Origin of the sequence: Microbacterium sp. NPDC090014, from assembly GCF_044748285.1 — a bacterium.
Taxonomy (GTDB): Bacteria; Actinomycetota; Actinomycetes; order Actinomycetales; family Microbacteriaceae; genus Microbacterium.
The window spans coordinates 2,422,093-2,476,814 of the sequence record NZ_JBIVFS010000001.1 but is presented as its reverse complement, the minus strand read 5'-3'; the positions used below and the strand labels follow the sequence as shown (position 1 = coordinate 2,476,814).

Genomic DNA, 54,722 nt, shown 5'->3' with positions numbered 1-54,722 from the left:
GGGCACGGCACGAGGTCGCGGATCTCAGCTTTGACACCACCCAGCACAGGATCGAGCCGTTCGGAGTCGTGACCGTCTCCTGGCAGCACTTCCAGGTGCCCGGTACTGACACCTATCTCGTGCTGTTCGCGGATCCACCGGGCTCGCCTGCCGCGGCGGCCATCCGCTACCTCGCCGAGTCGATCCGCTGAGCGGGCACCTGTCGGGTGCGTGACCACAGTTCGCGCACTGCGTCCGCCGAAGAGTCGTCGGCGGGAATCCACAGCAGCACTCTGTGGTCGCTGCCATCCGGCGATATCCGCGCCTCGTACTGCTGCCGTCCTGTCATCGGGTGGAACACGTCGATGAGCTGCGAGGCGGGGCACTCATCGAGCTCGGTCCGCGCCCACTGCTCCCTGAATTCCTGGCTGTGCGCCCCGAGCTCGCCGATCAGGTGCGCGAAGCGGGGGTCCTGTCCGAATTCGACGAGGTTCGCGCGCAGCAGGCCGGCGACCTGTCCGGCGATCTCACTCCAGCGCCCCAGCGTCTCGGCCGCTTCGGGATTCAGGAAGAATGACCGCGCGAGGTTGTTTCCGACGGTGAACGCGGCCGTCAGGGCCATCGCCAGAGGCGTCGTCGACACGACATCCAGATGACGGTTCACGACCACCGTGATCTGGGGTGATGGTGATCCGAAGTGCTCCATTGCTGTCTCGCGATCCATGACGGCCACGATACCTTCGGCCTCGGGCCCCACAGGGTCCCTCTCGAGGCCTGCCACGGGGGCGTCCAGGCGTGCACAATGCCCTGCAGGCCCCGCCGAGTCAGGGGCTGCGATTATCGTGTCTTCTCATAGTCCGCCGCCAGCCAGTCGTGTCGCATGGGAAAGGTGTCGAGTGAGCCGTCATACTCCACTCGGATCCGAACGCACGCTGACCGTGCGCGGGATGCGGTTCCGCGTGATCGAGAGCCGGGCGGATGACGCGACCGAGACGATCGTGCTGATCCACGGCATCGGGATGTCTCACCGCTACTTCGCGCGACTGCACCACGTGCTCGCTCGGTCGGTTCGCGTCGTGTCCCTCGACCTGCCGGGGTTCGGGGGGCTCCCCAAGCCCGGCCACGACGTCACGATCGAAGAGATGGCCGACGCCATCCGAGAGCTGGTGGTCGCAGTGAGCAGCCGCCCGGTGATTCTCGTCGGCCACTCGATGGGAGTCCAGTGGGCAGTCGAGACCGCGGTTCGCCATCCGGCGCGGATCGCCCGAGTGGTCGCGATCGGGCCGGTCGTCGACGACGCGCATCGCAGCCTCGGCGCACAGGCGCGTGCGCTGGCTGTCGACACGTTGGGGGAGACCCCGGCCACGAACGTCATCGTCTTCAGCGACTACGTGAGGTGCGGCCCGCGCTGGTATCTGCGACAGGCTGCTCACATGCTGCGTTACCCCACCGAGGATCGGGTTGGGAGTCTCACCGTGCCGCTGCTCGTCCTCCGCGGAGCGAAGGACCCGATCGCCGGTGCCGCATGGTGCGATCGCCTCGCGTCCAGCGCCCGCGACGCGGACATCGTCGCGATTCCCGGCAGACATCACGTCGTACAGCGATCTGCGCCGGATGCGGTTGCAGACAGCATTCTGGAACCGACACCGGGATGGCGGTCGGGGCGACCGTCGGAGTCGCCGCGCCGATAGTGCTCCTTCGATCAGCGCGATGTCAAGACCGTCTCCGACGAGAGTCGGGATTCGTAGCGTGGCCGCATGAATCGCACTCGATCCTTCACCGAGGTGGCACCCGGCTTCTTCTGCGTATCGGTCGCCGAGGTGAACTGCTACCTGATCAAGACAGGCGATGGACTCACGCTCGTCGACGCAGGACTGCCCGGCAGTCGACGACCGCTGCACGCGCTGCTCGAACACCTGGGCGCCCGCGAGTCGGACATCGACGCGGTCATCCTCACCCACGGGCACTTCGATCACGTAGGAGTCGCCTCGAGCATCCGCGCTCACGGGGCGACGGTGCTCGTGCATTCCGCGGACGCGCGCCTCGCCCGGCATCCGTACAGCTATCGACCTGCGAGTCCGCGGGTGCCGTATCTGCTCTCGCACCCGCGCGGCATCCCCGTGATCGCTCGGATGGCGGCGCACGGGGCGCTCGGCGTGCGCGGCGTGGACGCCCTCGGTCGGATCCACCACGGGCAGCCCGTGGATGCCCCCGGTGCGCCGACCGCGCTCTGGACTCCCGGTCACACGGCAGGGCACTGCGCCGTGTTCTTCGAGGACCAGGGGATCCTGCTCTCGGGCGACGCGCTCGTGACCCTCGATCCCTACACCGGCGAGGCAGGTCCCCAGATCATCGCGCGCGCCGCGACCGCCGACACCGCACGGGCGCTCGCCTCGCTCGACACACTCGCCGAGACGTCGGCTCAGCTCGTGCTGCCCGGACACGGCGGCCCCTGGCGAGACGGGATCGCGGCGGCGGTCGCGGAAGCCGCACGACGCGGCGCCCACTGAAGACGGGCGCCGCGCCATCAGCGCTCAGCGCGATCGACGGGCGCGCTGCACCGCTGCCGCCGCCGCCGCGACGGTGAGGATCCACGGCCCCGCGACGATGATGGGGTCGAGCCAGGCGTGCCGCAGATCGCGGCGTCCGCGTCCGAATCGAGATGCGATCGGGCGGTGGCGCGGTTCGGAGGTCACACCGGTCAGGGTCACGGGATCGTCCGGCCGGGTCGTGAGGAAGGACCTGGCGTGAGCGGTGACGGCATCGATCCGGTCGCCGAGCACGAGCAGCAGCCACCGGGTGTTCTTCGTCTCACTGAACCGGTCGTACGCGAATCGACGGATCACGCCGGAGACCCCGTGCAGCGGCTGGGCGGTGCCGAACACGGGAGGGAGCATCGAATGCTCGATCGACTTCTCCCGCCGGGGGTCTTCGTCCTGACGCTCGGGGAACGTCCACCGAGCCCCCGTGTCCGGAAGGTCATCCCGCTGGTCCCAGGTTCTGCGGTGCTCAGGGTCGAGATCGGCGCCCCACCCGGGGATCCGCTCGCGCAGCTCGTCCGCGGAGGGCGCGAGGCCCGGACGATCGGCCGTGTAAGGCATGATCACTCCTCTCCGACGACCACGAGCGGTTTGACGCAGTCGTCCAGCTTGGCGGAGAACACGTGATAGGCCTCCGCGATGTGCTCCAACGGGAACCGGTGGGTGAGAAGCTCCGACGGGCGCACATGGCCGTCCCGGATATGTTCGAGCAGCCGTGGCCACTGGCGCTTGACCGGAGCCTGATTCGCGCGGAGGGTGAGCCCCTTGTTCACGACATCGCCCATGCGTACAGCCGAGGTGAGCGGGCCGTAGGCACCGATGACCGAGACGGTGCCGCCCTTGCGCACGGAGTCGATGGCCCAGTTGAGTGCGACGGGTGACCCGCCCTGAAGCTTCAGCTTCGCGCCGGTGACGTGCTGGACGACGCTGCCGTCCGCTTCTGCCCCCACGGCGTCGATCACGACGTCGGCCCCCAGATAGCCCGTCGCCTTCTTCAGCGCGAGCACGATATCTCGCGCCTCGGCGAGATGAATGGTCTCGGCGTGGGCGAACGTGCGCGCCTTCTCGAGTCGGTAGTCGATGTGGTCGACGACGATCACGCGTCCCGCGCCGAGGAACCACGCCGAACGCGCGGCCGCCAGGCCGACTGGACCCGCGCCGAAGACGACGACCGTGTCGAGCGGAGCGATCTCGCCGAGCTGGGCACCGAAGTACCCGGTCGAGAACGCGTCGGTCAGCAGGAGGGCGTCCTCCGAACTCAGCCAGTCGGGGATGACGGACGGGCCCACGTCGGCGAACGGGACGCGCACGAACTCCGCCTGACCGCCGTCGTATCCTCCCGTGCTGTGCGAGTAGCCGTAGATCCCGCCGACCGCGGTCGCGTTCGGATTCACGTTGTGGCAGTTCGAGAAGAGCCCGCGACTGCAGAAGAAGCACGAGCCGCAGTAGATGTTGAAGGGAACCATGACCCGATCGCCGCGCTGCAAGGTCTGGACCGAGGAGCCCACCTCTTCGACGACGCCGACGATCTCATGCCCGAAGGTGTGACCGATGCGCGTGTCCGGCATCATGCCGTGGAACAGGTGCAGGTCGGAACCGCAGATGGCCGCCCTCGTCACCCGGACGATCGCGTCGTTCGGGTGCTGGATGCGTGGCTCCGGTTTCTCTTCGACCCGCACCTTGTACGGGCCGCGGTAGGCCATCGCCTTCATCTCGGTGCCTCCGTCTGTCGGTGCAGTGTGGTCATGGTCGTGCGCTCCTTCGACTCGCTTATCGGGTTATCCGTCGGCTCCCCGCCGGTCGGGTCGGCCCCCAGCGCCGACCCCGACCGGACGTCGTGGCCTCACTCCTTGTTCGTCATGTCCTGAACCGCTCCCGCCACCTTCTCGACGACGTTGGGCAGCTCGGTCGTGCCGTAGAAGCGCGAGTCGGGGTGCGTGGGCGGAGGCATCGGCGCGGTGGTCGTCGGACCCTCGTGATAGCTGAACTCGCCGTGGCCGTCAGGAGTGGGTCCGCTCGCCCAGCTGCCCTCTGCGGCGGCGGGGCCGTCGCTGAAGTTCAAGTACTGGTACGAGACGTCGCGGTGCTCCTTCGACAGCGGGAAGTTGCTCGGGACGGGAAGGGTCTCGGCGCCTTCGGCCTTGAGCTCCTCGACGGCGGCGAGCCACTGGTTCTGGTGCATGGTGTCCCTCGCGAGCAGGAAGCTCAGAAGATCGCGCACTCCGTGATCGTCGGTCATGTGGTACAGCCGGGCGACCTGCACGCGGCCCTGCATCTCGGCGTTCGCGTTGGCGGTGAAGTCGGCGAGCAGATTCCCGCTCGATGTGATGTACGAGCCCTGCCACGGGTTGCCGTTGCTGTCGACGGGTCGCGCTCCGGCGCCCGCGACGATGCCCTGCTGGACGTCGGTGCCTCCGATGATCGCGGCGACCGTCGGGTCGTCCTGGACGGCATCCTCGGTGATTCCGAGCGGCGACTTCTCGAGCAGCTGCGCGATCATGATCGCGAGCATCTCGACGTGACCCATCTCTTCGGCACCGATGCCGAAGACCAGGTCGCGGTACTTGCCGGGGATGTGCATGTTCCACGCCTGGAACTGGTACTGCATGGCGACCGTGATCTCGCCGTACTGGCCGCCCAGGACCTCCTGGAGCTTTCGGGCGTAAACGGCATCCGGGGCTTCGGGGGTGGCGGTGAACTGAAGTTCCTGACGATGGAAGAACATGGCTGCCTTTCTGGTCGGATCGTGATGGGTGCCCATGAGACCGGTTCTCGCTGCGACGGAATAAGGGCTTCACAGACCGCCGGGCGACGAGGATAATCCGCGAACCGGGTCCGGAGAACTGAGCGACTCGACGATTGAGTTCCGCGTTTTTTGCTCATAAACGTGTTGTTCGTGCTAGCTTCACTCGTAAAACAGTTGTTCTAGCCACGGAGTCACATTGCTGAGTAGTTCTGCTGTTTCCGCTGATCCCACTCAGCCCCCGGAAGCCCCCGCTTCGCCCGAGAAACTCGCACGCGACAACATGCCGCTCGCCACCTTCCTGGCTGTGGAGAAGGCGCGGTCGGCGACGCACGTCGATCTGGACGACCTTCTCTCCGCCGCCCGCCTGGGCCTCGCCCGCGCGGCCATGTCGTATGACGCCGCGCGGGGCATTCCTTTCGGTGCGTTCGCGAGCAGCCAGATCAACTGGGCGATGCTGTCGGAGATGCGTCGCGCCGACCCCGCCGGCGAGCGAGGACGCGACAAGATCGAGCGCGTGAGAGTCGCCGCCGAGACGGTGCTCGCCCGCACCGGCCGAGCCGCGAGCACGGCGGAGCTCGTGCGGGAGTCGGGGCTCACCGCCGAGGTCGTCTCGGAGATGATGAAGCTCGACGAGATGGTGCGCACCGCGATCAGCTTCGATGAGCACTTCGACGCCGAGACCGGCCGACAGGCGGTCGACCTCACCGACAGCGTCATCCTCCCCGAGCACGCCGTCGAGCAGTCCGAGACGCGAGCGATGATGAACCGAGTGGTCGACGCTCTGCCCACGGCGATGCAGCAGGTCGTGCGCGGCATCTATCTCGAAGACCGCATGGTGAAGGACATCGCCGAAGAGCTCGCCGTCAGTCATGCCTACGTGTCGAAGCTGCGCTCGCGCGGACTCGAACTGATGCGCGAGGCCATGGAGGCCTGGGAGAACGGCACGACGGGTGACCGATCGACCAAGGCCAGGACCGAGTTCTTCGAGGCGCTCTTCGGGCCCGTCCGCGCCGAGATCCGCGACCGGTCGAGCGAGCTCCTCGCCGCCGTGTGAGGCGACCCGTGGAATCTTCCGGATCCGTGGTTACGCCGGCGGCCGATGTCGCGAATATCGGTTGTGCAGGCCCACGGATGGGCCCGCGTCCAGCCCCATAACCACGGAGGAATTCTCATGGGTCTTCAGATCGCAACCAACGTCGGTGCACTCAACGCGTACCGCAACCTCTCTGTCAACCAGAACGACGTCTCGAAGTCGCTCGAGAAGCTCTCGAGCGGTCTGCGCATCAACCGTGCAGCCGATGACGCCGCCGGCCTCGCCATCTCCGAGGGCCTGCGTTCGCAGGTCAACGGTCTGAACGTCGCAGCCCGCAACGCTCAGGACGGCATCTCGGTCATCCAGACCGCAGAAGGCGCGCTCACCGAGGTCCACTCGATCCTGCAGCGTGTCCGCGACCTCGCGGTCCAGGCCGGCAACGACTCGAACAACACCGAGTCGCGCGACGCCATCAAGACCGAGATCGACTCGCTGGGCGAGGAGCTCACCCGCGTCGCCGCCAGCACGAACTTCAACGGGATCAAGCTGCTCGACAGCGCGAACACCCTGACGTTCCAGGTCGGCGCAGGCTCCGAGGCCGCCGAGGACCAGATCGGCGTCACGCTGACCGACTTCTCGGGCCTGGGCGCCACGATCGGCGCTCTGACGGTCGACACCGCGGCCAACGCACTCACCTCGATCGGCGCGATCGATGACGAGATCACGGCCGTCTCGACCGCTCGCGCGGGTCTCGGTGCGGTGCAGAACCGCTTCGAGTCGACGATCAACTCGCTGCAGGTCTCGGCCGAGAACCTCGCCGCAGCGAAGAGCCGCATCGCGGACACCGATATGGCCGCCGAGATGGTCAAGTACACCGCCTCGAACATCCTGCAGCAGGCCGGCACCGCCATGCTCGCTCAGGCGAACCAGTCGGGCCAGGGCGTCCTGCAGCTTCTCCGTTGAGTCGCTGCGCCTGAGGCGCACAGGGCGCCCGGGCGGAGTCACCTCCGCCCGGGCGCCTTCCTGTAGGACACCCTTGACCGCAACGCACGGAAGACGACCGGGATGAAACTCGACGGACTGGTATCAGGGCTCAAGACCGAAGAGCTCATCAAGGCGCTCATGGACGTCTCGGCGATCCCGAAGACGCTCATCACGAACAAGATCACCGACCGCAACTCGGTCATCACCAACCTGCAGTCGCTGAACAAGACGCTGCAGGAGCTCGTCGACAAGGCCAAGACCGCCGCGGGTCCCAGCTCTCTGGCATCCTTCACCGCGTCCTCGTCGTCCGAGACGGTCACGATCACCGCCGGCAGCAAGGCGACCGCATTCTCGACCGCCATCGTGGTGGATGCCGTCGCCACAGCGCACTCCGTCGTCACCGCTGCCGCAGGAGGAACAGCGTGGGGCGGCACCTTCACCCTCGTGGGATCCGACGGCGAAGCCGTCGAGGTCACTCCGCTGGGCACCGGTCCGCAGGACCTCGCGAAGGCGATCAACGCGTCGAAGGCCGGCGTGAGCGCGACCGTCGTGCCCGCGGGAACGGATGCCGACGGCAAGCCGCTCTCGCGCATCCAGCTCACCTCCGCCGAGACGGGCGCGGCTGGTGCCTTCAGCCTGCACCGCGGAACCGCGGCGGAGGTCACCTCCGGAACCGCGGTCGATCTCGGTGCCGCCCCCGGCGCCGCACTGCTCACCCAGGGCGCGGATGCCCGCATCCGCCTCTTCGCCGGCACCGACGCCGAGCAGACCCTGAACAGCGCGAGCAACACCATCACCGTCGGAGAGGGCATCGAGGTCACCGTCACGAAGGCCAGTGCCGACCCCGTCACCGTGACCGTCGCACGCGACGCCAAGAAGCAGAGCTCGACGGCGGAGGCGTTCGTCAAGGAGATCGCCGCGCTGCTGGTGCGCATCGACAACGGCTCGAAGGCGACCATCGGCGAGGTCGGCGAGACCACGACCCTCGGCGTCTTCACCGGCGACAGCACGGTGCGAAACCTCCGCGGCGCGCTGGCGACCGCCGTGCAGCATCCGATCGACGGCATCTCGCCCTCGACGATCGGCATCACCGTCAGCGACAAGGGCGTGCTCTCGTTCGACGCCGAGAAGTTCGCCGCAGCTCTCGCAGAAGACCCGGAGGGCACGCAGGAGCTGTTCTCGGCGGTCTCGGCGCGGGTGCAGGACGTGACGACCCAGTACTCCGACAAGTACGACGGCCTCCTGACCAAGCGCATCACCGGCCAGGAGGACGAGGTCAAGACGCTCAAGACCCAGGTCGAGCGCTGGGACATCCGGCTCGAACAGCGCCGCGCCACCCTCGAACGCACGTACGCGCAGCTCGAGGTGCAGCTCTCGAAGCTGCAGTCGCAATCGTCGTGGCTGACCAGCCAGCTCGCCGGACTCACCCCGTCGGATTCCTGACCTCGTCCTCGTGACATCGCATCGCATCGGAGCACGTACTCATGGCACTCACCTCACTCGACCGGGCCAAGCAGCAGTATCTGGAGCAGCAGGTGGCCTCCGCCACGCCTGAGCGCCTTCTCGTGTTGCTCTACGACCGCCTCCTGGTCGACATCGAGCGCGCGGACGCCTGCCAGGAAGCGGGGGATTGGGCGGCTGCGGGGAACCACCTCGTGCACGCGCAGCAGATCGTCGCCGAGCTCAACGGCTCGCTCACCGATGAGTGGGACGGCTCCGCAGAGCTGCACGGCGTGTACACCTACCTCACGGGACGCCTGATCACCGCCAACATCGCTCGAGACCGCGCGGCGACCGCGGAATGCCGAGCTCTCGTCGTGCCGCTCCGCGAAGCGTGGCATGCGGCGGCTGCGGCGGTCGCGTCGACCGCGCAGACCCCCATCACGGCCCTGGCCTGAGCGACCGTGCCCGAAAATCTCTCGGCCTGGCTGACGGTGCTCGACCAGTTCGAGCGCGCCCTCGACGCCGCCGACGAGCACCTCGACGAGCAGTCCTTCGAGGCGCCGGACGGCCCCGTCCCCGAGGAGCTGCGCGAGCGTGCCGAAGCCGTGCTCGCGCGGCAGCAGCTCATGATCGGCGGACTCGTCACATCGCGCGCCAATGTGGCTCGCGAGATCGCCGCACTGCGGCGCGTGCCGACCTCCACCCAGAATGTGCCGGCATATCTCGACGTCGAGGGTTGAGCACAGCGGTTACATGGATGCCCGGGTGTCGCGATAGTCGGCACAGAGCACGGATCGCTCGACGATTGGCCAGGGATCGGCCTCTCCACCAACATCCCGGAGTGCCCCCGTGCTCGAATCCGTCACGTCCTCTGCGCTCATCAGCGCGCTCGACGGGCTGGCCCTGCGCCAACGCTCGATCGCCGAGAACATCGCCAACGTCAACACGCCGGGCTACCAGGCCCAGCGCGTGCGGTTCGAGGATGAACTCCGTTCTGCTGTCCAGGGCGGCTCCGGAAGCGTCGCCGCGACGGTCGAGCGCTCGCTCGAGCCGACCAGGCTGAACGGCAACAACGTCAACCTCGACACCGAGACGCTCTCGAACATCGACACCGTGCTGCGTTTCCAGTTCGCGAGTCAGGCGATCGGCGGTCAGGCGGCCTCGATCACCAAGGCGATCGGGCAGGCCTCCGCATGACCTTCGACGCGATCGGCATCGCCGGCACCGGCCTGACCGCGCACCGCAAGTGGCTCGACGCGCTCAGCGACAACATCGCCAACGTGAACACCGCGACACCCGCAGGCCAGGAGGCGTTCCGGGAGAAGTTCGTGACCGTGCAGGCCGGCACCGACAGCCCCGGCGTGTACGTCGCCGGCGTCGTCGAATCCGAGGCCGACGCGAAGCTCGTGTACGACCCCGAGCACCCCTATGCGAACGAGGACGGCTACGTGCAGTACCCGAACGTCGAGCTCGGCGACCAGATGAGCATGCTGATCCTCGCCCAGCGCGGATACGAGGCGAACGCCGCTGTCGTCGACCGGGCGAAGACGACCTACGAGGCAGCGCTGCAGATCGGCCGCAACTGATGTCGGGCATCGAGGCCATCGGCGCCTCCGGTGTCGCGCCGCTCTCGGCGCTCAGCTTCGAGACGGGCCCGGACGCGACCAGCGCTCCTGCCTCCGGAAACGCCTTCGCCACGACGCTCTCGGGGGCGATGGAGAACCTGCAGCAGCTGCAGTCGACGTCGAACGAGCTCGCCGTGCAGGCGGTCACGGGAGACCTGCAGGACATCCATCAGGCGATGATCGCGTCGACGCGCGCCTCGGTGACGCTCGACCTGGTGGTGGCCGTGCGTGACCGCAGCGTCTCGGCGTTCAACGAGATCATGAGGATGCAGGCCTGACGATGCCCAAGATGCTCACGACCTACTACGACCGCGCCAAGCAGGTCGTCTCAGGATTCTCCCTCGCACAGCGCACGATCGCCATCATCGGTGTCGCGCTGCTCGTGATGGGCGCCATCGCCCTCGGCGCGTGGCTCACCAAGCCGCAGATGAGCCCGCTCTTCACCGGCCTGAGCGCCGGCGACGCGTCGGCCGTCGTCGAGCAGCTGAAGTCGGCAGGCGTGACCTACGAGCTCGCCGAGGGAGGCGCGACGATCCTCGTTCCCGACGACCAGGTCTATCCGCAGCGTCTCGCGGCGGCATCCGCCGGGCTGCCCGGCGACACCAGCGAGGGCTACACCCTGCTCGACGAGATGGGTGTGACGGCGAGTGAATTCCAGCAGTCGGTGACCTACAAGCGTGCCATCGAGGGCGAGCTGGCCAGCACGATCGGCGCGATGGAGGGCATCTCGACGGCGTCGGTGCAGCTGGCGATCCCGGAGGAGAGCGTCTTCGTCTCGGAGCAGCAGAGCCCGACCGCATCCGTGTTCGTGAAGACCCGCAACGGCTCAGGGCTCAGCGACGAGAAGATCGAGGCGATCGTGCACCTCACGAGCGCCGCCGTGCCGGGGATGACGCCGGAGGACGTCGCGGTGACCGATCAGGACGGCCGCGTGCTCTCGGCGGTCGGCACCGGGCTCACCGGGAACTCCTCGAAGCAGGCGACGGAGCATGAGGCCAAGGTCGCGGCATCCGTCAGCAAGATGCTCGAGACGATCGTCGGGCCCGGCAACGCGACGGTGACGGTATCGGCCGATGTCGCGAACTCCACATCCGAGCGCATGGACGAGACGTACTCGGCCCCCGAGGGCGAGCTGAGCGCATCGGAGCAGACCAAGACCGAGACCTACAACGGCGGCGAGGGCGGAGGTGCCGGCGTGCTCGGCCCCGACAACATCGCGGTTCCCAACGGCGCCGAGGGGACCGGCGCCTATGAGTTCGAGGAGACCTCTCGCAACAACGCCGTCAACAAGTCGACGGAGAAGACCATCACCCCCGCCGGAGAGGTGACGCGGCAGACCGTCAGCATCGCGCTCAACCGCGGGACGGTCACCGGAGTGACGGCGAACCAGATCGAATCGCTCGTGGCATCTGCGGCAGGGATCGATGTCGAGCGCGGCGACGAGATCGCCGTCGAGTTCGTCGAGTTCAACCAGGCGGGTGCGACGGCGGCGCAGACAGCGCTGCAGGCGGCGGAGGCCGAGCGCGACGCGCAGTTCCAGCAGGAGCTGCTGCGCTCTGCGATCATCGGCGGCGCGATCCTGCTCGCGGCGATCATCCTGATCGTCTTCCTCATCGTGCGCCGCAAGATGAAGCGTCGGGTGATGTACACCGAAGACGGACCGATCGAGTACTTCGCGACGGTCACCGAGAGCGAGGAGCAGAAGCTCCGCTCGCTCAGAGGGCTGAAGGAGGCCGAGGCGATCATCGCCCCGGCGCCGACCAAGCTGCTGCCGTCCGCGTCGGCCGATCTGGACGATGAGCCCGAGCCCGACAAGGTGCTGGTCGAGCGCCGTCGCCGGGAGATCGACGACCTCGCCAAGCGCGAACCCGACACGATCGCCAGCGCACTGGCCGACCTGATGGATGAGGCGACCGTATGAGCGCGCTGACCGAGCTGCTGGACGCGCAGGCCGACACGGTCGAGGTGTCGGCCGTCGAGGCGCCGGCACCCGTGGCTGCGCCGGAGATGAGCGGACTGCGCAAGGCCGCGATCGTGCTGATGAACATGGATCGCGCCGCCAGTGCCGAAGTGCTCCGCCACCTCGGCGAGGAGCGGTCCGAGATGCTCGCGGCCGAGCTGACACAGCTCGGGGGAGTGGACGTGGCCTCGACGGCCCGTGCTCTCGGCGAGTTCCGGCGCATCGCCACCGGCGGCTCGGTGCCGTCGCGGGGCGGACAGGAGCTCGCCACCGGACTGCTCGAGACGGCATTCGGCCGCGAGAAGGCGGTCGGGATGGTCGGCCGAGTCATGTCGCAGGGGTCGGTCTCGTTCGACTTCCTCAATGCTGCGGACCCGGCCCAGCTCGCCACGATCATCGAGGGTGAGCTTCCGACCACCGTCGCCGTCGTACTGGCCAATCTCAGAGCCGATCGTGCGGCGGCGGTTCTCGCCGCCCTGCAGGATCCCCTGCGCACGGACGTCGCTCAGGCGATCGCGACGATGGGCACCGCCACGCAGGAGGCGATCTCGATCGTGGCCGACTCGCTGCGCTCGCGCACCGGCGTCTTCGCGATGCGCGACAACCATGAGTCCATCGGAGGCGTGCAGCCTCTCGTCGAGATCATCAACCGCTCGGACACCGCGCTCGAGAAGTCGCTCCTCGCAAGCCTCGAAGGCCGTGATCTCGCCCTGGCCGAGGACATCCGCAGCCGCATGGTCACGTTCGCCGACATCGCGCGCCTCGAGGATCGCGACGTCCAGCGGGTGATGCGCGGTATCGACCTGCGCATGCTCGCCCTCGCGCTGAAGGGCGCGGACGACCAGATCACCGACAAGGTGAAGAGCAACATGACGGAGCGCAACCAGGAGAACCTCGCTGAGGAGACCCGAGTCCTCGGTCCCGTGCGCATGCGTCAGGTCGATGAGGCCAGAGCCGAGATCGTGCGCATCATCCGCGACCTGGAAGCCGCGGAGGAGATCACGATCTCGCGCGAAGACGAGGATGAGCTCATCGAGTGATCCCTCTGACGGCAGGTGAGTCGGCCGATCCGGTTACGGACGCAGCCGGGTGTCGCGATAGTGGGTCTGGAGCACGGATCGCTCGACCTACGGGCCACGGACAGGCCTCGCCCTTCGATTCCGAGGTGTCCGCCGTGCTCGATTCCGCCTTCACGCCACTGGTCGTGCCGCGCGTCGGCGAGACGCCCATGGACCTCCGCGGCGAGGCCGACAGGGCCCGCACCCGTGGCTATGCCGACGGCTTCGCCGAGGGCCGCAGGCTCGCCCTCGACGAGGGAGAGGTGCAGCACGCCGCGCAGCAGCAGCGGATGCACGAACTCCAGGAGCTGTACCTGCATGAGCGCGGCTCGGGTCTGCGCGCGTTGGAGAGCGCGCACGCGGCCCTCGACCGCCGCATCGACGAGCTGAGCATGCTCGCCGCCGATCGCATCGAAGAGCTCGCCGTCGCCCTCGCCACCACGATCCTCGGAGCAGAGCTGTCGGATCCGGCACGTTCGGCGGCGCATGCGCTGCGCCGGGCGCTCACGGAGATGCCGGCGGAGCGCTGGACAGGGGTCGCCTTCAGCGAGCAGGACGTCGCAGTCCTGCAGGACGAGATGTCGTCGATCGACGCGTTGCGCGGCATCCGGATCTCCGCCTCTCCGGCCGTGGACAACGGCGGCGCCATCGTCGAGATCGAGAACGGGGCCGTCGACACGCGCATCACGTCGGCGCTCGCCCGCGCGGCCGCAGCACTCGACGGCGACGAACAGGATGCCGAGGTGATCGTGTGATCACCGCGACGCGGTCGTGGAACCGTGCGCTGCTGGCAGCGCGCCCGGAGCGCTCAGGAACCGTGAAAGCCGTGCGAGGGCTCGGCGTCGAGGTGCTGGGCATCGACGGCGCGGTCGGCGACCGCATCCGCATCGACGCGACCGACGGCCGTGTGGTGGATGCCGAGATCGTCGCCGTCGACGGAGCCGCCGCCCGCTGCATGCCGCTGGGCAGGCTCGACGGGATCACCGCCCGTGCCCGGGTGCGGCACGGAGGAGCGCCGCTGCAGGTGCCGACCGGACGAGCGCTGCTCGGACGCGTGCTCGACGGACTCGGGCGGCCGATCGACGGCAAGGGGCCGCTCGACCGGGGTGTCGCTCCCGTCTCGCTCGACCACGATGCGCCGAGCGTCATGGATCGCCAGCGCATCGATCGTCAGCTCGGCCTCGGCGTCCGCGTGCTCGACACGATGACGCCGGTGGGTTCGGGGCAACGTCTCGGGCTCTTCGCCGGCTCCGGCGTCGGCAAGTCGTCGCTGATGTCGATGATCGCCCGTGGCTCCACTGCCGATGTGAACGTCATCGCCCTCGTCGGGGAGCGCGGTCGCGAGGTGCGCGAGTTCCTCGAGGACGACCTGGGCCCCGAGGGTCTGGCGCGGTCGGTGGTGGTCGTCGCGACCTCGGATCAGCCCGCGATGGCGCGCCTGCGCTCGGCATTCGTCGGGACCAGGATCGCCGAGGCGTTCCGCGACGACGGCCTCGACGTGGTGCTGATGATGGACTCCCTCACGCGCGTCGCCATGGCGCAGCGCGAGATCGGGCTCAGCGCCGGCGAACCGCCCGCCACCCGCGGGTATCCGCCGTCGACGTTCTCGGTGCTGGCCCGCCTGCTCGAGCGCGCAGGAACCGGACCCGTCGGATCGATCACCGGCCTGTACACGGTGCTCGTCGACGGCGACGACCACAACGAGCCGATCGCGGACGCCGCGAGAGGAATCCTCGACGGCCATGTGGTGCTCGACCGCGCGCTGGCGATCCGCGGACACTTCCCCGCGATCGACGTGCTCGGCTCGGTGTCTCGCGTCGTGTCGAAGATCACCACTCCTGAGCAGCGTCAGGACGCGGTGATGCTGCGCAGCGTGCTGGCGGCTCGTCGCAGCGCGAACGACCTCATCGAGATCGGCGCCTACCGCCAGGGAGCGAACCCGATGGTCGACGCCGCCCTCGCGCACGAAGGAGCGATCTCGCGCTTCCTCACCCAGCGGATGGACGATCTTGCGGCGTCCGACGACTCCTGGCAGCAGCTCGCCGCCCTCACCACAGACTTCAGAGGACTCACCCCATGACCTTCCCACTGGCTGGCCTGCTGCGCGTGCGCGGCGCCCAGGAGCGTGTCGCCGCCGAGCAGCTGTCGCGTGCGAGCGCGGAACGGGCGCAGGCCGAGCTCGACGAGCAGACCGCGATCTCGAGCCTCGCCGACATCAGCGCGCAGATCGACGATCCACGAGCGCTCATGGCCATGGCCGCCGCTCGCGCCGCGGGACGCAGCACGCTCAGCGATCTGCAGGCGCTCGTCGAGATGAGGCGCGGCACCGAGTCGGAGGCGAAGTCGGCCCACGTCGAAGCGCGGCGCGACCTGAAGGGACTCGAGCGGCTCGAGAGCACCCACCGCGTGGAGGCGACCAAGGCCGAGCTCGCCGCGGAGCAGTCGGCGCTCGATGAGATCGCTGTGGTCCGCACCGCGCGACGTGAGGGGAGCGCCGCATGACCGGGCTCGCGGCGGTGATCGCCCGCGTCGACGCGATCGAGACGCAGATCGTGTCGCTGGATCCGGCAGGCCGCGCGGCGGCGGCGTCGGCTGCAGCGACCGCGACCGCGGCGACCGCCGAGACATCGGCGGCGAGCGCGACGACGTTCGCTGGAGTCCTCGAAGCGGCGAAGGCGGCCTCGACGCCGGAAGCACCCGCTGCCGGCCAGACCCCGCAGACTGCGGCGGCGGCAGCCGGCACGGGAGCGGGCGGCGAAGCGAGCGCTGAGGTCATCTCGGCGCTGCAGACGCTGTTCTCGGCCAATGCCACCGGCGCAGACAGCTCGACGGCGTCGATGCAGAAGATCATCGAGATGCTCGGATGACCGCCGTGGGGCTGCTCGCGACGGTGGCGGGTTCAGGAACTGGCGAAACGGAGACAGGTGGACGATCTTCGGCCGTTTCGGGCTCTCTGTTCGGCGACGCGCTGATCGCCGCTGGACGGGTGCTCGACGGTGCGACGGATCAGGACGCAGCGACGCTCACGCCGGACGGACAGGACGCGCCGACTGCCGAGGAGACTGCGGCATCCGACGACGCGAGCGGGGCAGAGGCGCCGATCGCGACCGTGATGCACCTCACCACGCAGTTCGTTCCGGCCGTGGCTGCGGCGGCCCCTGCACCCACGTCGGCGCCTGCGCAGAGGGCGCCGGACGCGACGACGCCGGATGCGACGACGCTCGTGCAGACGGCGCCGGAGGCAGCGGGGAGCGCCCGCAGCGCTCTCCCCGCTCCCGCCGCAGCGTCGGGTGAGGCGCGCCCTGCCGAGCTCCCCACAGGCCCGGCCGCGGCAGCCGTCGAGACGGGCGCGACGGTGACCTCCCCGCCTCTCAGCGTGTCGGCGCCGGAACGGACTCCTGCGCCTGAGATCTCATCGGCATCGGCATCGGCATCGGCATCGGCATCGGCATCGGCGAGCGGCGCTGACGGGGCGCCTCCTGTCGCCGGCGCCCGAGTACGCCCGGAGACCCTGTCGAGCGACGCTCCCCGTGACGCTCCGGTGACGGGTCAGCAGGACCCGGCGGAGGGGGACGCCGACCCGGCGACACCCTCCGCTGCCGCTGCGGCTCCGCGGTCCGAGTCCCCGCGGAGTGCGGTGTCGTCGACTCCGATCCCGACCACCGTCGGCGTCTCCGCTGCGTCCGTGATGGGCGGCCAGGCAGAGCCGCTGCCGGCGAGCGACTCCGTCGATCCGCTGCCGGGTCCGCAGTCCGGGTCGCCTCCTATGACTCTCGCTCCGGTCGCATCTCCGGCCGCGGCGACGGCCATGCCCGTGTCCTCGCCCGAAGCGGCCGCGTCGACCAACCGGGCCGTCGCCGCGCAGGTCGCACCCGTGGTGGTGAGCATCGCGCAGCGCCCGATGGGCACCCATCAGCTCACGATGACGGTGAACCCGGACAGCCTCGGGCCCGTCACCGTGCGCGCGCACATCAGCGCGGCGGGCGAGGTGCAGGTCGAGCTCAGCGGCGCCACCGATGCAGGGCGCGACGCGCTGCGGACCATGCTCGTCGACCTTCGCCGTGATCTCGCCGCGGTGATGCCGCACGCGACTCTCAACGTCTCCCACGGGGCATCGGCGGACACCGCCGGAGACCGCGGCCAGCAGGGCGCGGGCGATGCGTCACCGGAGCAGGGCTCCGGTGATCGCGACGCGCAGCGCGGACGCTCCGACCAGCGCCGCGGGGCCGAGCAGAGCCCCGATCTTTCCCGCATCATCCCGACGACGTCCTCTGCCGCATCCGGTGCAGGGCTCGACATCTTCGCCTGAGAGGACGACCGAATGACTGTCGACGCAGTGACCGCACCGAGCTCCATCCACACGGGAGGGACGACCGATCCCGCAGCCCGCAAGCAGGTGCTCGACGGCGAGGTGTTCCTCAAGCTGCTGGTGACGCAGCTGACCCATCAGGACCCCTCGAGCCCGATGGACACGAACGAGATGATCTCGCAGACGACCCAGCTCGCGATGATGGAGCAGCTCACCACGCTCGCCGACAACGGCGCCGAGGCCTTCGCCCTGAACATGCGTCAGGCGGCGAGCGCCCTGATCGGACAGGAAGCGAGCTACAAGGACGCCGACGGCAAGACCGTCTCGGGCATCGTGACCAAGGTCTCGTTCGACGGACCGATCCCGCAGGTGACCATCGGCGACAAGACGGTCGCGCTCGACGTCATCACCGGAGTCGCGACCGCACCGACCACCCCCGCACCGACCACCCCCGCTGCGCCCACCCCCGCCGCAGTCTGACCCCGTCTCACCCAGGAAGAGAGAAACCCCATGCTTCGCTCGCTCTACTCCGGAATCTCCGGTCTCCGCTCGCACCAGACCATGCTCGACGTCACGGGCAACAACATCGCCAACGTCAACACGGCAGGGTTCAAGGGCTCGTCCGTGCTGTTCCAGGACTCGCTGTCCCAGCTCATCGGCAACCCGGGCATCCCCGACGACGAGGTCGGAGGTCGCAACCCCGCCCAGGTCGGTCTGGGCGTGCAGGTCGCCGGCGTGCGCACCAACTTCGCTCAGGGCTCGGCCCAGGCGACGGGCCGCGGTGGCGACCTGATGATCTCGGGCGACGGCTTCTTCGCCGTCCGAGCCGGTGGAGAGACCCTCTACACGCGGGCGGGCGGCTTCTCGTTCGACCCCACCGGCAAGATGGTGACCGCCGACGGCTCGATCGTGCAGGGCTGGTCGGCGCAGGACGGCGTGGTGAACACGGGGCAGGCGACGGGCAACATCGTGCTGCCGCTCGAGGCGGTGTCACCTGCGAAGGCGACGACCTCGGCGACGGTGACCGGCAACCTGCCCTCGACCGCCGCGCTCGGTGACGAGCTGGTGCGCGACGTGACCGTCTACGACGCCCAGGGCACGCCGTCTACCCTCAGCCTGACCTTCACGAAGACGGCGGCCGGATGGGACGTGACCGAGCCGACCAGCGGCGCGACGGGGGCGCTGACCTTCACCGACGGCAAGCAGGCCGGCGCAGGCCTCACGCTCGCGGCCGGCGCCGTGAGCGTCGACCTGGGTGCGGTCACGGGCTACGCGAACATGTCGACGGTCGCCGTGACGGAGCAGGACGGATCGGCTGCCGGCACGTTGAAGTCCTACAGCATCACCGGCGACGGATCCATCGTCGGCACGTTCAGCAACGGTGCGACGCAGACGCTCGGCAAGATCGCCATGGCGACGTTCGCGAACCCCGAGGGGCTGGAGAAGGCGGGCGGCACGGCCTACCGCGCATCCGTGAACTCCGGAGCTGTGCGCATCGGGGAGCCGGGCCAGGCCGGCTTCGGCAACCTCGTCTCGGGTGCGCTGGAGATGAGCAACGTCGACCTCTCACAGGAGTTCACCAACCTCATCGTCGCCCAGCGCGGGTTCCAGGCCAACGCGCGCATCATCACCACGAGCGACGAGGTCCTGCAGGAGCTCACGCAGCTCAAGCGCTGATCGCCTGCGCCGACTCGGTCGGACACGCGCGACGAGGCCCGCCCCTGGTTACCGGGGGCGGGCCTCGTCGCGATAGTCGGAGCAGACTTCCCCCTCTCATCCGAAGCCCGGAGAACCCCCGATGATCATCGTCACCCGCCTCGACCGCACCCGGTTCGCGGTGAACCCCGACCTGATCGAACGCATCCACGCCTCGCCGGACACCACTCTGCACATGGTCGACGGTCATGTGTACGTGGTCGAGGAGGATCTCGACGCCCTGATCGATCTGATCGTCGCGTACCGGGCGCGCGTGCTCGGCGCAGCCCAGGCACTGACCTCGCAGACGGGGGCATGACGGTGGATCCCGCATTCATCATCGGGGTGATCCTGGCGTTCGGCGCGCTGGTGGCGATGATCACGATGGAGGGGGCGAGCTTCGAGGCTCTGCTCATTCCGGCGCCGATGATCCTCGTGCTCGGCTCGACGATCGGCGTCGGCATCGCCAGCCACACCCTCCGCGACACGATCCTCGCTGTGAAGAGCCTCGGGCGCATGGTCAGGGGCCCGAAGATGACGCCGGAGGCGGTCATCCCCTTCCTCGTGGGGTATGCCGAGAAGGCCAGGGGCGAAGGTCTTCTGGCACTGGAGCAGGAGCTCGACTCGGCACCCGATGCATTCACCCGACAGGCGCTGCAGGCTCTCGCCGACGGAACGGATGCCGAGGATCTGCGCACGGTCATGGACGACGAGATCGCCGCGACATCGTCGCGCAACCGCGTGGCGTCGAAGTTCTTCGGCTCGCTGGGCGGATATGCGCCCACGATCGGGATCGTCGGCACCGTCGTCTCGCTGACGCACGTGCTCGAGAAGCTCGACGAACCCGACCACCTCGGGCCGATGATCGCTGCGGCCTTCGTCGCCACGCTCTGGGGTCTGCTCTCGGCCAACTTCATCTGGAACCCGATCGCCGGTCGCCTCGGACGGATCGGAGCCGTCGAGCTCGAGCGGATGACCCTGGTCTCGGAGGGCATGCTCGCCATCCAGGCCGGAAGCGCTCCGCACCTGCTCCAGGAGCGCCTCGAGGCGCTGTCGACCGTGAAGCCCAAGGCCGCCAAGAAGAGGCGCGAGCCCGAACGGGCAGAGGGCGTGCAATGAGCACAGCCCGTCGAGCTCGCGGTCGCGGGCATGAGGATGACTCGCACGATGAGCCGGACGAGCGCTGGGCCGTCTCGTACGCGGACATGGTCACGGTTCTGATGTGCCTGTTCATCGTGCTCTTCGCCGTGTCGAACGTCGACAAGACGAAGTTCGAACTGCTCGCGAACAGCCTCGCCACGGGTTTCGGGCAGGAGAGCACCGAGGGCGGTGCCGACACGGCCGAGGGCGTGATCGTGCCGCCTGAACTGCAGGACGATGACGGGGTGGTCGACCTCGCGGCGCGGGCCGAGATCGAGTTCGAGTCGCTCGAGGGACTGCGCGATCGCATGAGCACCTCGCTGGCGGCACAGGGCCTGCAGGACACGGTGCAGTTCGTCATCGACGACCGAGGGCTCCAGGTGGGGCTGGTCGGCGCAGAGACGTTCTTCGCCGACAACAGCACCGACCTCTCGGCGAAGGCGGACGCCGTGCTCGACACGATCGGAGACGTGCTCGTCACGGTCGACAACCAGGTGAGTGTCGAGGGGCACGCCGACCACCGCGTCTCCGCCGCACCCTTCGCCACCAACTGGGAGCTCTCCGGCGGGCGCGCGACCCAGGTGGCGCGGTTCCTCGTCGAGCACGAAGGCGTCGGAGGACCCCGTGTGAAGGCGACGGCGTTCTCGGACACCCGACCCATCGTGCCGGGCGACACCCCTCAGGCGCTGGCCAGCAACAGACGCGTCGACATCATCGTCGAATCGAACGAAGAAGAGCAGGTGAGAGCGCTGATACCCGCTCTTGCGGCTGCTGCGAACAACTGAGCTCACGTGAACACCACCGTCGAGGAGACCGTCATGACCGCATCCGCCGTGCTCGATGACCCCGCCCTGCGCCATCCGGCATACGATTTCGGACGCCCCGCCCAGCTCGGACGCGAGAGCACCCGCCATCTCGAAGCGGCCTTCGAGTCGTTCGCCCGGCTGTGGTCGTCCCAGCTCACGGCGAAGATCCGCGTGCGCGCCCACCTCGCACTCGAGACCGTCGAGCTCGTGTCCTACGAGGAGTACGCCGACACCCTGCCCGGCACGACGGCCATGGTCGCCGGCTCGTTCGCCGACCGCGACGAGCCGTGCGTCGTGCAGTTCGGCCTCGACAGCGCCCTGCTGTGGGTGGTGCAGATGATGGGCGGCAGGAGCACATCGCTTCCCGAAGCCCGCACCTTCACGCCGATCGAGCTCGCCCTCGTCCGCAACCTGATGGAGGGCACCTTCGAGCACCTCCACGCCAGCCTCGGCGCCCTGCTCCCTGGTGCACCGCGCTTCACCGCGGTGCACTACAACCCCCAGTACATGCAGGTCATCTCCGCGACGGCGGCCGTGATCGTCGCCCGATACACCATGCGTCTCGGCGATTCCGAGTCGACCGCGACGGTGATGCTGCCGGCGACCGCGGTCGTCGACCGCCTCGCGGCCACGGGATCGGACGCGGCATCGGCGCATTCGACGGATCAGACCCTGGAGCAGGTGCGCAGCACGCCGTTGGAGCTGACGCTGCGCCTCGCGCCGATCACGATCGGCACCGGAGAGATCCTCGATCTCGCACCGGGCGACCTGCTGCGCCTGCCTCACCCCGAGACCCGGCCGTACGAGCTCATGGCCGGGCAGACCCGGATAGCTCTCGCGACACCGGGCAGCAGAGGCTCGCGCCTCACCTGCAAGATCACGACCACCCATGAGGAGACCCACTGATGAGCACCTTCCACGAGACCGCCATCGCCGCGGCGATCGCCGGCAAGCTGCCGTTCGGCTACCCCGTGATCCCGGCACCGTCCACCGACCCCGGCGCGTCGGGCGACGCGGTGGTCGTCACCTTCACGGGCAGCCCCGGGGCCCGCATCGCGATCCAGGTCATCGACCCGTCGCAGCTCGAGGACGGCTCCAAGAACGCTCAGCTGGCCGATCGCCTGCACCCGATCTTCGAGGCGGCCGCCGCCGTGCTCGGCAGCGGCTCGCTCGGCGACGGAGCCGTGGTCGACGCCGCCGAGGTCTTCACCGATTCGGGGACCCAGGTGTTCGACATGGTCGACGCCGACGGCAGCGTCGTGGCGCGCGCATCCGTGCGCATCGACGGAGCCAGGGCGGCATCCGCGTCGGGTCCGCAGCGGCTCAACCGCATCGCGGGGGTCGAGATGGAGCTCGTGGTCGAGATCGGGCGCACGCGGATGCCGGTGCGCGACGTGCTCTCGCTCGAGCCTGGCCGTGTGGTCGAGCTCGACCGCGCCGCCGGGTCTCCCGCCGACATCAAGCTCAACGGCCGACTGATCGGGCACGGCACGGTCGTCGTCGCCGAGGGCGACTTCGCGATCCGCGTCGAGCGCATCCTCGACAGCGCCGAGACGGTCTGAGCGTGGACGACATCCTCGTCGCGCTCCGTGCGATCGTCGCGCTGGGAGCGGTGCTCGGGCTGCTGCTCTTCCTGAGCCGCCGCCTGCAGAAGTCGCAGGCGAAGGGCGTGAGTCCGCTGGCAGGGCTGATGCCGAAGAAGCTCGCCAAGCTGACCGAGATCGTGCCGACGCGGCCCGCCGCGGCGCCGCGTGCGCGCCCGGAGAAGATCACCGTGGTGGCGAGGTCGGGCATCGGCGGCAAGGCACAGCTCGTCGTAGCGGAGTTCGGCGGCATCCGCTACGTGCTCGGCGTGACGGAGCACGGGATCAACGTCGTCGACACCCAGGAGGCTCCTCCTCTCGAGCAGGAGGAGGTCGTCTCCTCGGACGTACGATCCGCCTCCGTCGAGATGCCCGACGACATCGTCGACCGCGCGCTGCGCTCGGTCGCCTGATGCGCGGTCAGCGCATCGGTCGACGCGGTTACGTGCACCTCGTGATGTCGCGATAGTCGACTGCGAGCACGGATCGCTCGACCCCCTGGCTACGGATCGGCCACGCCACCCATCTTCGGAGTGCCGCCGTGCCCGCATCCGCCGCAGTCGCCGCGCCGACGTCTGCGCGCGCACCGCGACTGCCTCGCCGCGTGTGGGTGCTGCTCGCCGCGGCGCTCGTCGTCGTGACCGCACTCGTGCTGCTGCAGGCCACAGGGGCGCACGCAGCGGCGATGCACGTCCCGACTCAGGTCGGTGACGGCGAGGGCGACGGCGTCACGATCAACGGCATCAACGGGGCGCCGTCCGACAGCATCATGACGTTGCTGGGCATCACCGTGCTCAGCGTCGCTCCGGCGCTGCTGCTGATGATGTCGAGCTTCACCAAGATCTTCGTCGTGCTGGCCCTCACCCGGAACGCGCTCTCGCTGCCGTCGATCCCGCCGAACCAGGTGCTGGCCGGTCTCAGCCTGTTCCTGACGCTGTTCATCATGTGGCCGGTGCTCACCGACATCAACACCGTCGCCGTCGCGCCGTTCACCGACGGCCAGATCGACTTCGGCAGGGCGTTCGAGCTCGCCCAGGAGCCCCTGCGGCAGTGGATGCTCTCGTACACGCGCGAAGAGGACATCGCGCTGATGCATCGCGCAGCGCAGATGGAGAACCCCACCGACGCCGCGAGCATCCCGCTGCAGACGCTCGTCCCGGCCTTCATGATCAGCGAACTGCGCGCGGCGTTCCTCATCGGGTTCATCATCTTCGTGCCGTTCCTCGTCATCGACCTGGTGGTCGCGAGCGCACTCATGTCGATGGGCATGATGATGCTGCCGCCCGTCATGATCTCGTTGCCGTTCAAGATCCTCCTGTTCCTGCTCATCGACGGATGGGGCATGGTCATCACCGCGCTCGTCCAGTCCTACAACGGGGGTGGCGGGTGAACCCCGAAGCGGTCATCGACATCGGTCAGGCGGCGCTCATCGTCGGTGCGAAGCTCTGCGCGCCTCTGCTCATCACCGCCCTGGTGGTGGGCTTCGCGATCTCGCTGCTGCAGTCCATCACCCAGGTGCAGGAGATGACGATCTCGTTCGTGCCGAAGCTCGTCGCCGTCGGCATCGCGCTCCTCGTCACGGGGCACTGGATGATCGCCGAGATGATCGCGTTCACGAACGAGATGTTCGCGCGGATACCGTCGCTGCTGAACGGCGGCTGATGAACATCCCGATCGATTTCACCTGGCTGGAGGCGACCTCGCTCGCCTGCGTGCGGATCACGGCATTCCTGGTCCTCGCCCCGCCGTTCAGTCACGGCACGATCCCGATGCGGATCCGCGCGATGCTCGGCGTCGGTCTCGCTCTCGCCGTGTCACCGGTCGTGACCGCAGGGTATGAGCGCCTCGACACCGGGGCCTTCATGCTCGCGCTGGCAGGGCAAGCCCTCACGGGGGCGCTCCTCGGCTTCCTCGTGATGGTGCTCTTCAGCGCGATCCAGGGCGCCGGCCACCTCGTCGACACCTTCGGCGGGTTCCAGCTGGCCCAGGCCTTCGATCCCGGCATGGCGATCAACGGCGCACAGTTCACCCGACTGTTCCAGATGACCGCGATCATGCTGCTGTTCGCCTCGGACGGATACCAGCTGGTGCTCGGCGGTCTGTTCCGATCGTTCGACGCGGTGCCGGTCACCGGCATGATCGATCTCGCCAAGCCCGCCGAGGCGCTCGTCGGCGCTGCGGGACAGATGATGCTCAGCGCGGTGCAGATCGCGGGACCGCTGCTCATCGTGCTCTTCCTCGCCGACGTCGGACTCGGTCTGGTCAGCCGCGTCGCGCCCGCCCTGAACGCCTTCGCGATGGGCTTCCCGATCAAGATCGGTCTCACGCTCCTGCTCGTCGGATTCGTCTACGCGGCGCTCCCGAGCGTGGTCGCCGTGATCGCCGAGGAGGCTGCGCGACTGCTCCTGGGGGTGACCCGATGAGCGAGACCGACACCGGCGAACGCACCGAGAAGGCGACCGAGCGTCGCCTGAAGGAAGCGCGGAAGAAGGGCCAGATCGGCCGCAGCCAGGACTTCACGGCCTGGGTCTGCATCGCCGCCGCGGCCGTCATGATGGTGCCGACGATCGCCTCGGGCACGCAGGTGGTCACCGAGCTGTTCCTCGCCGTGACGCCCGTCGCGATGAACCCCACCGACGGCGCTGCCATGGATGTGCTGAGCTCGGCCATCACCTCGCTCGGTGGCATCCTGCTCCCGATGCTGGTGGTGGTGCTGCTCGCCACCACGGCCACCGCGGTCGCGCAGGGCGGCATCCACCTGCGCGGGGTGACCATGCGCACCGAGCAGTTCAACATCGTGTCGGGCGTCAAGCGCGTCTTCGGCCGGCAGGCGCTCTGGGAGGGCGCCAAGGCGCTGCTGAAGACCGTGGCCATCGGGCTCGCACTGTGGATCGTCGTCTCGGGTCTCGTCCCGGTACTGATGGCCAGCGGCAGCCACAACATCACCTGGCTGCTCGAGCAGGCGGCCGGGGGAGCGGTCGCGCTGCTGCAGGTCGCCGTGGCGGTGGGCATCCTGCTCGCAGCGATCGACGTGGCGGTGGTCATGCGGCGCAACCGCAAGCACACGCACATGACGAAGAACGAAGCCAAGGACGAGCACAAGAAGACCGAGGGCGACCCGCTCGTGCGCTCCCAGCGCCGCTCGCGGCAGCTCGCCATGAGCCGCAACAGGATGATCGCCGCGGTGGGCGACAGCGACGTCGTGCTCGTGAACCCCACGCACGTGGCGGTGGCGCTGCGCTACGAGCCGGGCAAGTCGGCGCCACGGGTCGTGGCGAAGGGCGCGGGGATCGTCGCGCAGAAGATCCGCGAGAAGGCGGAGGAGAACGGCGTGCCGATGATCAGGGACATCCCTCTCGCACGCGCGCTGCACTCGGCCTGCGAGATCGGGCGGGAGATCCCCGAAGAGCTCTACACCGCGGTCGCCCAGGTGCTCGCCTTCATCGAGCACCTCAAACGTCGAGGCTCGGCCAGGGGAACGCACACGATGCCCTTCGCCAGCACCAGGGACCGCGGCCTGTGAGTCCGGCCGCGAGCACATCAGAACGAGCAGAGAGAATCAGAAGGCGAGACGCATGATCGGTCAGCTGTTGTCCAAGGGGGCTGTTCCCGTCGGTGTGGTGGGGATCATCCTCCTGCTCATCGTGCCCATCCCGACCGGTCTGCTCGACGTGCTCATCGTCCTGAACATCTCGTTCGCGCTGCTGATCCTCCTGACCGCGATGTTCGTGAAGAAGCCTTTGGACTTCTCGGTGTTCCCGAGTCTGCTGCTCGTCGCGACCCTCTTCCGGCTCGGCCTCAACGTCGCGTCGACCCGCCTCGTGCTCAGCGAGGCCCACGCGGGTCAGGTGATCCAGGCGTTCGGTCAGATCACCATCAGCGGCTCACTCGTGATCGGTGCCGTGATCTTCCTCATCCTCACCGTCATCCAGTTCGTCGTGGTCACCAAGGGTGCCGAGCGCGTCGCCGAGGTGGGCGCGCGCTTCACGCTCGACGCCATGCCGGGCAAGCAGATGGCGATCGACGCCGACCTGAACGCCGGTCTGATCACGGATGACGAGGCGCGCAGGCGACGCGCAGAGGTCGCCGCGGAGGCGGACTTCTACGGTGCGATGGACGGTGCGTCGAAGTTCGTCAAGGGAGATGCGATCGCGGGCATCGTGATCGTGGTCATCAACTTCGTCGGCGGCATCATCATCGGCATGGTGCAGCACGGCATGGACGTGGGCGAGGCGCTCGAGACGTACAGCATCCTCACCATCGGTGACGGGCTGGTGACCCAGATCCCCGCACTGCTCATGGCGGTGTCGACCGGCATGATCGTCACGCGTGAGAACGCGGAGGCCGAGATGGGTCAGGCCGCCGGCCGTCAGCTCATGCAGTCCCGCAACGCCCTGGTGATCACCGGACTCGCCGCCATCGCCATGGGGTTCATCCCCGGGATGCCGCTCGTGATCTTCCTGGCGATCGGTGCAGTACTGCTGTTCGCGGCATCCCGCGTGAAGGCGAACGAGGACCGCGATGCCGCACGTGAAGCGGATGCCCTGCAGCAGGAGGCCGTCGAGGCCGGCACCGAGGGCCCGGAGGACCTCATGGACCGGATGCGCGTGCACGCCCTCGAGATCTCGCTGTCTCCCGACATCGTCGATCTCGCCTCAGGGGGAGCGGGAGATCTGCTCACCCGGGTGAAGTCCCTCCGCCGCAAGCTCGCCCTCGACATCGGCATCCTCATGCCGCCGGTGCGCACGCGGGACAACATCGAGCTGCCCGCGCAGACGTACTCGATCCTCATCGCCGGGGTCGAGGCCGGACGCGGGTCGGTTCCTCGGGGCCACGTTCTCGCGATCGGCACGGGACTCGAGCAGCTTCCGGGCACGGCCGTGGTCGACCCGGTGTTCGGTCTCGAGGGCAAGTGGGTCCCCGCCGAGATGTCGCACGCCGCCGACATGGCCGGCGCGACGGTGATCGATCGGGCGAGCGTCATCATCACCCACCTCTCCGACATCGTGCAGAGCCAGGCCGACCGCCTGCTCTCCCTCGAAGACGTCCGCCAGCTGACCGAGCACTTGAAGCAGTCCAGCCCTGCGACGGTCGAGGAACTCACCCCGGCCGTGCTGTCGCTCGCCGCGATCCAGCGCGTGCTGGCGGGGCTCCTCTCCGAGCGGGTGCCGATCAACGACCTGGCGCGTATCTACGAGGCGCTCGCACTCCGAGGCAAGACGTCGACGGAGACGGCGGGTCTCATCGACGCGGCCAGGGCGGCGCTCGGGCCGGCGATCGCCTCGCGCTTCGCCGAGGACGGACGCATCCGGGTCGTCATGTTCGAGCCGATCCTCGAGCAGCAGATGCTCGAGGGCATGCGCGTCGTCGACGGTCACCCGCAGATCGTGCTGACGCCGGAGGCGACGATGCAGGTGCTCGAGAACGTGCGCCGCACTGTCGCCGAACTCGACCAGGTCGGTCCGGAGCCCGTTCTCGTCTGCGCGCCGTCGCTGCGACAGGCGGTGCGTCGGATGGTGTCATCGCAGGTCAGCGGCCTTCCGGTGCTCTCCTACGACGAGGCTGCGGCGGGCGGTCTCGCGACCGACGTGGTCGGCGTCGTCCGCATGACGCAGTCGGCTCTTCCCAGCGGCGCGTTGTAGCGCTCGATTCTGCTCATTTATGAGTTGAGTGCGATACGTTTGTGAGCAGAGGGCGCACCGGCGCTCACGCCATGGAAGGCAGACGACGCATGCTGGTACTGACGAGACGCGCCAACGAGAGCATCGTGATCGGCGACGACATCACCGTCACGATCCTCGCCGTGACGCCGAGCGGTGTCCGTGTCGGCATCGACGCCCCTCGCGACAAGCGCATCAACCGCGCCGAGATCGTCATCGCCGTGAGCGATGCGAATCAGGAGGCCGTGCAGACCTCCTCCGACGACTCCGCCGAATCGCTCATTCTCGGCGCCCTGGGCAGAACCACCCCTGCTCCATGATCGGACGCTCGGAGTGTCATCTCCGGGACTCCGAGTTACTGCGTCGAGCGTTGTCGCGATAGTCGTTCATGTGACGGGCGATCCCGTCATGGAAACCGCGACATGACGAGGTGACGAATCGTGGCCGCTCACGACCTGAGCATGCAACTGATGCGAGAGCGCGATCTGCTGGAGGTGCTGCTGTTCAAGCTCGACGAGCAGCAGATGCTGCTCGCGACCGGACGCAACCGGTGGATCCACCATGCGGCGAACGAGATCGAGCGGGTCCTCGCGGCCATGCCGACCGTCGCACTGTCGCGCGACACGCTGGTCATCGCGGTGGCTGACGAGTGGGGCGTGCCCGAGGCGACGACGCTCCGCGATCTGATCGAGGCTGCGCCGACCGACGCGTGGCGCGAGATCCTGTCGGGTCATCTCGAGGCCATGACCACTCTGGCCGACGAGATCGGCGACATGAAGAAGGTCAACGAGCAGCGTCTGCGCACGGCGATCCGGGTGACGCAGGAGACGATCGCCGGCCTCGGGGTGCCGACCGGCGAATACGACACGCACGGCGACGTCGTCCGCGGCGCGGACGCCCGACTTCTCGACACCAGGGTCTGAGGTAACCATGTCTTCCTTCGCAGGGCTCCGCCTCGCAGAATCCGCGCTCTCGGCCGCACGCGCGGGGATGACCGTCACGGGTCAGAACATCGCCAATCAGACGACTCCGGGCTACACGCGCCAGCGGGTGGAGCAGACCTCGCTCTCGGCGCCGGGGCAGACGGGGCTCTGGCCATCCGGCATCGCCATCGGCGGGGGAGTGGGCGTGACCGGGATCGCGAGGCTCGGCGACGACATTCTCGATGCCCGTGTGCGCGACGCGCTGTCGACCTCCGGCTTCTGGTCGGCTCGTGCGACGGCAGCGAGCCGCGCAGAGGACGTGCTGGCCGAACCCACGAAGGACGGTCTCGCCGCGAACCTCAACAGGTTCTGGTCGGGCTGGTCCGACCTCGCCAACACGCCGGATCCGGCAGCGGCGCAGGTCGTGCTCTCGAATGCCGACGTGCTCATCGGACAGATCGCGGAGGGCTACCAGACCATTGCGGGGCAGTGGAACGACCTGCGCAGTCAGGTCGACGGTCAGCTCGCCGACGTCAACGCCGCTGCCAGCCAGGTGGCCACTCTCAACGGACAGATCAGGGAGGCGCTGCAATCGGGGCGCAACGCCAACGAGCTCATGGACCAGCGCAGCGTCCTCGCCCAGCAGCTCTCGTCGGCCGTCGGTGCGAAGGGCATCGTCGAGCCGGACGGCACACTGACTCTTCGCGTCGACGGCAATGCGCTCGTGTCGGGCGACAGCAGCCGAGCGCTCGTCGCGAGCGGACCGCGTGACATCGCGGACGCAGGTCGGATCACCGTCTCATGGGCGGATCGACCGAACCTCGCGGTGCCGATCACGGGTGGCGTCGTCGGCGGCACGATCAGCGCTCTGGCCCCCGCGTCCGACGGGGGGACGCTCGCCGGTGTCGCGGCCGCCTACAACGAGACGGCGACCGCGCTCGCGACCGCCGTGAACGATGTGCACCGCACCGGCGTCACCTCGTCGGGAGCGGCCGGAGGCGACTTCTTCGCGCTCGACGGTTCGGGTCCGGCGGCGCTGGGACTCCGTGTCGTCCCGACGGGACTCGATCAGCTGGCACTGGCAGCGCCGGGTGCGGGCGCGAAGGACACCACCATCGCCGACCGCATCAGTGCGCTCGGGACATCTGCGACGGGGCCCAGCAAGACGTGGTCGACGTTCGTCACCGGCTTCGCAGTCGCCGTCGCCGGGGATCTGCAGCGTGCGGACATCGCCGATATGGGCGCGGTCGCGGCGGTCACCGCGCAGCAGTCGAACGCCTCGGTGGACGGCGACGAGGAGACGATCAACCTCCTGACCTACCAGACCGCATACCAGGCGGCGGCTCGCGTTCTGACGGCCGTCGACGAGGCACTGGATCTGTTGATCAACCGCACCGGCCTCGTCGGCCGCTGACTCTGGGGAGAGTGAAATGATCGGTCGAATCACGACCAGCACCATGACGCAGCAGTCGCTGCGCACACTGCAGACCAACCTCGCGGATCGCGCACGGCTGCAGGATCAGGCGGCGTCGCAGCGCGCCTTCCGCTCGCCGAGCGATGATCCGGCCGCCGCGGCCACGGCGCTCGGTGTGCACGGTGATCAGGCGCGCGTCGCTCAGTTCGCCCGCAACCTCAGCGACGGGATGGCGTGGGTGACCACGGTCGACACCGCTCTCGGCGCAAGCGCCGATCTGCTCAACCGCGCGCGTGATCTCACCGCACAGGGAGCGAACTCGGGCGCGCTGAGCCCGACCGCTCGCGAGTCGATCGCCCAGGAGCTCGAGTCGATCAGCGCAGAGCTGCTCGCCAAGGCGAACACGAGGGTGCTCGGCCGCAGCGTCTTCGCGGGAACGAGCGATGCGGGAGCCGCGTTCGATCCCACCACTTTCAGCTTCAACGGCGGCGCGGGCGACGGCGTGCATCGCCGCATCAGCGAGAACGAGACCGTGCGCGTGGACTTCGACGGCGCTCAGGCGTTCGGTGAAGGGGCCGACAGCGCCTTCGCCCTGCTGAACGACATCGCGGCGGAACTGCGCAGCGGTGCCGAGGTCGGCTCGCGTCTCGGCGACATCGATGCGCGGCTGAAGGACGTCACCGCGGCTCGCGGATCCACGGGTGCTCGTCAGGTGCAGATCGAGCGCGCGTCGGCGCAGAATCTCTCCTCGTCGATCGACCTCGAAGCGCGCCGTGCCGAGGTCGAGAACGTCGACAGTCTCGAGGTGCTCGTGCACCTGCAGTCGGCCGAGCTCGTGTTCCAATCCGCCCTGCAGGTGACGGCCCGCTCGCTGCAGACCAATCTGATGGAGTTCCTGCGATGAGCGCACCCACTGACCGGACGACGGCGACGGTCGACGTCGAGTTCGCTTCGCCGATGCCCGGACTCGCTCCGCACACGTCTTTCACCCTCGAGCGGATCGACGGAGCGGAGGGCCTGCACGCGCTGCGCGCGACGGATGCCGACGTGCGCCTGTTCCTCCTCGACCCGCGATCCGGGGACTACGGCTACGAGCCGAGCATCCCCGCAGACGTGCAGTCCGAGATCGGCGCCGCCGACGAGTCGGAGATCCGGGTGTTCGTCGTGGCGAACCCCTCTGCCGACGGCGTGTACATCAACCTGCGTGCGCCGATCCTGATCCACACCGGATCCGGCCGTGCCGCACAGGCGATCCTCGAGGATCAGCGCTACCCGATCCGTGCCCTGCTGGGTGCCTGAGCAGGGCGTGACGTTCGACGGCTCTTTCGACATGGTGGACTCCCGGCACGGGGAGAATTCCGAGATTCACCGCATATACCAAGGAAGAGCATCTATCCTCTAAGAGCACAGGCTGGGGTACTGGCGGGATCCCGGCGTCGTCGCAGGAGATCGGGACCTGGGGCACGTCATGGATGCGGTTGGTAGGGGTACAGCGCACGACGCTCGGTGACGAGCGACATTCCATGGGACGGAAGACGACATGAGCACATCAAGGACGCTCGAGACGAATCGGGTGAGCAAGCGGGAGTTCGTGCAGAGATTCGCACGACGCGGTGGCATCTCGGTTCAGGCCGCACAGACGGCGTACAACGCGATGATCGACGAGCTCCTCGACCTCGTGGGCCGCGGGAACACGGTCACACTCACCAACTTCGGCAAGTTCTATCCGCAGACGCACAAGGGGCACCGGGTGCAGTTCGCGAAGGACGACGGAGACGCCGAGGTCAACGACTACACCGTGCTGAAGTTCTCCGCGACGCGCGAGGTGAACCGCCGCGTCAAGGTGAACGATTAGTCATCGTTATCTGAACGTAAACGAGAATCCCCGGAGGTTTTGGCCTCCGGGGATATTTCTTGCCCGTCGCACCCCTAGTCTGTAGTCAGATGTAGTTCTGGCCACTGGGGAGAGGCCGCGCTGTGAGTCGCTGGGGAGGGCTTGCACTTACAGTGAAAGAGGCGAATCCGATGCCTATGCGTGCCCGCAACCAGCTCGTGGTCGATCACCTGCACATCGTCGGTGCGGCGACGGCATATGTGGCGTCTCGACTCACGCATGTCTCCCGCGACGACCTCGCCTCTGCCGGTGCGTTCGCGCTGGTCCGCGCGGCCGAGAAGTTCGACGCGACCCTCGGCGTGCCCTTCGGCGCGTTCGCTCGAGGACGCGTCAACTGGGCGCTGAAAGACGAGCTGCGGTCGATGGACTGGGCGCCTCGAGATGTTCGGGTGCGAGCCAAGCAGACGACGAAGGTCCGACAGACACTCACGGCCGCCCTCGGTCGCACGCCCACTGTGGCGGAGATCGCGGCAGCCATGGGCGTCGACACCGCCGTCGCGCGCGAAGGGCTCGCCGACGCCGAGCGTCTGCTGACGAGTCTCGATGCGCCGGACGCGCCGGAGATCGTGTGGACCGGCTACCTGCCCGAGGAGCTCGCGATCGCCTCCGAGCGCGACGAGTTCCTGCGGCGCGCCGTCGACGCGCTGCCCGAGCGCAAGCGGGCGATCATCACGGCGATCTATTTCGAGGACCGCACGGTCAAGGATCTCGCGGAGCAGCTGGGCGTCTCCCACGCCGCCGTCTCGCAGCAGCGTGCGGAAGCGGTGCGCATGCTTCGAGATGCGCTGGATCGGCACTACGCCGACACCCCTCAGCGTGAGGCAGCACCGGCAGCGCGGTCCTCCGCGTCGGCGCTGGACGCGTACTTCGAGCGCCTCGCTGCCGGCGGTCAGCGGTTCACGCGCGCGATACTGTCGCACGCGGTCGGCGTCTGATCCGTCGCGCGCACGCGCGTGGCCGCAGGGCCGTCAGAGACCGAAGCCGTAGCTGGGCTGACCCACCAGGATGAGACTGACCGTCGTCGGGTAGACCTCGGGCTCTTCGTCCTCATCGTCGAGCAGCTCGAGCTTGTGGATCGGCACGAAGATGCCGCCGTCCGGCTCGAAGATCAGATCCTTCGGTACGAAGGAGGCGAAGATCGACCGTGTCGCGTGGCGCAGCTCGAACGTGCGACCGACGTCGCCGCGCTCGAAGAGGTTCATCTCGACCTCATCCGACCACACCTTGCCGTCGGGGAAGCGAGCCTCGATGCGATAGGTGCTCGGTTCGACCGCCTTGATGTTGAGATCCTCCACGACGTCCGCGAACAGCGCGTCCGGCTGCTCGAGTTCGAAGGCGATGGCGCGGAGGTGGTCGTAGTTGAGGCGAGCGCGACGCGAGAACAGCGCGACGTTCTCGATCTCGTCCGGGTCCGCGTGGGGGGCCTGATCGATGAGGTACTGGCGCACCTCGTCGGGACCGGGGTACTCGAATCGCATGTGGTAGTGGAACCGGCCGGGGCGATTGACGATGTACGTGCTGACGTCGCTGATGTCGTTCACCGTGAGGCAGTAGATGCGCTTCACGGACGAGAGGCCGTCGAACAGGGACAGGAACTGGTTCTGTCGATTGCCTCCCTCTGCGCCCCCGCGGCGGCCAGCGGGGAAGATCTTCTCGAACTCGTCGAAGATGATCAGACACTCGTCGAGGGTGTCCAGGAACTCCACGATGCCGTCGTTGTCCTCTGAGACGATCACGACGGGCAGGCACTGCTCGAGGGCCTCCTCGGCGACCATGCGAAGGAACAGCGTCTTGCCGATCCCCTTGTCGCCGGAGAGCATCACGCCCAGGCTGCGGTCCGAGAGGGCGTAGGACCGGAAGATCTTGTCGACCTTCCTGTCTCGGCCGCCGTAGACGCGCTCGGTGCCGACGGTGAGGTCGTCGATCTTGATCAGGCTGAAGCCCTCTTTCGAGGTGAAGTGCACCCGATAGGTGCCGAGAGGGAACTCATGATGCGTGCGGACGGCGTCGTCGTAGACGCGGACGTGTCCGCCCGTCTCGATGTAGGTGCTGGTCAAGATCCTTCTCCTTCGCTCCCCGTGTTGATATATCGGTTGAGATCGGACTGCCGTAAGGCGTTCGGCGAGATAATTTCGCAGTATCCTGAGCGGACAGCGGGCGTGGGGACGCCCGGGTCAGGGGACCGCTATGGGGACGAACGCAGGCGAGCAGCCGATCGCGGGGTCGATCGTCATCGTGGTCGAGGCCGCGCCGCAGGGGCTGCTGCAGTTCACGCTGGATCCTGACGATCGTCAGCCCGAATGGCAGGTCATCCTCATCGCCCATGACGATGCCGTGATGGGCGCCGCGACGACACCGGAGCAGACGGCGGAGCTGCTGGTGCGCGGCAGCGTCGAGTGCATCAAGCAGAGCATCCCGAGCCTCGAGGTCGGCGGACTCACCATGCGGCCGGAGCTCGGGCCGAACGACAACGCCCAGATCGTCGCCGCCGGCGAGGCCATCTTCCTGCAGTCCGAGTGGGATGCGGTCGTGAAGCAGGCGGGCGATCTCCCCGAGGTCTGACTGCGAGCGTGCCGCTCCCGGCGGCACCGTCAGTCCGGCGTCAGGAACGCGTCGACGATCAGCGCCCCGCGGATCTCGCGAAGCTCGTCGATGATGCGATCGATTCCCCGCGCGGTCACCGAAGGCATCTGCAGATCGTGGGGTCCCAGTGGTTCGAGCCGTCCGGTGCGAACCCGGATGACCTCCCAGCCGGCGGAGCGCAGCGCGCGATCCTTGCGGAGATCGGTCTGCTCGCGGGTGCCGACATGCTCGAGTCCGTGGCGCCCGACCGTGTCGTACTCGATCGCGACACGGAGCTCCGGCAGCAGGATGTCCGGCCACACCTCGGTATGGCGGAAGAACGGGCGAGAGACTTTGACCGCGTTGACACCGGTCGTGACGGAGATGCGGGCGGCGAGCATGGCGCGGAGTCTGGCCTCGGCGGCGGATGCCGGTGCCGGGGCGCAGACGCTGGAGAAGGCTTCGCCGGAGGGGAGATCGGGCGTCTTGCTGCAGAGGGTGAGCGGGCGTTTCGGCCGCCGGGGTATCGCGCGGGCTTCGCCCAGCACGACCGGCTGGGGCCTGGCGAGCGTCGAGCATTCCGGGCACCACGCCGACTGGCGGCGCACCCGACCGGGGCGTTCGCGCTGCTCAGCGGGGGTGGCGGCGAAACGATGGCCCACTCGGCATTCCCAGCACAACAGCACATCGGCCGCCAACGGCACCTGCGAGAGTGCGATGCCGTGATTGAGTTCGGGGTGGTACTGGCGGATCAGTTCGGGGTAGGCGGCCCACTGCGAACGATAGGTGCCGATCTCGTAGGGCACCTCGCGTCCTCGCGAGAACTGGCGTCTCGCCCACCACGACTGCACGGGTTCGGTCACGTCGGGCAACCTACCGGGCACTCCGGACATCGCCAGGAGGGGCTGGACGTGACAGACTCGCGGAGAGCAATGAGTCCGATGAACGGACAGAGGGAGTCGTCATGCCGCAGCGGATCGTGATCAGTGGCGCATCGGGCCTGATCGGCACGGCGCTCGCCTCGTCGCTGCGGTCGGACGGTGTGGAGGTGACGACCCTCGTGCGTCGCCCTCCGCGTGATCCCTCCGAGGTGCAGTGGATGCCGGGGGAGCGCGAGCTCGACCCCGATGTGCTGGCGGGCGCTGTCGCCGTGGTCGCGCTGGGTGGTGCGAGCGTCGGGCGTCTGCCTTGGACGCGACGGTATCGCCGCGAACTCGTCGAGTCCCGACTGACGGGCACCCGCACGCTCGCGACGGCGGTGCGCACCCTGCGAGACGATGCTCCGGCGTTCGTGTCGGCATCCGCTGTCGGCTACTACGGCTCGGCGCCGGGCGAGGTGCTGACCGAGGCGTCGCTCGCGGGCGACACGTTCCTGGCGCAGCTGTGCGTCCGATGGGAGCAGGAGGCGCTGCGCGCGGGGGAGCAGACGACGGTCGCGCTGCTGCGCACCGCTCCGATCATCCATCGCAAGGGTGTGCTGAAGCCGCTCATCCAGCTCACTCGCTTCGGGGTCGCCGGTCCGATCGGGCCCGGCACCCAGATCTGGCCATGGATCTCTCTCGACGATGAGGTGCGCGGCATCCGACACGTGATCGACCAGCGCCTCGAGGGGCCCGTCAACTTCACCGGGCCGACGCGTGCCTCGGCGAACGACATCGGTCGCGCCCTCGCGAAGAGGATGCGCCGACCGTTCTGGATCCCGGCTCCTGCCTGGGCCCTCCGGCTCGCGCTGAGTCGGTCGGCCGCCGATTCGCTGCTGCTCTCCGATGCGGACGTCAGACCCGGCGCGCTCGAAGGCTCGGGCTTCGAGTTTCGGCACAGGACAGCCCAGCAGGCCGTCGACGCCGCGCTGTGATCGGGCGACGACGACTGCCGTGCAGGCTCAGTGCCCGTGCGGGTCGCGCCGATTGAGTGTCTCGACCACCTGCGCATAGTCTCCCCGTGCTTCGCCGTAGCGCAGGAACTTCACGTTCTCGACCTGGATCTCGGTCGCATCGGGCTGGGTCCCGATCAGGTCGACGACCTCGCTGACGAACTCGTCGAGTGGCATCGCGAACTCGCTGGTCTCCTGCCCCGGCATGAGCGAGGTGCGGACGGAGGGCGGTTCGAGCTCGAGCACGCTCACACTCGTGTCGGCGAGCTGCAGACGCAGAGATTCGCTGAGCATGTGGATGGCCGCTTTCGTCGCGTTGTAGGTGGGCGTCACGCGAAGCGGCGCGAAGGCCAGACCGGACGACACAGTCATGATCGTCGCGTCCGGCATGGTGCGCAGGTGCTCGATGAAGGCCGCGATCAGCCGGATCGGACCCAGGAGGTTGGTGGTGACGATGGCCTCGGCGTCGTCGAGGAACCCCTCGGGCGACGTCCAGTCCTCGACCCGCATGATCCCGGCCATCGGGATGACCACGTTGAGCGAGGGGTGGGCGGCCATGACCGTCTGCGCGGCCGCCCGGATGCTGTCGGCGTCCGTCGTGTCGATCCGGACGGTGTGGATGCCCGGGTTCGCCGCGGCGATCTCGTCGAGCAGTTCGGCGCGACGCCCGCCCACGATCACGCTGTTGCCCCGATCGCTGAGCCGCAGAGCGAGGGCGAGGCCGATACCGCTCGTGGCACCGGGGATGAAGATGGTGTTTCCGCTGATGTTCATACGTCCACTCTTCGTGCTCTCGCCCAGGCCCTCCAGAGATGGCGCATCCAGGGATCGGGCGTCCCTGGATGCGCGAGGCAGAGCACGAGATACTGCAGAGGTGGACAGAGAAGCACTGGCCGAGTTCCTCGTGCGCCGCAGGGAGCAGTTGAAGCCGTCCGACGTCGGCCTCGGTGCGGGGGCGCGTCGACGCACCCCCGGGCTTCGACGCGAGGAGGTCGCGCAGCTCGCCGCCATGTCGACCGACTACTACGCGCGGCTCGAGCAGCAGCGCGGGCCGCAGCCCAGCGTACAGATCCTCGGCTCGCTCGCACGGGCGCTGCGTCTGACCCCCGACGAGCGTGACTACCTGCATCGGGTCTGCGGACACAGCGCACCGGACCGCACGATCTTCACCGACTACGTGCATCCGGGGATGCTCCGCGTGCTCGACCGGCTTCACGACACGCCCGCATTCGTCGTCTCCGCGCTCGACGAGGTGCTGATCCAGAATGACGCAGCACGCGCTCTGCTCGGCGACGCGAGCGGTCTGGAGGGGATCGAGCGCAGTGGGATCTACCGCTGGTTCGCGCACCCGGACGACGAGCGCCGGCGGTACCCGGAGGAGGATCATCCGCGTCACAGTCGTGTGCTCGTGGCCTCCCTCCGATCCGCCTATGGCGCCCTGGGCGAGCGGTCTCGCGCCGGCGAGATCGTCCGCGAGCTCGCGTCGCTCAGCCCGGAGTTCGCACAGCTGTGGGAGGTGCACGAGGTCAGGCGGCGCTTCGAGGACCACAAGGTCCTGATCCATCCCGAGATCGGTCCGATCGAAGTCGACTGCCAGGCGCTTTTCACCGAGGACGAATCCCAGGCGCTCATCGTCCTGACAGCGGCGCCGGGCACCGACGCCGAGAGCAAGCTCGAGCTGCTCAGAGTGCTCGGGACGCAGCGCGTCTGAGAGCCGTGACGCGCCGTCGTCCGAGGCTCTACGACCGAGACGCCTCAGGACGCCTCAGGACTCCTCGTGCGATGCGGGATCCGCGTCGAACAGTCGCCCATCGGGGCGTCCGAGCGCCGTGATCGCCTCGACCTCCGCATCCGACAGCACGATCGCTCCGGCCGCGAGGTTCGACACCTGATGCTCGAGCGACGACGCCTTCGGGATCGCGACGGTCTCGCGTGCCACATGCCAGGCGAGCACGGTCTGCGCGGGGGAGATCCCATGGGCGGCAGCCACCTCGCCGATCACCCTCTCCTCGATGAGTTGCTTCGCCCGACCGAGAGGACTCCATGCTTCGGTGAGGATGCCGTGCTCCCGGTGGTAGGCGAGCTGATCGGTCTGCGGGAAGTACGGGTGCACCTCGATCTGGTTCACGACGGGCCTGACCCCGGTCTCCCGCTCGATGCGCTCGAGGTGCTCCGGCAGGAAGTTCGAGACGCCGATCTGCCTCACGACGCCGCGCTGCTGAGCGTCGACGAGCGCCTCCCAGGCCTGCACGTACTCGTCCTGCTGCGGGTTCGGCCAGTGGATCAGATGCAGATCGATCGCGTCGACCCCGAGCCGCGACCGGCTCTCCTCGATGCTCGTCCGCGCCTTCGCGCGCGGGTGATGGCGTCCGGGCAGCTTGGTCGTGACGATGAGCTCTGCGGCGTCCACGTCGGATGCGCGCACGCCGCGACCGACTGACCCCTCGTTCTCGTAGTTGAAGGCCGAGTCGATCAGGCGGTATCCGGCCCCGATCGCCGTGGTGACCGCATCCGCACCCGCGTCGCCGTCGAGCGCGTATGTTCCGAGTCCGAGAGCCGGAAGAGCGAAGCCGTTGTGTGCCGTGAAGTGAGGAAGAGCCGTCATGGCGCCAGCGTACGCTGGAGCGATGAGCGTGGTGCAGAGGATGGCGTCGGATGACGGTGTCCCCGATAATGCCGAGCGGTGTCCCTGTGGCTCCGGAGATCTCTTCGGCGGATGCTGCGGCCCGCTGCTCGGCGGCGCCGCTGCGCCGACGGCCGAACGCCTGATGCGCTCCCGGTTCACGGCGTTCGCGATCGGGGATGCCGCGTACCTCCTGGCGTCCTGGCATCCGTCGACCCGTCCGACCGACCTCGAGCTCGACCTCGACGTGGTGTGGCGGCGGCTCGTGATCATCGATCGGGTCGACGGCGGCCCCTTCGACCGAGAGGGCGTGGTCGAGTTCGAGGCGTTCTGGCGGCAGGATGCCGAGCGCGGTTCGCTGCGTGAACGGAGCCGCTTCGTGCGCGAGGAGCGCAGTTGGCTGTACCTCGACGGACAGGTCGGGTGATGGACGGGGCCGGGCAGCGACTAGATTTGAGAGCGTGAACGCCAGCCCAGAACACCAGCGCATCCTGCTCGACGTCGCCGACCTGGACCGGCGCATCGCGCAGGCTGAGCGCGCGCGCACCAAGCCGCCGCAGGCCGCTCGCATCGCCGAGCTCGTCGCCATCCGTCAGGAGCAGCTCCGAGAGCTGACGACTCTGACGGGTGTGCGCGATGACGTTCGCACCGAGCTCACGCGTCTCGAAGCCGATGTGAAGCTCGTCGAACAGCGTCGCGCCCGTGACGCCGATCGACTGGCCACGGCGACGAACTCGAAGGAGGCGCAGGCTCTCGAGCACGAGATCGCCAGTCTCGCCAAGCGCCAGAGCGATCTCGAGGATATCGAGCTCGACGTCATGGGGCGCGTGGAGGACGCAGACGCGGCGGTCGCCGCTCAGCAGGCACTGCTCGGGACGACCACCGCGGAGGGCACCGCGCTCACCGCTCAGGCCAAGGCCGACGTCGCGACTGCGACCGATCTGATCGCGCAGCTGACTCGCGACCGTGAGGCGGTCACGGCGACCCTTCCGGCGCCGCTCCTCGCCGAGTACACGCGTCGCGCTGCGAACAGTGCCGGTGCGGCGCTGCTCACCCGCGGAACGTGCGAGGGATGTCGGATCCTGCTCCCCGGCACCGACCTGAACGACATCCGCAATGCGGCAGACGACCTCGTGGTGTCCTGCCCCGAGTGCGGGTGCATCCTGGTGCGCACCGAGGAATCCGGGCTGTGATCCGCGCGCCGCGAGCGCGACGGCGGTGAGCTCGCGGCTCCAGACCGAACGTCGGATCGCCCTGGTCAAGGGCGCGACCGGTGCATACATCGCCGTGGAGCTCGACTCGGACGATGTCGAGGTCGCGCGCACAGAGCTCTCTCCGACCGAGATGCCGGTGTGGGTGGCCGAGCAGGAACGCGTCGATCCGCCCCGGTGGGTGATCCGCAGCGCCCGGGAGATCTACCCCGTGCTGCTCGCCTCGGGTGTTCTTCTCGGCCGATCGCACGATCTGGTGCTCTGCCACGCGATCCTCCGCGACACCGACACCGTCGCTCGTCCGCTCGCACCGTCCGCGTCGTGGGTGCGACGCGAACCCGTCGACGACGCACCGGCATTGTTCGAGGTCGCCGAGCACAGCGATTCGCACGACCCCGTGGCGGATGCGCTCGATCAGTACCGCGAGCAGCGCCGAGTCCTGCGCGACAGCAAGGACGGGCGGCTGACCCTGCTCACGTCGGCCGAGTCGGCGGGTGGCCTCATCGCCGAGGAGATGCGCGCTGCCGGCCTGCCGTGGAACGAGTCCGTGCACGACGGCATCCTCACCGAGATCCTGGGCACTCGACCGATCGCGGGCGGCCTTCCCAGCCGCATGGTGGTTCAAGGAGAGAGGGTGCGGTCGATCCTCAGCGACCCCACGCTCAACCTCGAGAGCCAGCCGAAGCTGCTGCGCGCTCTGCACCGCGTCGGCGTGCAGGTCGAGTCGACGAGCCGGTGGGAACTCGCCCAGCACAGCCACGCCGTGGTCGAACCGCTCCTGGCCTACAAGAAGCTGTCGCGGCTGCTGAGCGCCAACGGGTGGGCCTGGCTCGCCGAGTGGGTGCACGACGGCCGGTTCCGACCGATCTACATCACGGGCGGCGTCGTGACGGGACGATGGGCATCGGCGGGTGGCGGCGCCCTCCAGCTGCCGCGCAATCTGCGCGCCGCCGTGCGCGCTGACGACGGATGGACGCTCGTCGTCGCGGATGTCGCGCAGCTCGAGCCGCGGATGCTGGCCGGCATGGCCGGTGACCGAGCGATGGCGCGGGCGGCCCAGGGCAAGGACCTCTATGAGGGTGTCGTCGAGTCCGGCGCGGTTGCCACGCGAGAGGAGGCCAAGTACGCCGTCCTCGGGGCGATGTACGGCGCGACCACCGGTGACAGCGGCAGGTTGGTCCCTCGATTGCGCAAGGTGTACCCGCGCGCGATGGCCCTCGTCGACCGCGCCGCCCGTTTCGGAGAGGACGGGGGAGTCGTCTCGACGTGGTTGGGACGATCGTCTCCTCGCCCGTCGACGGAGTGGGAGGCGATGCAGGCTGCGGCTACGGGCGCGGATGCCGACCCTGCCGAGGTCGCCCTCGCCCGGCGTCGGGCCCGCGACTGGGGCCGCTTCACGCGCAACTTCGTGGTGCAGGGGACCGCGGCCGAGTGGTCGTTGATCTGGCTGGCTGAGATCAGGCATCGCCTGCAACTGCTCCCCGTCGCGGAGCGCGAAGCTCCGGCATCCGGGATCTTCGGCTCCCGCGCGCACCTGGCCTTCTTCCTGCACGACGAGGTGATCCTGCATGTCCCGCAGGAGCAGGCGGATGCTGCAGCCGACGCGGTGCGCGAGGCCGCGGCTGTGGCCACCCGCCGCCTCTTCGGCAACTTCCCGATCGACGTGCCGCTCGATCTCCGCATCGCGGAGTCGGCGGAGAAGTAGCGCAGCCTGGTCGTAGACTGGAGCTGTGAATGGGTCGACTGGACGGCCGCGTGGCGGGCAACCGCACCGAGGAACGTCCGGGCTCCTCAGGGCAGGACGGTGGGTAACGCCCACCCGGAGCAATCCGCGAGAAAGTGCCACAGAGAGCAGACCGCCCCGCAAGGGGTAAGGGTGAAAGGGTGGTGTAAGAGACCACCGGGGGCCATGGTGACATGGCCCGCCAGGTAAACCTCGTCCGGAGCAAGGTCAGACAGAGGATGTTGACGCGGCTCGCCGAGTCCTCGGGTAGACCGCTAGAGTGCCACGGCAACGTGTCGCCGAGAGAGATGGCCGTCGAAGGGGCGAAGAACCCCGGAACAGAACCCGGCGTACAGGTCGGCCCATTCGCACCCACCTCCTGAGCAGGGCCGCGCTGGCTTCCTGGCCGGATGCTCGATAGCGTTCGGGCATGTCGAACCGTCCTGCCGCCACGGCGCTCCTCGCGGCTCTGTCACTCGCAGCGCTCAGCGGGTGCACCGCCACGATGCCTGAGGTCGCAGCGACCACGGCAGCCGTTCAGCCCGCGGCTGTGCCGACGCCGAGCGACACGCCCGCGCCGACACCGACCCCACCCGCAGAGGCGAGTCGCTGCACGGTGCTGTCGATGATCTCGATCCCGGGATACAGCGAGGGAGACGAGGAACCCACCTTCTACGCGACATGGAACGGTGTCGCACCGGTGGACAACGGCGAGACCGACTTCGCTCGCGGCACGGTCACGCATACGTCAGACGGGCTCATCTCGACTTACACGGTCGCGGCGGGGGATGCGCCATCCGCCGTGAGGGAGCGGCTGTGCACGGACGTCTATGCGGCGATGACTTACAGCCGTCTGGGTTCGATGCTGTACCCCGGCGATGTGCTCACGCTGGGACCGGGAGCCATGGAGCCGCTCGTGACGGAGCCGTTCGTGAGCGAGCCGCAGCGTCAGTGAGAGCGGGGGAGCGTGGCGATCGCAGTTGCATTGCCGAGCAAGTCTTTTGCTTAGCTAGTTATCTTGATATGTTGTGCGCGTGACCGCGACTTCTGGGTCACCTGCCAGCAGGTCCCCAGCATGCTGGCGAGCGCCCCGCGAATTCCCCAGGTTCCCCGGGGCGCTCTTTTCTCTCGCTCACAGCATCGCCAGCGGTCGTCACGCCAGACGGTCCCGTCCCGGCTGATCCTCTCGAGGCGTGGAATCTTCGAGCTTCCTGCGCGCGAGGTTACGTCGCACCAGCGGCCAGAACAGCACGAGCACGCCGGTGGCGACGAGGCTCGTCCAGACCTGGGTGCGACCCCCTTCGCTGAACATCATCACGACGATCACCGCGGCGATGCATGCGATCAGGAGCACGTTCAGCCAGGGGTGCAGCCACATCTTGAGTTTCAGGTTCGCCACCTCTTCCGGCGTCATCTTCTGGCGGAGTCGCCACTGTGTGACGGCGATGAATACGTACACGAACAGTGCGACCAGGCCCGCCGAGTTCATGATGAAGTCGAAGATGCCCGATCCCGGGGTGAAGAAGTTCACGAGCGTTGCGATCAGGCCGCCGCTGGTCGAGGCGAGCAGCGCCATCACCGGGACGCCGCTCTTCGACCGCTTCGCCACGATCTTCGGCGCGAAGCCCTGCTCGGCGAGGGCCGCGAACATGCGCGACGCCGAGTACAGGCCAGAGTTGAGCACCGAGATCACCGCCGTGAAGATGACGAGCTGCATGATGATGCTCGCGCCCGGGATGCCGAACTGCTCGAGGGCGTAGGTGAAGGGCGCGTTGGCGACGTCGGTCGGCACAGGCAGTTCGTTCCAGGGCACCACGGTGACGATGATGAGCACCGAGCCGACGAAGAACAGCAGGATGCGCCAGATGATCGTGCTCGTCGCCTGACGGATGCCCTTGGCGGGATCCTCCGATTCGGCGGAGGCCATGACGGCGATCTCGGTGCCGAAGTACGAGAAGATCACCAGGGCCACACCCGTGAACGCGACTCCGAAGCCGTTCGGGGCGAATCCGCCGTGTTCCCAGAGGTTGGAGATCGACACCTCCGAGTTCGGCCACAGGCCGAAGGCGAACAGCAGACCCGCGCCGAGGAAGACGACGATCGCGAGCACCTTGACGCTGGCGAGCCAGAACTCCACCTCGCCGAACGCGCGCACCGAGATGATGTTCGTGCCGACGAAGATGCCGATGAGGATCAGCGACCACGCCCACGACGGCACGGCGGGGAACCAGCTCGCCATCGTCTCGCCGCCCAGCACCGCGTCATAGGCGAGGACACCGACCCAGAAGTACCAGTACAGCCATCCCACGAGGTAGGCGGCCCAGTTGCCGAGGCCCACTCGCGCATATTCCATGAACGAGCCGATCGCCGGGCGCGACGCCGCCATCTCGCCCAGCATGCGCATGGCGAGGAAGACGAGCAGGCCGCCGATGAGGTACGACAGCACGGCGGCCGGACCCACGGCGCGGATGACATTCCCGGATCCGACGAACAGGCTCGCTCCGATGATGCCGCCGAGGGTGATCATGGTGACGTGACGCGACCGCAGCTTCTTCGCCTGTGGTCTGTCGACGGGCACCATCCCGGCTGTCGTCTCCGGCGATACCGGCCGGTCCCATGATGATTCGGATGGTTCGTTCATCTCGACGCTGCCTTTCGTTGCCGTCCGGTCTCACCGTCGAGGCGCAGACGGGCGGGGTGCCATGGTGTCACGTCGCCGGGCCGCCGCGCGGGTGATCCGGTGAGACGCGCCGCAATCCCGGACGCGACGAAGGCCCCGCCGGATCGGCGGGGCCTTCGTCGTCTCTGTGGTCGGGGAATCAGTCGCCGGCGAGCGAAGCCGCGCCGATGATGCCGGAGTTGTTGCGGTGGATCGCCGGGACGATCGGTGTCTTGAGGTCGAGAAGCGGGAGGAAGTCACCGGCGTTCTTCGACACTCCGCCGCCGACCACGAACAGGTCGGGGCTGAAGAGGAACTCGATGTGCGAGTAGAACTTCTGCAGACGTTCCGCCCACTCCGCCCAGCTGAGTCCCTCGCGCTCGCGCGCCGAGGTGGCTGCATACGTCTCGACCGACTCGTACTCGCCGAAGTTCAGGTGGCCGAGCTCGGTGTTCGGCAGCAGGACTCCGTCGTACAGGAATGCCGAGCCGATGCCCGTGCCGAGGGTCGTGAGCAGCGTGAAGCCGCGCACATCCCGCGCCGCGCCGTGGCGGGCCTCCGCGACGCCGGCGGCATCCGCATCGTTGACGAAGACGATGTTGCGCCCGAGCCCGTCGCGGAAGAACCGCTCGGCGTCGAAGTCGATCCATTCCTTCGAGACGTTGGCGGCCGAGAGCGTCTTGCCGCGCTTGACGATCGCCGGGAACGCCACGCCGAGGGGAAGAGTCGTGTCCTTGACGTCGAGCGTCTTCAGAACCGTCTGCACGGCCTGGAGGACGTCCTGCGGTGATGCGCCCTCAGGAGTGGGTACGCGTACCCTGTCCGAGGCCATGGTGCCGTGCTCGAGGTCGACCAGACCTGCCTTGATACCCGTGCCGCCGATGTCGACGCCGATCGCTTTTGCCATGCTGGTTAGCTTAGCGACCACGCTCAGCGCCAGTAGGATCGATGACACCACGTGAAGAAGGGGATCGGCCATGTCGAACGGCGATGAGAAGTACTGGTACAACCTGGAGACCGGCCAGGTGGAATTCGGCATGATCTCCGCATCGGCCGACCGCGTCGGCCCCTTCGACACCGAGGCTGAGGCGTCTCGGGCTCCGGAGAAGCTCAAGGAGCGTTCGCGCGCCTGGGCTGAGGAGGAAGCAGCCGAGAGCGGCTGGGACGCCGGTATCGGCAAGGCCGAGTGACCGTGGACAAGCAGAGGGATTTCGTCCTCCGGACGATCGAAGAGCGCGGCGTCAAGTTCGTCCGCCTGTGGTTCACCGATGTCATCGGCACGCTCAAGTCCGTCGCCATCGCGCCGGCCGAGGTTGAGGGCGCGTTCGCCGAGGGCATCGGATTCGACGGCTCGGCCATCGAGGGCCTGACCCGCAGCTACGAGTCCGACCTGCTCGCCCAGCCCGACCCCACCACCTTCCAGACCCTGCCGTGGCGCGGCGAGATCGACCCGACCGCGCGCATGTTCTGCGACATCACGACGCCGGACGGCCGTCCTGCCGTCTCCGACCCCCGCCATGTGCTCAAGCGCACGCTCGCCAAGGCGGCGGATGCCGGATTCACGTTCTACACGCACCCCGAGATCGAGTTCTACCTCCTCAAGTCGTCGTCGTTCGGCCCTGAGGGTCCGGTTCCGGTCGACTCCGCCGGCTACTTCGACAACGTTCCCGGCGGCACGGCACACGACTTCCGCCGCCGTTCCGTGCGGATGCTCGAGGATCTCGGCATCTCCGTCGAGTTCAGCCACCACGAGGGCGGCCCGGGTCAGAACGAGATCGACCTGCGCTACGCGGACGCGCTGACGATGGCCGACAACGTCATGACCTTCCGCACCGTCATCAAAGAGGTCGCGATCGAGCAGGGCGTCTACGCCACCTTCATGCCGAAGCCGCTGAGCGGTCACCCCGGAAGCGGCATGCACACCCACATGTCGCTCTTCGAGGGCGAGCGCAACGCGTTCTATGAAGAGGGCGCCAAGTACCAGCTCTCCAAGACCGGACGACACTTCATCGCCGGCCTGCTGCGTCACGCCAACGAGATGGCGGCGGTGACCAACCAGTTCGTGAATTCCTACAAGCGGCTCTGGGGCGGCGACGAGGCTCCGAGCTTCGTCACCTGGGGCCACAACAACCGCTCCGCTCTGGTGCGCGTGCCGATGTACAAGCCCAACAAGGGCGGTTCGTCGCGTGTCGAGTACCGCGCGCTCGACTCGGCAGCCAACCCGTATCTCGCGTACGCCCTCATGCTCGCGGCCGGCCTCAAGGGCATCGAGGAGGAGTACGAGCTGCCTCCCGAGGCCGAGGACAACGTGTGGTCGCTCAGCGACGCCGAGCGCCGCGCGCTCGGCTATTCTGCGCTTCCGGCGAGCCTCGACCACGCGCTCGAGTACATGGAGAGCTCCGAGCTCGTCGCCGAGACCCTCGGCGAATCGGTCTTCAACTACGTGCTGCTCAACAAGCGCAAGGAGTGGGAGGCCTACCGCGGCCAGGTCACTCCGCTGGAGCTGAAGAACAACCTCGAGTTGCTCTGAGCGTCGCCGATGGCCCGTTCGGACGACTCCGTCTCTCTCTCCGCGCTGGCCAGGCTGGGGTTCGCCGAGCTCAGTGAGGCGGCGGCGAATCTCACCGAGCTCGCGACCCTGATCGGAGTCGAGCGCTCACTTCTGCTCAGCGAGGCGGACGCGGCCGACCCCGATGCGGCGGTCGAGGGGATGCTGCGCGTGGCACGGCGCGATGCGGCACCCATCGCCGCCCTGTTCACCGACCAGCGGGCGCGCCGACGTGCGTGGCGGGTGTTCGGGGCGTCGCAGGGCTTCGCCGACTTCTTCCTGCGGCATCCGATCGAGATCTCGGTGCTCGGCGACACGTCCACCGAACTGCCGTCTGCGCACGAGCTGCGCGATCGGATGCTCGAGGCCGTCGGAGCGCGCGACGGATTCGCCGAGTCGGGCGATGACAGCGCGGTGGTCACGCTGCGTGTGGCGTATCGCCGCAACCTCGCTCTGATCGCCGCGATCGACCTGACGGCGCACAATCCTGTGCGCATCGTGGCGGATGTCGCCGCCGCGCTGGCCGATATCGCGGGCGCGGCGCTGGAGGCGTCTCTGGCGATCGCGCGCCGGCGGCTGGTCGACACGATGAGTCGCGAGCAGGTCGCGGCCACGCAGCTGGCGATCATCGGCATGGGCAAGGCGGGTGCACGCGAGCTGAACTACGTCAGCGATGTCGATGTGATCTTCGTCGGCGGAACCGCAGACGAGGACGCCGTCCCGGAGTCGCGCGCGATCGACATCGCGACCCGTCTCGCGAGGGAGACGATGCGAGGACTGAGCGGCATCGAGGTCGAGCCCCCGCTGTGGGAGGTCGACGCCGCGCTCCGTCCCGAAGGCAAGCAGGGCGCGCTCGTCCGGTCGCTCGGCTCGCACCTGGCCTACTACGACCGCTGGGCGAAGAGCTGGGAGTTCCAGGCGCTACTGAAGGCGCGACCCCTCGCGGGCGATGCGGAGCTCGGCGCCGAGTACATCGCCGCCGTGCAGCCGAAGGTCTTCTCCAGTGCCGCGCGTGAGAACTTCGTCGACAGCGTGCAGCGCATGCGCGAGCGGGTCATGGAGCACATCGACCCCGAGGATGCCCCGTACCAGCTCAAACTCGGCTCCGGCGGCCTGCGGGACATCGAGTTCACCGTGCAGCTGCTGCAGCTCGTGCACGGCCTCACAGACCCCCGTCTGCGCACGCGGGGCACACTCGAGAGCCTCGACGCCCTGGTGGAGGGCGGCTACATCGGCCGGGCCGAGGCTGCGTCTTTCGCCGATGACTACTGCGTGCTGCGGTTGATGGAGCACAGGTTGCAGCTCCGCGAGCTCAGCCGCACCCACCTGATGCCCCGCACACCGGCGGGCCTTCGGGTGCTCGCGCGCAGCACCGGCCTGGGCGAGTCCGGTGAAGCGATCTGGGCGCGCTGGGAGAGCGTGCGGCGGGAGGTGCGCGACATCCACACCCGCCTGTTCTACCGGCCTCTCCTGAGCGCTGTGGCGGCGCTGCCGGAAGAGGAGCGCACGCTCTCCACGGCACAGGCGCACGACCGGCTCATGGCGATCGGCTTCCGCGATCCGGCCGGCGCCCTGCGCCACATCGGTGCACTCACCACCGGATTGAGCCGCAAGGCGACCATCCAGCGGCACCTCATGCCCGTGATGGTGCGCTGGTTCGCCGACGGCAGCGACCCCGACTATGCGTTGATCGCGTTCCGTCGCATCAGCGAACGCCTCGGCGACACTCCCTGGTTCCTCAGGATGCTGCGTGATTCCTCGGGCGCTGCCGAGAGCCTGACGCGCCTCCTCTCGTCGTCGCGCTACGTCGGCGAGCTCATGGAGTGGATACCCGAGTCCGTCGCCTGGCTCGACAGCAGCGAGCTGCTGCGGCCCCGCAGCGGGGCCGCTCTCGACGAGGAGGCCAGGGCCATCCAGACGCGGCACAGGAACGTCGGCGACGCGCTGCAGGCGGTGCGAGCGCTGCGGCGGCGCGAGCTGCTGCGAACGGCGATGGGCGGCGTCCTCGACGTGCTCTCGATCGAGCAGATCGCGACGTCCCTGACCGAGATCACCGACGCGACGATCCAGGCGGCGCTGCGCGCGGTCCGCCGCGAGATCGTCCCGCTCGACGATGAGGCGCTCGACTTCGCGGTGATCGGCATGGGGCGGTTCGGGGGAGCGGAGCTGGGCTTCGGCTCCGATGCCGACATCCTCTACGTGTACGACGCGAACGGCGTCGATCCGCAACGCGCGCAGACGCTCGCCACGCGCATCGTCGCCGGCCTCCGAGAGCACCTCACCGACCACCGTGTGCCGTTGGACCTCGATGCCGATCTCCGTCCGGAGGGACGCAACGGACCCGTCGTCCGATCGATCGACGCGTATGCGGAGTACTACCGGCGCTGGTCGCTCTCCTGGGAGGCTCAGGCACTCCTGCGGGCGAGAGGCGTGGCGGGCAGCGCGACTCTCATCGAGAAGTTCACCGCCCTCGCCGACAGCATCCGCTACCCCGCCGAGATCGACCTGCAGGGAACCCGCGAGATCAAGCGCATCAAGGCGCGAGTCGAGGGGGAGCGGCTGCCTCAGGGAGTCGATCCTCGTCGACACCTGAAGCTCGGTCCGGGCACGCTGAGCGACGTCGAGTGGCTGGTGCAGCTGCTCCAGCTGCAGCACGCCCATGACGTACCGGCCCTGCGCACCACGTCGACGCTCACGGCGCTCCAGGCGGCCGTCGACGCAGGCTACGTTCCCGCCGAATCCGCCGATCTCCTCCGGGCCGCGTGGCTGCTGTCGAGCCGTCTGCGATCTGCGATCACCCTCTACACGGGCAAGACGAGCGACGTGCTCCCGACGGATCCGCGCGACCTCGACGCCATCGGTCGGCTGCTCGGGTACCCCGACCGTTCGGCGAGCATTCTCGACGACGACTACCTCGGCGTGACCCGGCGTGCGCGCCGGGCATTCGAGCAGCTCTTCTACGGCTAGCCTGGCTCCATGACGATCTCGAAGCTCGGTGTGATCTGGAACCCCTCGAAGGTCGACGGGGACTCGCTGCGCGCAGCCGTCGCCGAGACCTTCGTCTCCGACGGTGTCGGCACTCCTGTCGAGTGGTGGGAGACCAGCATCGAGGACCCGGGGCGGGGAATGGCCGCCGAAGCTGTGGCCGCAGGCTGCGACGTGGTGATCGCCGTCGGCGGCGACGGCACCGTCCGGGCGGTCGCTGAATCGTTGGCGGGCACGGACGCCGCGCTGGGCATCGTGCCGCAGGGCACGGGCAACCTGCTCGCGCGGAACCTCGAGATCCCCCTGAACGACATCCCCGCCGCGTTGGTTCGGGTGCGCGACGGCGAGCCGCAGCGGATCGACATGGGCTGGGTCGACCACGACGGCACCGAGCACGCGTTCGTGGTGATGGTCGGTTTCGGCATCGACGCGCAGATGCTGGTCGAGACCGACGAGGACCTGAAGAACCGAGCCGGATGGATCGCCTACGTCGAGGCGATGGGACGTGCTCTCGCCGGCACCGAGATGACCGACATCACCCTGACGCTCGACGATCAGGAGCCGCAGGGGCTTCGCGGTCACACCATGCTGATCGGCAACTGCGGCATGCTGCAGGGCGGCATCCGTCTCCTGCCGGATGCGGTGCTCGACGACGGACTGCTTGACATGCTGCTCGTGAGCGCCGAAGGGCCCCTCCAGTGGCTCGACACCGTCCGTGCCTTCGTGTGGGAGAACGGCATCCGTCGCATGATGGGCAATGTCGACACCGCTGTGAGCACCGACTCGACGACGCACATCTCCGCGGAGCGGGTGCGCGTGCAGCTCGCGTCACCGCAGATGTTCGAGATCGATGGCGAAGAGGTCGGACACATCTCCGACTTCACCGTGCGGGTCCAGCCCGCCGCCCTCACCGTTCGCTGAGGGTTCCCGGTGGGACGACCTTGCTGTCCTGCGTCGGGAAGACGACCTTCTGCACGATGATGATGATGCTCGCGGCGACGGGGATGGCGACGAGTGCGCCGAGGATCCCGCCGAGTGCGCCACCGGCGACGGCCGCGATCACCACGAGTGCTCCGGGAACGGCGACCGCCTTGTTCATGATTCGCGGGGACAGGACGTATGCCTCGATCTGCATGTACACGAGGTAGTAGCCGAACGCGATGAGAGCGGTCACCGGGCTCACGATGAGGCAGATCAGCGCATTGATGATCGAGGCGCTCAACGTTCCGACGAGCGGGATCATCGAGCCGATGAAGGCGATCAGCGCGAGAAGCGCCGGCACGGGGGCTCCGATGATGCTCAGCACGATCAGGCTCAGGATGCCGTTGATGAGCGCCAGGCTGGCCTGCCCCATCACGTAACGCCCGACGGCGCCGGAGACGTCTTCGAGGAGCCCTCCGAAGGTGTCGCGCTGGTAGGACGGGACGAAGCGCACCGCGACGCGCTTCATGCCGCGCAGCGAGGCCATGAAGTACAGGGTCAGGATGAGCACGATGGTGACGCCGGTGAAGCCGCCGGCGATGCCGGCGCCGACCGCGAAGACTCCGCCGCTGATGTTGAGGATGTTGCCCGGATCCTGGACGAAGCTCAGCACGCCCTGCGCGGCGTCGTCGAAGGTGGAGCCGAACTGCTCGCTCACGTCCTTGAACCAGGCGCTGGCCATGAAGTCCTCGACCATCTTCGGGCCGTCCTGGATCAGGTTGGTCACCTGCTCGATGAGAAGAGGCACGATGGCCAGGATGATGCCGGCGAAGACCAGGATAACGACGGACACGACGATGGCGACGGCGGCCGGGCGAGGGAGCTTGCGTTCGATGAACGAGACGATCGGGTCGAGCCCGAGTGCGAGGAAGATCGCCACCCCGATGTAGACCAGCACCGTGGCGAGCTGGTTGACGATTCCGCCGAGCATCAGCGCAACGAGCACACCCAGAGCACCGAGGAGGCCGAACATGAACGGGTTGATCCGGGCGATCGCCGCGGCCGCTGTCTTCGGCTGCGCGGGAGGAGTCTCGGTGGTGTGGACCCTCTTCGGCTGCAGCCTGTCGTACTTGCGGCGCATGATGGCCCCCCACTTGTGTTCATTCGGACCCCTCAGTTGACCAGTAGGGGCGGGTGAAAGCAAGCGCGACACGGTCGTGCGGGTGCCGGATCCCCCATGCGGGGGATGCGGTGACCGCGAGGCGTTCGTACGGTGGATGACATGACGGATGCAGAGAAGGATTCGCAGAAGAAGCCGCAGAACGGTCTTGCAGTCGGCCTCGGCCTGGGCATCGCCGTCGGGGCGGGGCTCGGACTCACCGTGTTCGACAACCTCGCTCTCGGAATGGGCCTCGGTCTCTCGATCGGCGTCGCGATCGGCGTCGCGGTGGATTCGCGCGCCGGCGAGTGAGAACTTCCGCGACCGCGGGGATGTCGCGGGCTCGCGTAGTCTTCAGAACATGGCGAAGCGGGGTGGACGGGGTGCACGGTGGCGGTACCGCCGCGAGTGGCTGCTGACTGCGGTGTCGGCGCTGCTCTTCGCCTACATGGTCGGGCTCGTGCTGGTCACGCTGACCTGGAGCGTCGCCTATTCCCTCCCGCAGTGGATCCTCATCGGAGTCATGGTGACCGGGTCGGCCGTGCTGCTCGCATGGCAGGTGCGCAAGGTCCGCGGGCTTCGACGCAGCCGCGACCGGTGAGCTCGGCGCCGCCGTCCGTCGCCCAGGGCTACACCGTAGCGGGCGCGTAGGCCCATCCCGGCCCGGCTCGAACGGGCAGCCTCCCTCTCCGAAAGACTGGACGCGGAGCCGGGGTGAGCTCACGCGCCTAGGGCGGGACCGAGAAAGACTCTACGCGAGACGCACAGAGAGCCCGCCAGGCATGGCCTGACGGGCTCTCTGTGCGATTCGGCGGACCTACCCCCGAATCCCGCGGGATCTGGTTACACCCCGAAGTACAGCTCGTACTCGAACGGGTGCGGGCGCTGAGCCATCGGCAGGATCTCGTTCTCGTACTTGTACGAGATCCAGGTCTCGATGAGCTCCTCGGTGAAGACGCCACCCTCGAGGAGGAACTGGTGGTCCTCCTTCAGTGCGTCGAGCGAGTCGAGCAGCGAGTTCGGGACCTGCGGGATGTTCTTCGCCTCCTCGGGGGGAAGCTCGTAGAGGTCCTTGTCGACGGGCTCGTGCGGCTCGATGCGGTTCTTGATGCCGTCGAGGCCGGCCATGAGCTGCGCGGCGAAGGCGAGGTACGGGTTGCCCGATGCGTCAGGCGCACGGAACTCGATGCGCTTGGCCTTCGGGTTGGAGCCCGTGATCGGGATGCGGATGGCAGCCGAGCGGTTTCCGGCCGAGTAGACCAGGTTGACCGGAGCCTCGAAGCCCTTGACCAGACGGTGGTAGCTGTTCAGGGTCGGGTTCGTGAAGGCGAGCAGCGCCGGAGCGTGCGCCAGGATGCCGCCGATGTACCAGCGAGCGATGTCGCTGAGCTGACCGTAGCCGGCCTCGTCGTAGAAGAGCGGCTTGCCGTCGTTCCACAGCGACTGGTGCGTGTGCATTCCCGAGCCGTTGTCGCCGTACAGCGGCTTCGGCATGAAGGTGGCGACCTTGCCCCACTCTTCGGCGGTGTTCTTGACGATGTACTTAAACTTCAGGATGTCGTCCGCCGAGTGCACCATGGTGTCGAAGCGGTAGTTGATCTCCTGCTGGCCGGCGGTGCCGACCTCGTGGTGCGAGCGCTCGAGGATGAACCCGGCGTCGATCAGC

Annotated in this window: 63 protein-coding genes and 1 other RNA gene (2 of these 64 only partly in view); 52 read left to right on the top strand and 12 right to left on the bottom strand. The window is 68.2% G+C overall.

Going from position 1 to position 54,722, the window contains the following annotated elements; genetic code table 11:
* A protein-coding gene (locus ACIPV5_RS11810) for a helix-turn-helix domain-containing protein (RefSeq protein ID WP_400341075.1) crosses the window boundary here: on the top strand, window positions 1–191 show its 3' end. The gene continues 628 nt to the left of window position 1, outside the view; 191 of the gene's 819 nt are visible here — the last part of the coding sequence; the start codon falls outside the window, past its left edge; its stop codon occupies window positions 189–191.
* Here ACIPV5_RS11810 and ACIPV5_RS11805 read toward each other — a convergent pair.
* Window positions 167–703 carry a hypothetical protein gene (locus ACIPV5_RS11805; RefSeq protein ID WP_400341074.1) on the bottom strand — a complete coding sequence of 179 codons (537 nt, stop codon included), beginning with the start codon at window positions 701–703 and terminating at the stop codon, window positions 167–169. The genes ACIPV5_RS11810 and ACIPV5_RS11805 overlap by 25 nt on opposite strands.
* A gap of 172 nt (window positions 704–875) precedes the next feature.
* On the opposite strand from ACIPV5_RS11805, the gene ACIPV5_RS11800 reads away from it, so the two are divergent.
* A complete protein-coding gene (locus ACIPV5_RS11800) occupies window positions 876–1,670 on the top strand; it encodes an alpha/beta fold hydrolase (protein WP_400341073.1) in 795 nt (264 codons plus the stop codon).
* Window positions 1,671–1,736: 66 nt separating this feature from the next.
* The gene (locus tag ACIPV5_RS11795) at window positions 1,737–2,489 is read left to right on the top strand and encodes an MBL fold metallo-hydrolase (protein ID WP_400341072.1); all 753 of its coding nucleotides are present in this window, start codon (window positions 1,737–1,739) and stop codon (window positions 2,487–2,489) included.
* A gap of 24 nt (window positions 2,490–2,513) precedes the next feature.
* On the opposite strand, the gene ACIPV5_RS11790 is transcribed toward ACIPV5_RS11795, so the two are convergent.
* The 3 genes from ACIPV5_RS11790 to ACIPV5_RS11780 form a co-directional block, all read right to left on the bottom strand.
* Window positions 2,514–3,080, bottom strand: a complete 567-nt coding sequence (locus tag ACIPV5_RS11790; protein WP_053096348.1) for a hypothetical protein — start codon at window positions 3,078–3,080, stop codon at window positions 2,514–2,516.
* A gap of 2 nt (window positions 3,081–3,082) precedes the next feature.
* Window positions 3,083–4,231, bottom strand: coding sequence for a zinc-dependent alcohol dehydrogenase (locus ACIPV5_RS11785; protein WP_053096347.1), 1,149 nt, complete (start codon window positions 4,229–4,231; stop codon window positions 3,083–3,085).
* A 131-nt stretch (window positions 4,232–4,362) separates the two neighbouring features.
* Window positions 4,363–5,244 carry a manganese catalase family protein gene (locus tag ACIPV5_RS11780; RefSeq protein ID WP_215174776.1) on the bottom strand — a complete coding sequence of 294 codons (882 nt, stop codon included), beginning with the start codon at window positions 5,242–5,244 and terminating at the stop codon, window positions 4,363–4,365.
* A 217-nt stretch (window positions 5,245–5,461) separates the two neighbouring features.
* On the opposite strand from ACIPV5_RS11780, the gene ACIPV5_RS11775 reads away from it, so the two are divergent.
* The 35 genes from ACIPV5_RS11775 (at window position 5,462) to ACIPV5_RS11605 (ending at window position 33,727) form a co-directional block, all read left to right on the top strand.
* On the top strand, window positions 5,462–6,319 hold the full coding sequence (locus ACIPV5_RS11775) for a sigma-70 family RNA polymerase sigma factor (protein ID WP_400341071.1): 858 nt from the start codon (window positions 5,462–5,464) through the stop codon (window positions 6,317–6,319).
* A gap of 117 nt (window positions 6,320–6,436) precedes the next feature.
* The gene (locus tag ACIPV5_RS11770) at window positions 6,437–7,261 is read left to right on the top strand and encodes a flagellin (protein ID WP_053096345.1); all 825 of its coding nucleotides are present in this window, start codon (window positions 6,437–6,439) and stop codon (window positions 7,259–7,261) included.
* 102 nt (window positions 7,262–7,363) lie between these two features.
* Window positions 7,364–8,725, top strand: a complete 1,362-nt coding sequence (gene fliD, locus ACIPV5_RS11765; RefSeq protein ID WP_400341070.1) for a flagellar filament capping protein FliD — start codon at window positions 7,364–7,366, stop codon at window positions 8,723–8,725.
* A gap of 41 nt (window positions 8,726–8,766) precedes the next feature.
* Window positions 8,767–9,180: a flagellar export chaperone FliS gene (gene fliS, locus ACIPV5_RS11760; protein ID WP_187249705.1), complete on the top strand. Its 414-nt coding sequence runs from the start codon at window positions 8,767–8,769 to the stop codon at window positions 9,178–9,180.
* Between the two features lie 6 nt (window positions 9,181–9,186).
* On the top strand, window positions 9,187–9,465 hold the full coding sequence (locus ACIPV5_RS11755) for a hypothetical protein (RefSeq protein WP_400341069.1): 279 nt from the start codon (window positions 9,187–9,189) through the stop codon (window positions 9,463–9,465).
* A 109-nt stretch (window positions 9,466–9,574) separates the two neighbouring features.
* A complete protein-coding gene (flgB, locus tag ACIPV5_RS11750; protein ID WP_053096341.1) occupies window positions 9,575–9,922 on the top strand; it encodes a flagellar basal body rod protein FlgB in 348 nt (115 codons plus the stop codon).
* Entirely contained in the window at window positions 9,919–10,311 is a 393-nt protein-coding gene (flgC, locus tag ACIPV5_RS11745; protein WP_053096340.1) for a flagellar basal body rod protein FlgC, read from the top strand. The genes flgB and flgC overlap by 4 nt, the downstream gene beginning before the upstream one ends.
* Complete coding sequence (gene fliE, locus ACIPV5_RS11740) at window positions 10,311–10,628, top strand: flagellar hook-basal body complex protein FliE (RefSeq protein ID WP_056278838.1); 318 nt, start codon at window positions 10,311–10,313, stop codon at window positions 10,626–10,628. Before flgC ends, fliE begins: the two co-directional genes overlap by 1 nt.
* 2 nt (window positions 10,629–10,630) lie before the next feature.
* Window positions 10,631–12,271, top strand: a complete 1,641-nt coding sequence (gene fliF, locus ACIPV5_RS11735; protein ID WP_400341068.1) for a flagellar basal-body MS-ring/collar protein FliF — start codon at window positions 10,631–10,633, stop codon at window positions 12,269–12,271.
* Window positions 12,268–13,350, top strand: a complete 1,083-nt coding sequence (fliG, locus tag ACIPV5_RS11730) for a flagellar motor switch protein FliG (protein WP_230100771.1) — start codon at window positions 12,268–12,270, stop codon at window positions 13,348–13,350. Before fliF ends, fliG begins: the two co-directional genes overlap by 4 nt.
* A 134-nt stretch (window positions 13,351–13,484) precedes the next feature.
* Window positions 13,485–14,123 carry a FliH/SctL family protein gene (locus ACIPV5_RS11725; protein ID WP_230100772.1) on the top strand — a complete coding sequence of 213 codons (639 nt, stop codon included), beginning with the start codon at window positions 13,485–13,487 and terminating at the stop codon, window positions 14,121–14,123.
* Window positions 14,123–15,448, top strand: a complete 1,326-nt coding sequence (locus ACIPV5_RS11720; RefSeq protein ID WP_400341270.1) for a FliI/YscN family ATPase — start codon at window positions 14,123–14,125, stop codon at window positions 15,446–15,448. Before ACIPV5_RS11725 ends, ACIPV5_RS11720 begins: the two co-directional genes overlap by 1 nt.
* Complete coding sequence (locus tag ACIPV5_RS11715) at window positions 15,445–15,870, top strand: hypothetical protein (RefSeq protein WP_072591340.1); 426 nt, start codon at window positions 15,445–15,447, stop codon at window positions 15,868–15,870. The genes ACIPV5_RS11720 and ACIPV5_RS11715 overlap by 4 nt, the downstream gene beginning before the upstream one ends.
* Window positions 15,867–16,235 carry a hypothetical protein gene (locus ACIPV5_RS11710; RefSeq protein ID WP_400341067.1) on the top strand — a complete coding sequence of 123 codons (369 nt, stop codon included), beginning with the start codon at window positions 15,867–15,869 and terminating at the stop codon, window positions 16,233–16,235. The genes ACIPV5_RS11715 and ACIPV5_RS11710 overlap by 4 nt, the downstream gene beginning before the upstream one ends.
* Window positions 16,232–17,677, top strand: a complete 1,446-nt coding sequence (locus ACIPV5_RS11705) for a hypothetical protein (protein ID WP_400341066.1) — start codon at window positions 16,232–16,234, stop codon at window positions 17,675–17,677. The genes ACIPV5_RS11710 and ACIPV5_RS11705 overlap by 4 nt, the downstream gene beginning before the upstream one ends.
* Window positions 17,678–17,689: 12 nt before the next feature.
* Window positions 17,690–18,157, top strand: coding sequence for a flagellar hook capping FlgD N-terminal domain-containing protein (locus tag ACIPV5_RS11700; protein WP_400341065.1), 468 nt, complete (start codon window positions 17,690–17,692; stop codon window positions 18,155–18,157).
* Window positions 18,158–18,187: 30 nt separating this feature from the next.
* Window positions 18,188–19,354: a flagellar hook protein FlgE gene (locus tag ACIPV5_RS11695; protein WP_400341064.1), complete on the top strand. Its 1,167-nt coding sequence runs from the start codon at window positions 18,188–18,190 to the stop codon at window positions 19,352–19,354.
* 121 nt (window positions 19,355–19,475) lie between these two features.
* Entirely contained in the window at window positions 19,476–19,691 is a 216-nt protein-coding gene (locus ACIPV5_RS11690; RefSeq protein WP_042541095.1) for a flagellar FlbD family protein, read from the top strand.
* Between the two features lie 2 nt (window positions 19,692–19,693).
* Entirely contained in the window at window positions 19,694–20,491 is a 798-nt protein-coding gene (locus ACIPV5_RS11685; RefSeq protein WP_400341268.1) for a motility protein A, read from the top strand.
* Complete coding sequence (locus ACIPV5_RS11680; protein ID WP_053096330.1) at window positions 20,488–21,297, top strand: flagellar motor protein MotB; 810 nt, start codon at window positions 20,488–20,490, stop codon at window positions 21,295–21,297. The genes ACIPV5_RS11685 and ACIPV5_RS11680 overlap by 4 nt, the downstream gene beginning before the upstream one ends.
* Window positions 21,298–21,330: 33 nt before the next feature.
* Window positions 21,331–22,224, top strand: a complete 894-nt coding sequence (locus ACIPV5_RS11675; RefSeq protein WP_285365411.1) for a flagellar motor switch protein FliM — start codon at window positions 21,331–21,333, stop codon at window positions 22,222–22,224.
* Window positions 22,224–22,880: a FliM/FliN family flagellar motor switch protein gene (locus ACIPV5_RS11670; protein WP_053096328.1), complete on the top strand. Its 657-nt coding sequence runs from the start codon at window positions 22,224–22,226 to the stop codon at window positions 22,878–22,880. The genes ACIPV5_RS11675 and ACIPV5_RS11670 overlap by 1 nt, the downstream gene beginning before the upstream one ends.
* Window positions 22,881–22,882: 2 nt before the next feature.
* On the top strand, window positions 22,883–23,314 hold the full coding sequence (locus tag ACIPV5_RS11665; RefSeq protein WP_400341063.1) for a flagellar biosynthetic protein FliO: 432 nt from the start codon (window positions 22,883–22,885) through the stop codon (window positions 23,312–23,314).
* 128 nt (window positions 23,315–23,442) lie between these two features.
* The gene (gene fliP, locus ACIPV5_RS11660; protein WP_400341062.1) at window positions 23,443–24,291 is read left to right on the top strand and encodes a flagellar type III secretion system pore protein FliP; all 849 of its coding nucleotides are present in this window, start codon (window positions 23,443–23,445) and stop codon (window positions 24,289–24,291) included.
* The gene (fliQ, locus tag ACIPV5_RS11655; protein WP_042541106.1) at window positions 24,288–24,563 is read left to right on the top strand and encodes a flagellar biosynthesis protein FliQ; all 276 of its coding nucleotides are present in this window, start codon (window positions 24,288–24,290) and stop codon (window positions 24,561–24,563) included. Before fliP ends, fliQ begins: the two co-directional genes overlap by 4 nt.
* Entirely contained in the window at window positions 24,563–25,324 is a 762-nt protein-coding gene (locus tag ACIPV5_RS11650; RefSeq protein ID WP_042541108.1) for a flagellar biosynthetic protein FliR, read from the top strand. The genes fliQ and ACIPV5_RS11650 overlap by 1 nt, the downstream gene beginning before the upstream one ends.
* Complete coding sequence (locus ACIPV5_RS11645; protein ID WP_056278827.1) at window positions 25,321–26,424, top strand: flagellar biosynthesis protein FlhB; 1,104 nt, start codon at window positions 25,321–25,323, stop codon at window positions 26,422–26,424. Before ACIPV5_RS11650 ends, ACIPV5_RS11645 begins: the two co-directional genes overlap by 4 nt.
* A gap of 52 nt (window positions 26,425–26,476) precedes the next feature.
* Window positions 26,477–28,543 (top strand): flagellar biosynthesis protein FlhA, encoded by a 2,067-nt coding sequence (locus tag ACIPV5_RS11640; protein WP_053096325.1) that lies wholly within the window; start codon window positions 26,477–26,479, stop codon window positions 28,541–28,543.
* A gap of 89 nt (window positions 28,544–28,632) precedes the next feature.
* Window positions 28,633–28,881 carry a carbon storage regulator CsrA gene (gene csrA / locus ACIPV5_RS11635; protein WP_053096324.1) on the top strand — a complete coding sequence of 83 codons (249 nt, stop codon included), beginning with the start codon at window positions 28,633–28,635 and terminating at the stop codon, window positions 28,879–28,881.
* A gap of 141 nt (window positions 28,882–29,022) precedes the next feature.
* A complete protein-coding gene (flgN, locus tag ACIPV5_RS11630; protein WP_222839304.1) occupies window positions 29,023–29,484 on the top strand; it encodes a flagellar export chaperone FlgN in 462 nt (153 codons plus the stop codon).
* A 7-nt stretch (window positions 29,485–29,491) separates the two neighbouring features.
* Window positions 29,492–30,898 carry a flagellar hook-associated protein FlgK gene (gene flgK, locus ACIPV5_RS11625; protein ID WP_285365416.1) on the top strand — a complete coding sequence of 469 codons (1,407 nt, stop codon included), beginning with the start codon at window positions 29,492–29,494 and terminating at the stop codon, window positions 30,896–30,898.
* Between the two features lie 16 nt (window positions 30,899–30,914).
* Complete coding sequence (gene flgL, locus ACIPV5_RS11620; RefSeq protein WP_072591334.1) at window positions 30,915–31,802, top strand: flagellar hook-associated protein FlgL; 888 nt, start codon at window positions 30,915–30,917, stop codon at window positions 31,800–31,802.
* The gene (locus ACIPV5_RS11615) at window positions 31,799–32,197 is read left to right on the top strand and encodes a flagellar assembly protein FliW (protein WP_400341061.1); all 399 of its coding nucleotides are present in this window, start codon (window positions 31,799–31,801) and stop codon (window positions 32,195–32,197) included. The genes flgL and ACIPV5_RS11615 overlap by 4 nt, the downstream gene beginning before the upstream one ends.
* Window positions 32,198–32,438: 241 nt before the next feature.
* Window positions 32,439–32,753, top strand: a complete 315-nt coding sequence (locus ACIPV5_RS11610) for an HU family DNA-binding protein (RefSeq protein WP_053096320.1) — start codon at window positions 32,439–32,441, stop codon at window positions 32,751–32,753.
* A 170-nt stretch (window positions 32,754–32,923) separates the two neighbouring features.
* Entirely contained in the window at window positions 32,924–33,727 is an 804-nt protein-coding gene (locus ACIPV5_RS11605; protein ID WP_053096318.1) for a sigma-70 family RNA polymerase sigma factor, read from the top strand.
* 33 nt (window positions 33,728–33,760) lie between these two features.
* Here ACIPV5_RS11605 and ACIPV5_RS11600 read toward each other — a convergent pair whose 3' ends face one another.
* A complete protein-coding gene (locus ACIPV5_RS11600; protein WP_053096315.1) occupies window positions 33,761–34,849 on the bottom strand; it encodes an AAA family ATPase in 1,089 nt (362 codons plus the stop codon).
* A 130-nt stretch (window positions 34,850–34,979) separates the two neighbouring features.
* Between ACIPV5_RS11600 and ACIPV5_RS11595 the strand changes: the two genes are divergently transcribed.
* Window positions 34,980–35,354 (top strand): hypothetical protein, encoded by a 375-nt coding sequence (locus tag ACIPV5_RS11595; protein ID WP_400341060.1) that lies wholly within the window; start codon window positions 34,980–34,982, stop codon window positions 35,352–35,354.
* Between the two features lie 29 nt (window positions 35,355–35,383).
* Here ACIPV5_RS11595 and ACIPV5_RS11590 read toward each other — a convergent pair whose 3' ends face one another.
* Window positions 35,384–36,217, bottom strand: a complete 834-nt coding sequence (locus tag ACIPV5_RS11590; RefSeq protein ID WP_320488411.1) for a zinc-ribbon domain-containing protein — start codon at window positions 36,215–36,217, stop codon at window positions 35,384–35,386.
* Between the two features lie 101 nt (window positions 36,218–36,318).
* Here ACIPV5_RS11590 and ACIPV5_RS11585 point away from each other — a divergent pair, with 101 nt between their 5' ends.
* The gene (locus ACIPV5_RS11585; protein WP_187249695.1) at window positions 36,319–37,209 is read left to right on the top strand and encodes a TIGR01777 family oxidoreductase; all 891 of its coding nucleotides are present in this window, start codon (window positions 36,319–36,321) and stop codon (window positions 37,207–37,209) included.
* A gap of 27 nt (window positions 37,210–37,236) precedes the next feature.
* Here ACIPV5_RS11585 and ACIPV5_RS11580 read toward each other — a convergent pair whose 3' ends face one another.
* Window positions 37,237–38,001 carry an SDR family oxidoreductase gene (locus ACIPV5_RS11580; RefSeq protein WP_400341059.1) on the bottom strand — a complete coding sequence of 255 codons (765 nt, stop codon included), beginning with the start codon at window positions 37,999–38,001 and terminating at the stop codon, window positions 37,237–37,239.
* 100 nt (window positions 38,002–38,101) lie between these two features.
* On the opposite strand from ACIPV5_RS11580, the gene ACIPV5_RS11575 reads away from it, so the two are divergent.
* Entirely contained in the window at window positions 38,102–38,938 is an 837-nt protein-coding gene (locus tag ACIPV5_RS11575; protein ID WP_400341058.1) for a helix-turn-helix transcriptional regulator, read from the top strand.
* Between the two features lie 54 nt (window positions 38,939–38,992).
* Here the strand turns inward: ACIPV5_RS11575 and ACIPV5_RS11570 are convergent, their stop codons facing one another.
* Window positions 38,993–39,832: an aldo/keto reductase gene (locus ACIPV5_RS11570; RefSeq protein ID WP_053096303.1), complete on the bottom strand. Its 840-nt coding sequence runs from the start codon at window positions 39,830–39,832 to the stop codon at window positions 38,993–38,995.
* A gap of 22 nt (window positions 39,833–39,854) precedes the next feature.
* On the opposite strand from ACIPV5_RS11570, the gene ACIPV5_RS11565 reads away from it, so the two are divergent.
* The 5 genes from ACIPV5_RS11565 to ACIPV5_RS11545 all read left to right on the top strand — a co-directional run bounded on the left by ACIPV5_RS11565 (window position 39,855) and on the right by ACIPV5_RS11545 (window position 43,739).
* Window positions 39,855–40,277, top strand: a complete 423-nt coding sequence (locus ACIPV5_RS11565) for a YchJ family protein (RefSeq protein WP_394194083.1) — start codon at window positions 39,855–39,857, stop codon at window positions 40,275–40,277.
* 34 nt (window positions 40,278–40,311) lie between these two features.
* A complete protein-coding gene (locus ACIPV5_RS11560) occupies window positions 40,312–41,043 on the top strand; it encodes a zinc ribbon domain-containing protein (RefSeq protein ID WP_053096298.1) in 732 nt (243 codons plus the stop codon).
* 25 nt (window positions 41,044–41,068) lie between these two features.
* A complete protein-coding gene (locus ACIPV5_RS11555; protein WP_372983493.1) occupies window positions 41,069–42,766 on the top strand; it encodes a bifunctional 3'-5' exonuclease/DNA polymerase in 1,698 nt (565 codons plus the stop codon).
* 30 nt (window positions 42,767–42,796) lie between these two features.
* Window positions 42,797–43,153: RNase P RNA component class A (gene rnpB / locus ACIPV5_RS11550), an RNA gene on the top strand.
* A 61-nt stretch (window positions 43,154–43,214) separates the two neighbouring features.
* Window positions 43,215–43,739 carry a hypothetical protein gene (locus ACIPV5_RS11545; RefSeq protein WP_400341057.1) on the top strand — a complete coding sequence of 175 codons (525 nt, stop codon included), beginning with the start codon at window positions 43,215–43,217 and terminating at the stop codon, window positions 43,737–43,739.
* Between the two features lie 198 nt (window positions 43,740–43,937).
* On the opposite strand, the gene ACIPV5_RS11540 is transcribed toward ACIPV5_RS11545, so the two are convergent.
* Both ACIPV5_RS11540 and ppgK read right to left on the bottom strand, forming a co-directional pair.
* A complete protein-coding gene (locus ACIPV5_RS11540) occupies window positions 43,938–45,425 on the bottom strand; it encodes an amino acid permease (protein WP_400341056.1) in 1,488 nt (495 codons plus the stop codon).
* A gap of 178 nt (window positions 45,426–45,603) precedes the next feature.
* The gene (gene ppgK / locus ACIPV5_RS11535; protein ID WP_053096292.1) at window positions 45,604–46,350 is read right to left on the bottom strand and encodes a polyphosphate--glucose phosphotransferase; all 747 of its coding nucleotides are present in this window, start codon (window positions 46,348–46,350) and stop codon (window positions 45,604–45,606) included.
* A 70-nt stretch (window positions 46,351–46,420) separates the two neighbouring features.
* Here ppgK and ACIPV5_RS11530 point away from each other — a divergent pair, with 70 nt between their 5' ends.
* The 4 genes from ACIPV5_RS11530 to ACIPV5_RS11515 are packed head-to-tail and all read left to right on the top strand — an operon-like array spanning window position 46,421 to window position 51,897.
* Window positions 46,421–46,633, top strand: a complete 213-nt coding sequence (locus ACIPV5_RS11530) for a hypothetical protein (protein ID WP_053096290.1) — start codon at window positions 46,421–46,423, stop codon at window positions 46,631–46,633.
* 2 nt (window positions 46,634–46,635) lie between these two features.
* Complete coding sequence (gene glnA / locus ACIPV5_RS11525; protein WP_042541155.1) at window positions 46,636–47,973, top strand: type I glutamate--ammonia ligase; 1,338 nt, start codon at window positions 46,636–46,638, stop codon at window positions 47,971–47,973.
* 9 nt (window positions 47,974–47,982) lie between these two features.
* On the top strand, window positions 47,983–50,958 hold the full coding sequence (locus tag ACIPV5_RS11520; protein ID WP_400341055.1) for a bifunctional [glutamine synthetase] adenylyltransferase/[glutamine synthetase]-adenylyl-L-tyrosine phosphorylase: 2,976 nt from the start codon (window positions 47,983–47,985) through the stop codon (window positions 50,956–50,958).
* A 9-nt stretch (window positions 50,959–50,967) separates the two neighbouring features.
* Window positions 50,968–51,897: a diacylglycerol kinase family protein gene (locus tag ACIPV5_RS11515; RefSeq protein ID WP_053096286.1), complete on the top strand. Its 930-nt coding sequence runs from the start codon at window positions 50,968–50,970 to the stop codon at window positions 51,895–51,897.
* On the opposite strand, the gene ACIPV5_RS11510 is transcribed toward ACIPV5_RS11515, so the two are convergent.
* Entirely contained in the window at window positions 51,884–53,038 is a 1,155-nt protein-coding gene (locus ACIPV5_RS11510; RefSeq protein ID WP_400341054.1) for an AI-2E family transporter, read from the bottom strand. The genes ACIPV5_RS11515 and ACIPV5_RS11510 overlap by 14 nt on opposite strands.
* A gap of 141 nt (window positions 53,039–53,179) precedes the next feature.
* Here ACIPV5_RS11510 and ACIPV5_RS11505 point away from each other — a divergent pair, with 141 nt between their 5' ends.
* Window positions 53,180–53,368, top strand: coding sequence for a hypothetical protein (locus ACIPV5_RS11505; RefSeq protein ID WP_053096284.1), 189 nt, complete (start codon window positions 53,180–53,182; stop codon window positions 53,366–53,368).
* 49 nt (window positions 53,369–53,417) lie between these two features.
* Entirely contained in the window at window positions 53,418–53,657 is a 240-nt protein-coding gene (locus ACIPV5_RS11500; RefSeq protein WP_053096281.1) for a hypothetical protein, read from the top strand.
* A 242-nt stretch (window positions 53,658–53,899) separates the two neighbouring features.
* On the opposite strand, the gene glnA (ACIPV5_RS11495) is transcribed toward ACIPV5_RS11500, so the two are convergent.
* A protein-coding gene (glnA, locus tag ACIPV5_RS11495) for a type I glutamate--ammonia ligase (protein WP_053096279.1) crosses the window boundary here: on the bottom strand, window positions 53,900–54,722 show its 3' portion. It continues 602 nt past the right edge of the window; 823 of the gene's 1,425 nt are visible here — the last part of the coding sequence; its start codon lies beyond the right edge, outside the window; its stop codon occupies window positions 53,900–53,902.

Bases quoted from the DNA above. Each gene is read 5' to 3' on its own strand.
- fliG (WP_230100771.1), top strand. From the start codon at position 12,268: ATGAGCGCGCTGACCGAGCTGCTGGACGCGCAGGCCGACACGGTCGAG.
- ACIPV5_RS11695 (WP_400341064.1), top strand. From the start codon at position 18,188: ATGCTTCGCTCGCTCTACTCCGGAATCTCCGGTCTCCGCTCGCACCAG.
- ACIPV5_RS11565 (WP_394194083.1), top strand. From the start codon at position 39,855: ATGAGCGTGGTGCAGAGGATGGCGTCGGATGACGGTGTCCCCGATAAT.
- ACIPV5_RS11690 (WP_042541095.1), top strand. From the start codon at position 19,476: ATGATCATCGTCACCCGCCTCGACCGCACCCGGTTCGCGGTGAACCCC.
- ACIPV5_RS11615 (WP_400341061.1), top strand. From the start codon at position 31,799: ATGAGCGCACCCACTGACCGGACGACGGCGACGGTCGACGTCGAGTTC.
- ACIPV5_RS11505 (WP_053096284.1), top strand. From the start codon at position 53,180: ATGACGGATGCAGAGAAGGATTCGCAGAAGAAGCCGCAGAACGGTCTT.
- ACIPV5_RS11510 (WP_400341054.1), bottom strand. From the start codon at position 53,038: ATGCGCCGCAAGTACGACAGGCTGCAGCCGAAGAGGGTCCACACCACC.
- ACIPV5_RS11645 (WP_056278827.1), top strand. From the start codon at position 25,321: ATGAGCGAGACCGACACCGGCGAACGCACCGAGAAGGCGACCGAGCGT.
- ACIPV5_RS11705 (WP_400341066.1), top strand. From the start codon at position 16,232: ATGACCGCCGTGGGGCTGCTCGCGACGGTGGCGGGTTCAGGAACTGGC.
- flgK (WP_285365416.1), top strand. From the start codon at position 29,492: ATGTCTTCCTTCGCAGGGCTCCGCCTCGCAGAATCCGCGCTCTCGGCC.
- fliF (WP_400341068.1), top strand. From the start codon at position 10,631: ATGCCCAAGATGCTCACGACCTACTACGACCGCGCCAAGCAGGTCGTC.
- ACIPV5_RS11610 (WP_053096320.1), top strand. From the start codon at position 32,439: ATGAGCACATCAAGGACGCTCGAGACGAATCGGGTGAGCAAGCGGGAG.
- ACIPV5_RS11790 (WP_053096348.1), bottom strand. From the start codon at position 3,080: ATGCCTTACACGGCCGATCGTCCGGGCCTCGCGCCCTCCGCGGACGAG.
- ACIPV5_RS11785 (WP_053096347.1), bottom strand. From the start codon at position 4,231: ATGAAGGCGATGGCCTACCGCGGCCCGTACAAGGTGCGGGTCGAAGAG.
- ACIPV5_RS11530 (WP_053096290.1), top strand. From the start codon at position 46,421: ATGTCGAACGGCGATGAGAAGTACTGGTACAACCTGGAGACCGGCCAG.
- ACIPV5_RS11580 (WP_400341059.1), bottom strand. From the start codon at position 38,001: ATGAACATCAGCGGAAACACCATCTTCATCCCCGGTGCCACGAGCGGT.
- ACIPV5_RS11700 (WP_400341065.1), top strand. From the start codon at position 17,690: ATGACTGTCGACGCAGTGACCGCACCGAGCTCCATCCACACGGGAGGG.
- ACIPV5_RS11605 (WP_053096318.1), top strand. From the start codon at position 32,924: ATGCCTATGCGTGCCCGCAACCAGCTCGTGGTCGATCACCTGCACATC.
- fliD (WP_400341070.1), top strand. From the start codon at position 7,364: ATGAAACTCGACGGACTGGTATCAGGGCTCAAGACCGAAGAGCTCATC.
- ppgK (WP_053096292.1), bottom strand. From the start codon at position 46,350: ATGGCAAAAGCGATCGGCGTCGACATCGGCGGCACGGGTATCAAGGCA.
- ACIPV5_RS11520 (WP_400341055.1), top strand. From the start codon at position 47,983: ATGGCCCGTTCGGACGACTCCGTCTCTCTCTCCGCGCTGGCCAGGCTG.
- ACIPV5_RS11780 (WP_215174776.1), bottom strand. From the start codon at position 5,244: ATGTTCTTCCATCGTCAGGAACTTCAGTTCACCGCCACCCCCGAAGCC.
- ACIPV5_RS11805 (WP_400341074.1), bottom strand. From the start codon at position 703: ATGGATCGCGAGACAGCAATGGAGCACTTCGGATCACCATCACCCCAG.
- fliS (WP_187249705.1), top strand. From the start codon at position 8,767: ATGGCACTCACCTCACTCGACCGGGCCAAGCAGCAGTATCTGGAGCAG.
- ACIPV5_RS11500 (WP_053096281.1), top strand. From the start codon at position 53,418: ATGGCGAAGCGGGGTGGACGGGGTGCACGGTGGCGGTACCGCCGCGAG.
- ACIPV5_RS11515 (WP_053096286.1), top strand. From the start codon at position 50,968: ATGACGATCTCGAAGCTCGGTGTGATCTGGAACCCCTCGAAGGTCGAC.
- ACIPV5_RS11640 (WP_053096325.1), top strand. From the start codon at position 26,477: ATGATCGGTCAGCTGTTGTCCAAGGGGGCTGTTCCCGTCGGTGTGGTG.
- ACIPV5_RS11680 (WP_053096330.1), top strand. From the start codon at position 20,488: ATGAGCACAGCCCGTCGAGCTCGCGGTCGCGGGCATGAGGATGACTCG.
- ACIPV5_RS11595 (WP_400341060.1), top strand. From the start codon at position 34,980: ATGGGGACGAACGCAGGCGAGCAGCCGATCGCGGGGTCGATCGTCATC.
- ACIPV5_RS11585 (WP_187249695.1), top strand. From the start codon at position 36,319: ATGCCGCAGCGGATCGTGATCAGTGGCGCATCGGGCCTGATCGGCACG.
- csrA (WP_053096324.1), top strand. From the start codon at position 28,633: ATGCTGGTACTGACGAGACGCGCCAACGAGAGCATCGTGATCGGCGAC.
- ACIPV5_RS11540 (WP_400341056.1), bottom strand. From the start codon at position 45,425: ATGAACGAACCATCCGAATCATCATGGGACCGGCCGGTATCGCCGGAG.
- ACIPV5_RS11670 (WP_053096328.1), top strand. From the start codon at position 22,224: ATGAGCACCTTCCACGAGACCGCCATCGCCGCGGCGATCGCCGGCAAG.
- ACIPV5_RS11770 (WP_053096345.1), top strand. From the start codon at position 6,437: ATGGGTCTTCAGATCGCAACCAACGTCGGTGCACTCAACGCGTACCGC.
- flgL (WP_072591334.1), top strand. From the start codon at position 30,915: ATGATCGGTCGAATCACGACCAGCACCATGACGCAGCAGTCGCTGCGC.
- flgC (WP_053096340.1), top strand. From the start codon at position 9,919: ATGACCTTCGACGCGATCGGCATCGCCGGCACCGGCCTGACCGCGCAC.
- ACIPV5_RS11710 (WP_400341067.1), top strand. From the start codon at position 15,867: ATGACCGGGCTCGCGGCGGTGATCGCCCGCGTCGACGCGATCGAGACG.
- fliE (WP_056278838.1), top strand. From the start codon at position 10,311: ATGTCGGGCATCGAGGCCATCGGCGCCTCCGGTGTCGCGCCGCTCTCG.
- ACIPV5_RS11650 (WP_042541108.1), top strand. From the start codon at position 24,563: ATGAACATCCCGATCGATTTCACCTGGCTGGAGGCGACCTCGCTCGCC.
- ACIPV5_RS11795 (WP_400341072.1), top strand. From the start codon at position 1,737: ATGAATCGCACTCGATCCTTCACCGAGGTGGCACCCGGCTTCTTCTGC.
- ACIPV5_RS11545 (WP_400341057.1), top strand. From the start codon at position 43,215: ATGTCGAACCGTCCTGCCGCCACGGCGCTCCTCGCGGCTCTGTCACTC.
- flgN (WP_222839304.1), top strand. From the start codon at position 29,023: ATGCAACTGATGCGAGAGCGCGATCTGCTGGAGGTGCTGCTGTTCAAG.
- ACIPV5_RS11675 (WP_285365411.1), top strand. From the start codon at position 21,331: ATGACCGCATCCGCCGTGCTCGATGACCCCGCCCTGCGCCATCCGGCA.
- ACIPV5_RS11570 (WP_053096303.1), bottom strand. From the start codon at position 39,832: ATGACGGCTCTTCCTCACTTCACGGCACACAACGGCTTCGCTCTTCCG.
- ACIPV5_RS11715 (WP_072591340.1), top strand. From the start codon at position 15,445: ATGACCTTCCCACTGGCTGGCCTGCTGCGCGTGCGCGGCGCCCAGGAG.